Annotated in this window: 61 protein-coding genes and 5 pseudogenes (1 of these 66 only partly in view); 22 read left to right on the forward strand and 44 right to left on the reverse strand. The window is 55.8% G+C overall.

Features of this window, described 5'->3' with window-relative positions:
- Nucleotides 1-91: 91 nt before the first annotated feature.
- Nucleotides 92-262, forward strand: a pseudogene (locus tag ACR0IM_RS16140) (IS6 family transposase); the annotation flags it as partial.
- Nucleotides 263-301: 39 nt separating this feature from the next.
- Here ACR0IM_RS16140 and ACR0IM_RS16145 read toward each other — a convergent pair.
- The 4 genes from ACR0IM_RS16145 to ACR0IM_RS16160 are packed head-to-tail and all read right to left on the reverse strand — an operon-like array spanning nucleotide 302 to nucleotide 2,757.
- Nucleotides 302-1,561, reverse strand: coding sequence for an FCSD flavin-binding domain-containing protein (locus ACR0IM_RS16145; protein WP_480594692.1), 1,260 nt, complete (start codon nucleotides 1,559-1,561; stop codon nucleotides 302-304).
- Between the two features lie 24 nt (nucleotides 1,562-1,585).
- Complete coding sequence (locus tag ACR0IM_RS16150) at nucleotides 1,586-1,975, reverse strand: c-type cytochrome (RefSeq protein ID WP_480682531.1); 390 nt, start codon at nucleotides 1,973-1,975, stop codon at nucleotides 1,586-1,588.
- Entirely contained in the window at nucleotides 1,972-2,304 is a 333-nt protein-coding gene (gene soxZ, locus ACR0IM_RS16155; protein ID WP_480594690.1) for a thiosulfate oxidation carrier complex protein SoxZ, read from the reverse strand. The genes ACR0IM_RS16150 and soxZ overlap by 4 nt, the downstream gene beginning before the upstream one ends.
- Nucleotides 2,305-2,319: 15 nt before the next feature.
- Complete coding sequence (locus ACR0IM_RS16160; RefSeq protein ID WP_480594689.1) at nucleotides 2,320-2,757, reverse strand: thiosulfate oxidation carrier protein SoxY; 438 nt, start codon at nucleotides 2,755-2,757, stop codon at nucleotides 2,320-2,322.
- 180 nt (nucleotides 2,758-2,937) lie between these two features.
- Here ACR0IM_RS16160 and ACR0IM_RS16165 point away from each other — a divergent pair, with 180 nt between their 5' ends.
- From ACR0IM_RS16165 to pqqE, 9 genes are all read left to right on the forward strand, one after another.
- Complete coding sequence (locus ACR0IM_RS16165) at nucleotides 2,938-3,684, forward strand: ABC transporter ATP-binding protein (protein WP_480682532.1); 747 nt, start codon at nucleotides 2,938-2,940, stop codon at nucleotides 3,682-3,684.
- Nucleotides 3,681-4,472: an ABC transporter permease gene (locus tag ACR0IM_RS16170; protein WP_480594687.1), complete on the forward strand. Its 792-nt coding sequence runs from the start codon at nucleotides 3,681-3,683 to the stop codon at nucleotides 4,470-4,472. Before ACR0IM_RS16165 ends, ACR0IM_RS16170 begins: the two co-directional genes overlap by 4 nt.
- A complete protein-coding gene (locus tag ACR0IM_RS16175) occupies nucleotides 4,469-6,070 on the forward strand; it encodes a sensor histidine kinase (protein ID WP_480682533.1) in 1,602 nt (533 codons plus the stop codon). The genes ACR0IM_RS16170 and ACR0IM_RS16175 overlap by 4 nt, the downstream gene beginning before the upstream one ends.
- Nucleotides 6,071-6,079: 9 nt before the next feature.
- Nucleotides 6,080-6,763 carry a response regulator transcription factor gene (locus ACR0IM_RS16180; RefSeq protein WP_480682534.1) on the forward strand — a complete coding sequence of 228 codons (684 nt, stop codon included), beginning with the start codon at nucleotides 6,080-6,082 and terminating at the stop codon, nucleotides 6,761-6,763.
- Between the two features lie 101 nt (nucleotides 6,764-6,864).
- Nucleotides 6,865-6,966 (forward strand): pyrroloquinoline quinone precursor peptide PqqA, encoded by a 102-nt coding sequence (pqqA, locus tag ACR0IM_RS16185; protein WP_085823998.1) that lies wholly within the window; start codon nucleotides 6,865-6,867, stop codon nucleotides 6,964-6,966.
- A 23-nt stretch (nucleotides 6,967-6,989) separates the two neighbouring features.
- Nucleotides 6,990-7,886 carry a pyrroloquinoline quinone biosynthesis protein PqqB gene (gene pqqB, locus ACR0IM_RS16190; protein ID WP_480682535.1) on the forward strand — a complete coding sequence of 299 codons (897 nt, stop codon included), beginning with the start codon at nucleotides 6,990-6,992 and terminating at the stop codon, nucleotides 7,884-7,886.
- On the forward strand, nucleotides 7,883-8,632 hold the full coding sequence (gene pqqC, locus ACR0IM_RS16195) for a pyrroloquinoline-quinone synthase PqqC (RefSeq protein ID WP_480594683.1): 750 nt from the start codon (nucleotides 7,883-7,885) through the stop codon (nucleotides 8,630-8,632). The genes pqqB and pqqC overlap by 4 nt, the downstream gene beginning before the upstream one ends.
- The gene (gene pqqD / locus ACR0IM_RS16200) at nucleotides 8,632-8,904 is read left to right on the forward strand and encodes a pyrroloquinoline quinone biosynthesis peptide chaperone PqqD (protein ID WP_480594696.1); all 273 of its coding nucleotides are present in this window, start codon (nucleotides 8,632-8,634) and stop codon (nucleotides 8,902-8,904) included. The genes pqqC and pqqD overlap by 1 nt, the downstream gene beginning before the upstream one ends.
- The gene (pqqE, locus tag ACR0IM_RS16205) at nucleotides 8,904-10,016 is read left to right on the forward strand and encodes a pyrroloquinoline quinone biosynthesis protein PqqE (protein ID WP_480682536.1); all 1,113 of its coding nucleotides are present in this window, start codon (nucleotides 8,904-8,906) and stop codon (nucleotides 10,014-10,016) included. Before pqqD ends, pqqE begins: the two co-directional genes overlap by 1 nt.
- A 3-nt stretch (nucleotides 10,017-10,019) precedes the next feature.
- On the opposite strand, the gene ACR0IM_RS16210 is transcribed toward pqqE, so the two are convergent.
- The 7 genes from ACR0IM_RS16210 to ACR0IM_RS16240 are packed head-to-tail and all read right to left on the reverse strand — an operon-like array spanning nucleotide 10,020 to nucleotide 15,231.
- Nucleotides 10,020-10,616: an ABC transporter ATP-binding protein gene (locus tag ACR0IM_RS16210; RefSeq protein ID WP_480642258.1), complete on the reverse strand. Its 597-nt coding sequence runs from the start codon at nucleotides 10,614-10,616 to the stop codon at nucleotides 10,020-10,022.
- Complete coding sequence (locus ACR0IM_RS16215) at nucleotides 10,613-11,362, reverse strand: ABC transporter permease (protein WP_480642256.1); 750 nt, start codon at nucleotides 11,360-11,362, stop codon at nucleotides 10,613-10,615. Before ACR0IM_RS16215 ends, ACR0IM_RS16210 begins: the two co-directional genes overlap by 4 nt.
- Before the next feature lie 6 nt (nucleotides 11,363-11,368).
- The gene (locus tag ACR0IM_RS16220; protein WP_480594679.1) at nucleotides 11,369-12,334 is read right to left on the reverse strand and encodes an ABC transporter substrate-binding protein; all 966 of its coding nucleotides are present in this window, start codon (nucleotides 12,332-12,334) and stop codon (nucleotides 11,369-11,371) included.
- A 19-nt stretch (nucleotides 12,335-12,353) separates the two neighbouring features.
- A complete protein-coding gene (locus ACR0IM_RS16225) occupies nucleotides 12,354-12,605 on the reverse strand; it encodes a PepSY domain-containing protein (protein ID WP_480682537.1) in 252 nt (83 codons plus the stop codon).
- Nucleotides 12,606-12,617: 12 nt separating this feature from the next.
- Nucleotides 12,618-13,055 (reverse strand): cupredoxin domain-containing protein, encoded by a 438-nt coding sequence (locus ACR0IM_RS16230; protein ID WP_480594677.1) that lies wholly within the window; start codon nucleotides 13,053-13,055, stop codon nucleotides 12,618-12,620.
- Nucleotides 13,056-13,074: 19 nt separating this feature from the next.
- Nucleotides 13,075-14,046, reverse strand: coding sequence for a YVTN family beta-propeller repeat protein (locus ACR0IM_RS16235; RefSeq protein ID WP_480682538.1), 972 nt, complete (start codon nucleotides 14,044-14,046; stop codon nucleotides 13,075-13,077).
- A 12-nt stretch (nucleotides 14,047-14,058) separates the two neighbouring features.
- Nucleotides 14,059-15,231 (reverse strand): ABC transporter substrate-binding protein, encoded by a 1,173-nt coding sequence (locus ACR0IM_RS16240; protein WP_480682611.1) that lies wholly within the window; start codon nucleotides 15,229-15,231, stop codon nucleotides 14,059-14,061.
- 321 nt (nucleotides 15,232-15,552) lie between these two features.
- Here ACR0IM_RS16240 and ACR0IM_RS16245 point away from each other — a divergent pair, with 321 nt between their 5' ends.
- The 3 genes from ACR0IM_RS16245 to ACR0IM_RS16255 are packed head-to-tail and all read left to right on the forward strand — an operon-like array spanning nucleotide 15,553 to nucleotide 17,838.
- Nucleotides 15,553-16,092, forward strand: a complete 540-nt coding sequence (locus ACR0IM_RS16245; protein WP_480682539.1) for an SRPBCC family protein — start codon at nucleotides 15,553-15,555, stop codon at nucleotides 16,090-16,092.
- 40 nt (nucleotides 16,093-16,132) lie between these two features.
- A complete protein-coding gene (locus ACR0IM_RS16250; RefSeq protein WP_480682540.1) occupies nucleotides 16,133-17,023 on the forward strand; it encodes a beta-propeller fold lactonase family protein in 891 nt (296 codons plus the stop codon).
- The gene (locus tag ACR0IM_RS16255; RefSeq protein WP_480682541.1) at nucleotides 17,020-17,838 is read left to right on the forward strand and encodes a quinoprotein dehydrogenase-associated SoxYZ-like carrier; all 819 of its coding nucleotides are present in this window, start codon (nucleotides 17,020-17,022) and stop codon (nucleotides 17,836-17,838) included. The genes ACR0IM_RS16250 and ACR0IM_RS16255 overlap by 4 nt, the downstream gene beginning before the upstream one ends.
- Nucleotide 17,839: 1 nt before the next feature.
- Here ACR0IM_RS16255 and ACR0IM_RS16260 read toward each other — a convergent pair whose 3' ends face one another.
- The 7 genes from ACR0IM_RS16260 to ACR0IM_RS16290 all read right to left on the reverse strand — a co-directional run bounded on the left by ACR0IM_RS16260 (nucleotide 17,840) and on the right by ACR0IM_RS16290 (nucleotide 24,084).
- Nucleotides 17,840-18,394, reverse strand: a complete 555-nt coding sequence (locus ACR0IM_RS16260; RefSeq protein ID WP_480682542.1) for a PQQ-dependent catabolism-associated CXXCW motif protein — start codon at nucleotides 18,392-18,394, stop codon at nucleotides 17,840-17,842.
- A complete protein-coding gene (locus tag ACR0IM_RS16265; protein ID WP_480642248.1) occupies nucleotides 18,391-19,233 on the reverse strand; it encodes a substrate-binding domain-containing protein in 843 nt (280 codons plus the stop codon). Before ACR0IM_RS16265 ends, ACR0IM_RS16260 begins: the two co-directional genes overlap by 4 nt.
- On the reverse strand, nucleotides 19,217-19,720 hold the full coding sequence (locus ACR0IM_RS16270; RefSeq protein ID WP_480594670.1) for a c-type cytochrome, methanol metabolism-related: 504 nt from the start codon (nucleotides 19,718-19,720) through the stop codon (nucleotides 19,217-19,219). The genes ACR0IM_RS16265 and ACR0IM_RS16270 overlap by 17 nt, the downstream gene beginning before the upstream one ends.
- Nucleotides 19,721-19,789: 69 nt before the next feature.
- Entirely contained in the window at nucleotides 19,790-21,592 is a 1,803-nt protein-coding gene (gene xoxF5, locus ACR0IM_RS16275; RefSeq protein ID WP_480642247.1) for a lanthanide-dependent methanol dehydrogenase XoxF5, read from the reverse strand.
- A 132-nt stretch (nucleotides 21,593-21,724) separates the two neighbouring features.
- The gene (locus ACR0IM_RS16280) at nucleotides 21,725-22,120 is read right to left on the reverse strand and encodes a c-type cytochrome (protein ID WP_480642246.1); all 396 of its coding nucleotides are present in this window, start codon (nucleotides 22,118-22,120) and stop codon (nucleotides 21,725-21,727) included.
- 16 nt (nucleotides 22,121-22,136) lie between these two features.
- Nucleotides 22,137-22,970: an S-formylglutathione hydrolase gene (gene fghA / locus ACR0IM_RS16285; protein ID WP_480642245.1), complete on the reverse strand. Its 834-nt coding sequence runs from the start codon at nucleotides 22,968-22,970 to the stop codon at nucleotides 22,137-22,139.
- 1 nt (nucleotide 22,971) lies between these two features.
- Nucleotides 22,972-24,084: an S-(hydroxymethyl)glutathione dehydrogenase/class III alcohol dehydrogenase gene (locus tag ACR0IM_RS16290; RefSeq protein ID WP_480594666.1), complete on the reverse strand. Its 1,113-nt coding sequence runs from the start codon at nucleotides 24,082-24,084 to the stop codon at nucleotides 22,972-22,974.
- A 163-nt stretch (nucleotides 24,085-24,247) separates the two neighbouring features.
- Here ACR0IM_RS16290 and ACR0IM_RS16295 point away from each other — a divergent pair, with 163 nt between their 5' ends.
- Entirely contained in the window at nucleotides 24,248-24,862 is a 615-nt protein-coding gene (locus tag ACR0IM_RS16295) for a hypothetical protein (protein ID WP_480642244.1), read from the forward strand.
- A 30-nt stretch (nucleotides 24,863-24,892) separates the two neighbouring features.
- Complete coding sequence (locus ACR0IM_RS16300; RefSeq protein ID WP_480594664.1) at nucleotides 24,893-25,672, forward strand: pentapeptide repeat-containing protein; 780 nt, start codon at nucleotides 24,893-24,895, stop codon at nucleotides 25,670-25,672.
- 5 nt (nucleotides 25,673-25,677) lie between these two features.
- Here ACR0IM_RS16300 and ACR0IM_RS16305 read toward each other — a convergent pair whose 3' ends face one another.
- Nucleotides 25,678-26,709, reverse strand: coding sequence for a quinoprotein relay system zinc metallohydrolase 2 (locus ACR0IM_RS16305; protein WP_480682543.1), 1,032 nt, complete (start codon nucleotides 26,707-26,709; stop codon nucleotides 25,678-25,680).
- 122 nt (nucleotides 26,710-26,831) lie between these two features.
- Between ACR0IM_RS16305 and ACR0IM_RS16310 the strand changes: the two genes are divergently transcribed.
- Nucleotides 26,832-27,644 carry a quinoprotein dehydrogenase-associated SoxYZ-like carrier gene (locus ACR0IM_RS16310; RefSeq protein ID WP_480682544.1) on the forward strand — a complete coding sequence of 271 codons (813 nt, stop codon included), beginning with the start codon at nucleotides 26,832-26,834 and terminating at the stop codon, nucleotides 27,642-27,644.
- A 20-nt stretch (nucleotides 27,645-27,664) separates the two neighbouring features.
- Here ACR0IM_RS16310 and ACR0IM_RS16315 read toward each other — a convergent pair whose 3' ends face one another.
- From ACR0IM_RS16315 to ACR0IM_RS16380, 14 genes and pseudogenes are all read right to left on the reverse strand, one after another.
- Nucleotides 27,665-28,015 carry a hypothetical protein gene (locus ACR0IM_RS16315; RefSeq protein WP_480682545.1) on the reverse strand — a complete coding sequence of 117 codons (351 nt, stop codon included), beginning with the start codon at nucleotides 28,013-28,015 and terminating at the stop codon, nucleotides 27,665-27,667.
- 32 nt (nucleotides 28,016-28,047) lie between these two features.
- Nucleotides 28,048-28,722, reverse strand: coding sequence for a hypothetical protein (locus ACR0IM_RS16320; RefSeq protein ID WP_480682546.1), 675 nt, complete (start codon nucleotides 28,720-28,722; stop codon nucleotides 28,048-28,050).
- Nucleotides 28,723-28,767: 45 nt separating this feature from the next.
- The gene (locus ACR0IM_RS16325; RefSeq protein ID WP_480682547.1) at nucleotides 28,768-31,023 is read right to left on the reverse strand and encodes a hybrid sensor histidine kinase/response regulator; all 2,256 of its coding nucleotides are present in this window, start codon (nucleotides 31,021-31,023) and stop codon (nucleotides 28,768-28,770) included.
- A 2-nt stretch (nucleotides 31,024-31,025) separates the two neighbouring features.
- The gene (locus ACR0IM_RS16330; protein WP_480594659.1) at nucleotides 31,026-32,183 is read right to left on the reverse strand and encodes an FIST N-terminal domain-containing protein; all 1,158 of its coding nucleotides are present in this window, start codon (nucleotides 32,181-32,183) and stop codon (nucleotides 31,026-31,028) included.
- A gap of 9 nt (nucleotides 32,184-32,192) precedes the next feature.
- Nucleotides 32,193-32,912: a response regulator gene (locus ACR0IM_RS16335; protein ID WP_480594658.1), complete on the reverse strand. Its 720-nt coding sequence runs from the start codon at nucleotides 32,910-32,912 to the stop codon at nucleotides 32,193-32,195.
- A gap of 110 nt (nucleotides 32,913-33,022) precedes the next feature.
- Entirely contained in the window at nucleotides 33,023-34,204 is a 1,182-nt protein-coding gene (locus ACR0IM_RS16340) for a hypothetical protein (protein WP_480682548.1), read from the reverse strand.
- A complete protein-coding gene (locus ACR0IM_RS16345; protein ID WP_480594656.1) occupies nucleotides 34,201-34,875 on the reverse strand; it encodes a hypothetical protein in 675 nt (224 codons plus the stop codon). Before ACR0IM_RS16345 ends, ACR0IM_RS16340 begins: the two co-directional genes overlap by 4 nt.
- Nucleotides 34,872-35,771 (reverse strand): vWA domain-containing protein, encoded by a 900-nt coding sequence (locus ACR0IM_RS16350; RefSeq protein ID WP_480682549.1) that lies wholly within the window; start codon nucleotides 35,769-35,771, stop codon nucleotides 34,872-34,874. Before ACR0IM_RS16350 ends, ACR0IM_RS16345 begins: the two co-directional genes overlap by 4 nt.
- Nucleotides 35,768-36,730: a VWA domain-containing protein gene (locus ACR0IM_RS16355; protein ID WP_480656758.1), complete on the reverse strand. Its 963-nt coding sequence runs from the start codon at nucleotides 36,728-36,730 to the stop codon at nucleotides 35,768-35,770. Before ACR0IM_RS16355 ends, ACR0IM_RS16350 begins: the two co-directional genes overlap by 4 nt.
- A complete protein-coding gene (locus ACR0IM_RS16360; protein WP_480682550.1) occupies nucleotides 36,723-37,094 on the reverse strand; it encodes a hypothetical protein in 372 nt (123 codons plus the stop codon). The genes ACR0IM_RS16355 and ACR0IM_RS16360 overlap by 8 nt, the downstream gene beginning before the upstream one ends.
- The gene (locus ACR0IM_RS16365; RefSeq protein ID WP_480682551.1) at nucleotides 37,091-37,996 is read right to left on the reverse strand and encodes a DUF58 domain-containing protein; all 906 of its coding nucleotides are present in this window, start codon (nucleotides 37,994-37,996) and stop codon (nucleotides 37,091-37,093) included. The genes ACR0IM_RS16360 and ACR0IM_RS16365 overlap by 4 nt, the downstream gene beginning before the upstream one ends.
- Nucleotides 37,993-38,949, reverse strand: a complete 957-nt coding sequence (locus ACR0IM_RS16370; RefSeq protein ID WP_480594651.1) for an AAA family ATPase — start codon at nucleotides 38,947-38,949, stop codon at nucleotides 37,993-37,995. The genes ACR0IM_RS16365 and ACR0IM_RS16370 overlap by 4 nt, the downstream gene beginning before the upstream one ends.
- Before the next feature lie 83 nt (nucleotides 38,950-39,032).
- The gene (locus ACR0IM_RS16375; protein ID WP_480682552.1) at nucleotides 39,033-39,959 is read right to left on the reverse strand and encodes a hypothetical protein; all 927 of its coding nucleotides are present in this window, start codon (nucleotides 39,957-39,959) and stop codon (nucleotides 39,033-39,035) included.
- 461 nt (nucleotides 39,960-40,420) lie between these two features.
- Nucleotides 40,421-40,657 (reverse strand): annotated as a pseudogene (locus tag ACR0IM_RS16380) (IS6 family transposase); the annotation flags it as partial.
- 90 nt (nucleotides 40,658-40,747) lie between these two features.
- Here ACR0IM_RS16380 and ACR0IM_RS16385 point away from each other — a divergent pair.
- Nucleotides 40,748-41,084: pseudogene (locus ACR0IM_RS16385) on the forward strand (transposase family protein); the annotation flags it as partial.
- Between the two features lie 258 nt (nucleotides 41,085-41,342).
- Here the strand turns inward: ACR0IM_RS16385 and ACR0IM_RS16390 are convergent.
- The 7 genes from ACR0IM_RS16390 to ACR0IM_RS16420 all read right to left on the reverse strand — a co-directional run bounded on the left by ACR0IM_RS16390 (nucleotide 41,343) and on the right by ACR0IM_RS16420 (nucleotide 47,402).
- Nucleotides 41,343-41,687 (reverse strand): RidA family protein, encoded by a 345-nt coding sequence (locus tag ACR0IM_RS16390; RefSeq protein ID WP_480682553.1) that lies wholly within the window; start codon nucleotides 41,685-41,687, stop codon nucleotides 41,343-41,345.
- A gap of 14 nt (nucleotides 41,688-41,701) precedes the next feature.
- Nucleotides 41,702-42,817 (reverse strand): NAD(P)/FAD-dependent oxidoreductase, encoded by a 1,116-nt coding sequence (locus tag ACR0IM_RS16395; protein WP_480682554.1) that lies wholly within the window; start codon nucleotides 42,815-42,817, stop codon nucleotides 41,702-41,704.
- On the reverse strand, nucleotides 42,814-44,211 hold the full coding sequence (locus ACR0IM_RS16400; protein ID WP_480682555.1) for an FAD-dependent oxidoreductase: 1,398 nt from the start codon (nucleotides 44,209-44,211) through the stop codon (nucleotides 42,814-42,816). Before ACR0IM_RS16400 ends, ACR0IM_RS16395 begins: the two co-directional genes overlap by 4 nt.
- Nucleotides 44,198-44,509 (reverse strand): (2Fe-2S)-binding protein, encoded by a 312-nt coding sequence (locus ACR0IM_RS16405; RefSeq protein ID WP_480682556.1) that lies wholly within the window; start codon nucleotides 44,507-44,509, stop codon nucleotides 44,198-44,200. The genes ACR0IM_RS16400 and ACR0IM_RS16405 overlap by 14 nt, the downstream gene beginning before the upstream one ends.
- 74 nt (nucleotides 44,510-44,583) lie before the next feature.
- Complete coding sequence (dctP, locus tag ACR0IM_RS16410) at nucleotides 44,584-45,573, reverse strand: TRAP transporter substrate-binding protein DctP (RefSeq protein WP_480682557.1); 990 nt, start codon at nucleotides 45,571-45,573, stop codon at nucleotides 44,584-44,586.
- A gap of 39 nt (nucleotides 45,574-45,612) precedes the next feature.
- A complete protein-coding gene (locus ACR0IM_RS16415; RefSeq protein WP_480642227.1) occupies nucleotides 45,613-46,911 on the reverse strand; it encodes a TRAP transporter large permease in 1,299 nt (432 codons plus the stop codon).
- Nucleotides 46,908-47,402, reverse strand: coding sequence for a TRAP transporter small permease (locus ACR0IM_RS16420; RefSeq protein ID WP_480594643.1), 495 nt, complete (start codon nucleotides 47,400-47,402; stop codon nucleotides 46,908-46,910). The genes ACR0IM_RS16415 and ACR0IM_RS16420 overlap by 4 nt, the downstream gene beginning before the upstream one ends.
- Nucleotides 47,403-47,546: 144 nt before the next feature.
- Between ACR0IM_RS16420 and ACR0IM_RS16425 the strand changes: the two genes are divergently transcribed.
- The 3 genes and pseudogenes from ACR0IM_RS16425 to ACR0IM_RS16435 form a co-directional block, all read left to right on the forward strand.
- The gene (locus tag ACR0IM_RS16425) at nucleotides 47,547-48,461 is read left to right on the forward strand and encodes a LysR family transcriptional regulator (RefSeq protein ID WP_480682558.1); all 915 of its coding nucleotides are present in this window, start codon (nucleotides 47,547-47,549) and stop codon (nucleotides 48,459-48,461) included.
- A gap of 86 nt (nucleotides 48,462-48,547) precedes the next feature.
- Nucleotides 48,548-49,102, forward strand: a pseudogene (locus ACR0IM_RS16430) (IS6 family transposase); the annotation flags it as partial.
- Nucleotides 49,080-49,380, forward strand: a pseudogene (locus ACR0IM_RS16435) (site-specific integrase); the annotation flags it as partial. The pseudogenes ACR0IM_RS16430 and ACR0IM_RS16435, both read left to right, overlap by 23 nt.
- A gap of 271 nt (nucleotides 49,381-49,651) precedes the next feature.
- Here the strand turns inward: ACR0IM_RS16435 and ACR0IM_RS16440 are convergent.
- Genes ACR0IM_RS16440 through ACR0IM_RS16455 form a run of 4 tightly spaced genes read right to left on the reverse strand, consistent with a single transcriptional unit; the run spans nucleotide 49,652 to nucleotide 52,811 of the window.
- A complete protein-coding gene (locus tag ACR0IM_RS16440) occupies nucleotides 49,652-50,449 on the reverse strand; it encodes an ABC transporter permease (protein WP_480682559.1) in 798 nt (265 codons plus the stop codon).
- Nucleotides 50,446-51,198 (reverse strand): ABC transporter permease, encoded by a 753-nt coding sequence (locus tag ACR0IM_RS16445; RefSeq protein ID WP_480594640.1) that lies wholly within the window; start codon nucleotides 51,196-51,198, stop codon nucleotides 50,446-50,448. Before ACR0IM_RS16445 ends, ACR0IM_RS16440 begins: the two co-directional genes overlap by 4 nt.
- 9 nt (nucleotides 51,199-51,207) lie before the next feature.
- Nucleotides 51,208-51,972, reverse strand: coding sequence for a transporter substrate-binding domain-containing protein (locus ACR0IM_RS16450; RefSeq protein ID WP_480594639.1), 765 nt, complete (start codon nucleotides 51,970-51,972; stop codon nucleotides 51,208-51,210).
- 41 nt (nucleotides 51,973-52,013) lie between these two features.
- Complete coding sequence (locus tag ACR0IM_RS16455; protein WP_480682612.1) at nucleotides 52,014-52,811, reverse strand: ABC transporter ATP-binding protein; 798 nt, start codon at nucleotides 52,809-52,811, stop codon at nucleotides 52,014-52,016.
- 77 nt (nucleotides 52,812-52,888) lie between these two features.
- Between ACR0IM_RS16455 and ACR0IM_RS16460 the strand changes: the two genes are divergently transcribed.
- Complete coding sequence (locus ACR0IM_RS16460) at nucleotides 52,889-53,545, forward strand: TetR/AcrR family transcriptional regulator (protein ID WP_480682560.1); 657 nt, start codon at nucleotides 52,889-52,891, stop codon at nucleotides 53,543-53,545.
- Nucleotides 53,542-53,766: the 5' end (the start) of a pyridoxal phosphate-dependent aminotransferase gene (locus ACR0IM_RS16465; RefSeq protein ID WP_480682561.1), read on the forward strand. Its footprint extends 960 nt past the window's final position; 225 of the gene's 1,185 nt are visible here — the first part of the coding sequence; the start codon lies at nucleotides 53,542-53,544; its stop codon lies beyond the right edge, outside the window. Before ACR0IM_RS16460 ends, ACR0IM_RS16465 begins: the two co-directional genes overlap by 4 nt.

Consider the following 53,766-nt stretch of genomic DNA (forward strand, 5'->3'; position numbering starts at 1 on the left):
ACAATCTCTTTGGGCTTCGGTCACTTGTTGGCCATCCTTGGCCCTCCGTTTTCCAAACATAACGGTGGACCAGTTCAGTTGGGGAGGCTCACGGTTCATCAAACGTCGGATTAGGCCCATGCCGGGTTACAAGTCTTTCGATTCAGCTGCATTTGTCCTTGCCGGTATCGAACTGGCACGCGTGATCCGCAAAGGTCAATTCACTCCTGGCCGCTCGACATTTCAGCAGTTTGCTCAACTGGCGGAATATACTGCCAAATAGTTCTGTCTATTCTGCTCTGAAGAAATTTTGCGACTTAACCTATTCAAACATATCTGCAGATATGGCGCCGTACCAATTCTCAGATTCTTCGTATGTTGATTTGCGTAGAATAGCGTCTTCGCCGACTTGACTGATAAAACCGTCAACGCGTGCTATTTTCTCTTCGGTCGCCTCATAGGTCGCACCGACTTTGACACCGTCACTGACCGCGATCAATGACCAGCATGTGTTTGCGTATCTTGGCGGGAATATCCGTGACCCGGTCAGCGCACCGCGGACGGCATTTGCGCAGACCTTGGCTTGCGAATTGGCCGAAAAACCGGATTTTGGCATGTCACCCTGTTCACTTGCGTCGCCCAGAACATAAACATCCGGGTCAGCTTTTGAGGACATGTCAGCCGAGTTCACCGGAGCCCACCGGTCATCCGTAACGCCTGCGAGTTCAGCAATGCGTCCGGCTTTCATAGCAGGAATGACGTTGCAAACGTCAACGGTCATTTCATCGCCGTCAATTGTCAGGGTCATCCGGTCCGGGTTGACCGAGACTTCCCCACCGCCAAATTCTTCGCCGATCCAGTCAATCATGCCAGGATAGTGCGTGGCCCAGCCGTCCTCGAATAGCGCCATTTTGGAGAATTTTGGCTTCGGGTCAGCAATGATAATTTTGGCGGTTGGGTTGGTATTCTTCAAAACATGGGCGACCATTGAAATTCGCTCGTAAGGACCCGGTGGGCAGCGATAGGGGTTTGGAGGCGCGACCATCGCATACACGCCACCTTCAGGCATGGCATCAATTTTTGCGCGCAGCAGCTGGGACTGAGACCCCGCTTCATATGCGTGGGGCATTTTGTTCTGCGCAGATAGATCCCAGCCTTTGACAGACCCTTCAACGAAATCAATACCTGGCGCCAGTATCAACTTGTCATAGGGCAGCGCCTGCCCCCCCGCCAAAGTTACAGTCTTACCGACCCGATCAACCGCGATGGCCCAGTCATGGATGACATTGATACCGTACTTTGCGGCAAGCGCACCGTAGGTGTGCCCTATATCCTCGATCGTTTTCAGGCCACCAATATAAAGATTGGAGAAGAAGCAGCTGAAATAAACCTGTGACGGCTCGACTAGGGTAACATCAATTGCACCATCGCTATCCTTGGCAATGTAGCGGGCTGCCGTGGCCCCGCCGGCCCCGCCACCTACTACGACGACCCGGGGTTTTCCGCTGCTTTCCGCCAGAACTGCGGGTGCAGACAAAGCTCCTGTCACGGCACCCATAAACTTGCGTCTATTCCACGTCATCTGAACCCCTCCCTGCGGCTCTTGTCACTCCAGCACGTTAAAGTATGCCGCCAACGCTGCTATTTCTTCATCCTTCAGACGCCCGGCCATCATCTGCATGATCGGATGTTCACGCTGTTTGCTCTTATACGCCAGCATCGCATCCACGAAGACGTTGGGATCAAGACCGACAATCTGTGGAATACTGTCCGTCTCGGCATTGACTTGATGACAGGTCACACATTCCGCAGACAGATATGCACCTAGTTCGACATCTCCGTCTTCCTCCTCTGCCGTTGCCTCGGCGATGGACAAAACGCCAAAACAGGCGCAGGTGGCGAGGATGGCCTTCCTCATCGTTGTTCCACAGTTTTTCAACGCCCAAAGCTCGCAAATTCCGCGCGTGATCAGAACCACCACTTTCGCCAGCATCATGATACGACCGAGATCGCGCGGCTGTCGGTGTAGATCGCACCGTCATCGTCAAACCAACTGAAGGTAAAAACACCCGGACCCGGCACAATTGCCTGAAACTCGAAAAATGGGTTGGTCGATATACCGGGGCCGATGTCGAGGTCGACAACTATCTCTCCTTCGAACTCACACAGAAAGCGATGAATGATCGACCGCCGAGTGGGCTGGCCATCTGAATCAAGGCGATGACCGGATTCCATGCGGTGGGTGATCAGGGTCTTGATCGTGACCACGTCACCAGCGCGGGCCTGTTTGGGCAACTTGACGCGGGTTTTGACACCTGTGGCCATGTCACATCTCCTCTGTCATGCGCAACCGCCCACAACGACCGAGACCGCCCGTGTACCACGGCGAACACTGCGGTCTGGCAGACGCGCGAGGGCCAAAACCTCTTGGGATTGTCCCAGACGCATGCGCGTTGAAATGGCGTGCGCGCCAGCCAAAGGCCCGAACCGAGCCCTGAGAACCGGCAAAACCGGATTGCCGGGCGCGATCAACATGACTTCCTCTGCAGAGACAGCGTTAATGGTCACCGGCACGCGATAGCCATCTTCGGCAATGGCTTCCATATCAATGGAAACGCCGCTGTCCTCAATCAGTGCTTCACCAGCAAAACCAGCGATCAATTCTTCCAGCGTCGCGACGTTCGGCAAAGCCACCAAATCCTGCGCGCGCGCAGGCAAGGCAAGGCACATCAAAGCCCAAAGGCTCACCTGTAGTGCATCGCGCCGATTTAAGGACATTGCGGTCCTTTCTCATTGGTCTGACGCCGATATTACCTGCGCCATCACTGTTCGGATACATAACATATCCGTGAACCTTCACATACTTAAGTCGCGGTCGGGCCCCAGACAGGAAGGTTGAGAAACGCGACCCGACATTGCAAGCTGCGGTCAAGCCCCATGGTTCGGGACGGAGGAAGAATGTCAAATACGCGGCACTCGGCAAAAGCCAATCCCGGTCTCGCCGTAAGCGAGTTGAGTTTTTATTATGGTGCCAAAGCAGCTTTGGATGCTGTCTCTTTCGAGGTATCAGCAGGAACTTTCTGCGGGCTGCTCGGCCCGAATGGGGCCGGAAAATCGACGCTGGTGTCCTTGCTGACGCGGTTGCTTGTGGCGCCGGATGGTAAAATCAGTGTTGCGGGTCACAATCTGCGCCAAGCCCCCCGCAAAGCGCTAGCTAAGCTCGGCGTGGTCTTTCAACAACCAACCCTGGATCTGGGTTTGACGGTGCGCCAGAACATGACTTATTTCGCCGCCTTGCACGGGTTGCAGCGATCGGAGGTTCCTGCCCGTATCGACACAGCACTGGATCGGTTAAACATGCGGGAACGTGCCGGGGAGCGCGTGCGTGACCTGAATGGCGGTCATCGCCGCCGCATGGAGTTGGCGCGTGCTCTGTTGCATGACCCTACAGTGCTGTTGTTGGACGAGCCAACTGTCGGGCTCGATGCCGCGGCAAGGCAGGCGATAACTGACCATGTGCACGATCTGGCGGCACAGGGACTGTGTGTTCTGTGGGCCACCCACCTGACAGATGAAGTGCGCGACGATGACCAGTTGTTAGTGCTGCATCGAGGTCAGATTCTGGCTCGCGGCCAGACAGGCGACCTGCGAGGTGATCAAACGCTGTCCGATTGGTTCCTGTCGCAAACCGAGGTCCCGGCATGAGCGGATTCTGGGGTGTTGCACGCGCCATCATCGGGCGCGAGTTTCTGCGTTTCATCCATCAACGCGAACGGTTTCTTGCGGCTTTGGTCCGTCCTATGGTGTGGCTATTGATTTTCGCGGCAGGGTTTCGGGCGGCCCTCGGCCTGTCGATCATCCCACCCTATCAGACCTACATCACATATGAGACCTACATCGTTCCGGGCCTCTGTGCGATGGTTCTTCTGTTTAACGGGATGCAAAGCTCGCTCAGCCTTGTCTACGACCGCGAAATGGGCTCGATGCGCCTCTTGCTGACCAGTTCGTTCCCGCGCTGGTGGTTGTTGTTCTGCCGCCTGCTGGGATCAACGGCAATATCCATTATGCAGGTCTACACATTTCTAATGCTGGCTGCGCTGTTCGGAATTGTCCTGCCACTCCCCGGCTACGTAGCGGTTTTGCCGGGATTGGTTTTGGGTGGCCTTATGTTGGGAGCGCTGGGTCTGGTGCTGTCCAGTTTCATCAAACAACTGGAAAATTTCGCCGGGGTGATGAACTTTGTCATCTTCCCGATGTTCTTCCTGTCCTCGGCCCTCTACCCCTTGTGGAGAATGGCCGAAAGCTCCCCTTTGCTGCGCGATATCTGCGCCTTCAATCCGTTTACGCATGTGGTCGAATTGATCCGGTTTCTGTTTTACCTGCAGATCAACTGGGGGGCTCTGTTGTGGGTTCTGGCGTCAACTGTTGTTCTGTGCACGATTGCCGTATGGGGATATGATCCGGCCCGTGGTCTGATGAAGCGGAAATCATGACGACCAAACCCGAAACCACCAAACGCAGCCTGCTTTTGAAAACCCGTTTAGGCCTCGGTGCGGTTGTGCTTGGATCCGGAACCCTGTTGACGGCGGCTATCCTCTATTTCGGTATGCAAACCGTCGCCAGCCGCCTGGAAACGGCGCTTGCTTCGGAAACCCGGATGGCACGCTATGCCGCTTTGTCGACCCAAGCCGCCACCTTTCTGGTGATCGCAACGGAATCGATCCAGACCGGCCAATCCGCCGAAACCCGACTGGATCGCCTTGCCCCAATTCGGGACCAGATCGGGACAACCTTTCTGCAACTTCGCTCTGATGTGGAGGAGGCCGTTGCCGCCGTTCAGTCGCTCGGGCTGGACGAGCAGTCCCGGTACGGTACCCAATCCCTTGGTCTGGCCAGAATGGAGGCGCTGCTAGCCAACACGCTGGACGGGCTTGCTGATACAGAAGCCGATCAGGCACGGCTGCGCGCCCATATCGAATCGTTTGCTTCGGCATTTGATCCCTTGCTCAGTCAGGCCGTGAATACCGAGGTTCTGTTTCGAAATTCCATTTTAGCCGGGATCGAAATGACGCGTTTGACGCTGACTTGGGTGGCATTGGCACTTGCACTATTCGCCTTGCTCAGCACGGCGTGGTTTTACTTTGGGCTGGTGCGACCACAATTCTCTCGTCTGGACCGGCTGCGCAACGCGGCAGTTCAGGTTGGCAAATCCGAGTTTGCAATTTCGCTGCCAGAAACCCGCAACGATGAGATCGGCCAATTGTATGGCGAGACCAATCGAATGGCGGGTGCATTGAAAAAACGACAAGAGGAGGTTGATGCAGAATGGACCGGATTGAACGAGACGATTGCTAAACGCACGCGGGAACTTCGTGCGGCAAACGATACCTTGTCCAAGATTGACGAGAATCGCCGCCGCTTTTTTGCTGATATCAGCCACGAATTACGCACACCGCTGACGGTTATCATGATGGAATCACAAATTGGCCAACGGGATAGTCAAACCGCGCCAGAGACTTTGGCGACGATCGAGTCTAGCGCAGCAAAACTGAACCAGCGCATTGACGATTTGCTGCGTGTTGCGCGATCTGAAACCGGGGAACTGGCTTTGGAACTGCGAAATGTTGCGCTGCGCACGTTAATGCAAACCGTTGCGCGTGACATTAAGCCTGAAATCGACAGCGCCAGCATGCATCTTGAAGTGGGCGAATTCCCGAATTGTACCTTGCATTGCGACCCGAACTGGATTCGTCAGGTCTTGCTTAGTCTTTTGCGCAATGCGATCCGGCACGCACGCGATGGCAAAGCACTGTCGCTTTCGGGTCAATCAGAAGGTGGGATTGTTCATATACAGCTAACCGACAACGGTCCGGGAATTCCCGAGGGCGCGCAAAGTCAGATATTTGAACGCTTTGTTCAGGGCGGGGCGGCGAACAGTCAGGGATTTGGCGTCGGACTGGCTTTGGCCAGATGGGTCGTCGAGGCACATGAAGGATCGATCTCGATAATCAGCCCGGTCTTAAGTGATCGCGCTCTGGGTGCGAATGCCGGTACAAATGTCTGCATTCGATTGCCGTTGTCAGAGGCTTAGAATGATCCCATGGCCTCGAAACTGTTGATCATAGACGACGACCCGAAAATCACCTCGGCCCTTGTCCGGGGCCTGTCACTACACGGCTACTCGGCCGAAGCAGAGAACCGCGCCGATCAAGGGTTGGCGCAGTTGAAAAGCGGTGCATTCTCAGGTGCAATTGTTGATGTCATGCTGGGCGCCGACAGCGGTATCGAACTGGTCCGGTCTGCGCGCGAAGCTGGTGTCGCGATCCCTATACTGATGCTGTCGGCCCTCTCAGACGTCGACCACCGCGCGGCCGGGCTGGAAGCCGGAGCCGACGACTATGTCGTGAAGCCCTTCAGCTTTGACGAACTTGTTGCCCGGTTGCAGGTACAGGAACAACGCGTGCTTTCGCAACGTCCCGATCCCGCGCGGATATCAACACAGGACAGAACCCTCACCACACGAGAAACACACATTACGCTGACAGAACGCGAATTCGATCTGCTCGTGCTGCTCAACAGCAAAGCGGGAACGCCCATCTCACGCGGGGAACTGTTTGATACGCTCTGGTCGCAGGAGGGATCCAGTAACGAAAATGTGGTCGATGTCTACATTGGGTATCTGCGCAAGAAGCTGGGATCCGGTGATTTTGGATTTGAAATCATAACGATTCGCAATCAGGGCTTTTGCCTTCAAGGGGTGGCTCCATTGTCGGATGACACCTGAGTACCGACCAAAGTCTAAATCCTTCTTATGAATTAAGAGTCGCACGGGCGCATGAGACCTGCCACATTGATCCCTAGCACATCTTAAAGGAGGACCCCGATATGGCTTGGAGCAAACCTGTTATCCGCGAAATCGAGTGCGGCATGGAAATCAACATGTATGGCCCCGATCATGATGATGAGCGTGGCGGCGGCTTGATCTGATCAGACGCAAGCGCCAACATTAGATGACGTTGCGCGCGATAATACTTGGGGCCGCTGCTGGCGGCGGCCTTCCGCAATGGAACTGCGGATGTGAAAACTGCAATCTGGCACGACGCGGAGAAATTCCTGCGCAAACGCAGTCGTCGCTCGCCGTGTCCCCCGATGGCCAAAACTGGGCTGTCCTGAACGCTTCTCCGGATATTCGAACGCAGCTGGGCAATACGCCCCTCCTGTTTCCCACAGGGTTGCGAGAGTTGCCGGTTCAATCGGTGCTGGTGACAAACGGGGATATCGACCATGTCGCGGGCTTGCTCACGTTACGCGAGATGCAGCCATTCACGCTGTTTGCCACCAATAGCATTCATGGCGTCATTGGAGAAAACCCAATTTTTGATGCCTTGAATGCCTCTATTGTGAAACGCATGCCGATTTCGCTGAATGAGCCCTTTGAACTTGTTCCAAACCTTACGGCGACCTTGTTTCCAGTGCCCGGCAAGGTACCTCTGTATCTGGAAGGGGACCATGTTCAAACCGATCTGGTGGGTGAACAAACTGTGGGTGTGGCGCTTCGTACGCAGGGAAAGACAGCCTATTATATCCCGGGCTGTGCTGCTTTGACGCCCGAGTTGCGCGCTCAGCTTGAAGGTGCCGACCTCTTGTTTTTTGACGGCACGCTCTGGCAGGATGATGAGATGGTGCGCGCAGGGCTGGGGCAGAAAACGGGTAAGCGTATGGGGCATATGTCGATGGACGGCCCCGACGGCTCGATCGCCGGGTTCGCTGATCTGCAGATCGGACGGAAAGTCTTTGTTCACATGAACAACACCAATCCGGTTCTGCGCCCCAACAGTGCCGAGAAAGCTCGGGCGCAGGCCAAGGGCTGGACGATAGGTGAGGATGGAATGGAGATCACGCTATGACCCAAAGCCGCGAAGATTTCGAAGCCCGGCTGCGCCAGATCGGAGCCGAGCGCTATCACGACCTTCATCCTTTTCATCATCGCCTGCACAGCGGCCAATGCACCTCCGACGAAGTCCGCGCCTGGGTTATCAACCGCTACTACTATCAGCATTCCATCCCGATGAAGGACGCCGCCTTCATGTCGCGCGTTGAAGATCCGGCCCTACGTCGCGCCTGGCGGTCGCGGATCGAAGATCATGACGGTACAGAAGAGAACGAAGGTGGCATCCGGCGCTGGTTGCGACTGGCCGAAGCGGTCGGTCTGGATCCGGAATACGTCGCCACATGTGACGGCGTATTGCCTGCCACCAAGTTTGCGGTGGACGCTTATGTACGATACGTCCGCGAAAAAACATTGCTAGAGGCGGTTGCGGCCTCACTCACTGAGCTATTTGCACCCAAGATTCATGCCAACAGGATCGAAGGTCTGCTTCAGCACTACGATTTTGCGGATGACAGCTCACTTGCCTATTTCCGCAACCGCCTGAAAGAAGCCCCCAAGGATGTGGCCTTTGGTCTGGCGTGGGTATTGGATCATGCCGACACCGCAGAAAAACAGGAAGCGGCGTCCAAAGCGCTGATATTCAAGACTGATGTCCTCTGGTCGCAGTTGGATGCCTTGTGGGGTGCCTATGTTGAGCCCGCCCGCATTCCTCCGGGTGCCTGGAAACCGGACACTGGTCTGCTGATGCGGCGGGCATCATGATGCTGGCGCAGGAGGTCCCCTCGCTCCCGCGCGGTGTCCGTATCCATTTCGATTCCGTACGGGAAAAATGGGTGCTGTTGGCGCCTGAACGGGCCGTAACGCTGGATCAGATCGGGCAAGCGATCTTGCACGAAGTCGACGGCCAGCGCAGCTTTGGACAGATCACGGCAATTTTGTCCAAAAAATACAGCGCCCCGGAAGAGCAGATCGCCGAAGACAGTTCAGGTTTTCTGGATGCCCTGCGGGCGCGGCGTTTTCTGGATGTGATTTGATGCAGACAAAGACCCCACCACCCATCGCCATGTTGGCCGAGCTGACGCATCGTTGCCCATTGTCCTGTCCTTATTGCTCCAACCCGGTCGAAATGGCGAAGCTCGACAGCGAGTTGGATACCGAGACCTGGGCTCGCGTTTTCCAAGAGGCTGCCGCGCTTGGAGTCTTACAACTGCATTTGTCAGGCGGCGAACCCGCATCCCGCCGGGATCTGGTCGCGTTAGTCAAAGCCGCGCGCGTAGCCGGGTTATACACCAACCTGATCACTTCGGCGATCGGCCTGTCCGAACGACGCCTGAACGACTTGGATGAGGCTGGTCTGGACCATATACAGTTGTCTCTTCAAGGCACCGATGCAGCGATGGCGGATAAAGTGGGCGGGTACCGGGGTGGGTTTGACCGTAAGATGAAAACGGTCGAATGGATCAATCAAATCGGGTTCCCGCTGACCCTGAACTTTGTCCTGCACCGCCACAACGCGCACCAACTGCCACGGGCGCTGGAACTGGCACAGGAAATGGGCGCTCGGCGGATCGAAGTTGCAACGGTGCAATTCCACGGCTGGGCATTGAAGAACCGGGATGCTTTGATGCCCACGCGGGAACAGGCGCAGCAGGTGACGAAACAGGTGACCGAAGCGCGAAAAGCACTCAAAGGGCAGTTGGTCATCGACTATGTCCCGGCGGATTATCATGATGACTATCCCAAACGATGTATGGGCGGTTGGGGCACCACCGGGCTGAACGTGGCACCTGACGGTCAGGTTCTGCCCTGCCATGCGGCACAGTCCATTCCGCATCTGACATTTGATCGGATACAGGAAAAACCGCTTGCGGACATCTGGTACAATAGTCGTGCATTCAATGCTTACCGCGGAACCGACTGGATGTCGGACCCCTGCAAAACATGCGAACGGAAAACCATAGATTTCGGAGGCTGCCGCTGTCAGGCCATGGCCATTATCGGAGACGCAAGCGCCACCGATCCGGTGTGCATCAAATCGCCCCATCATCAGGCTTTGCAGGATCAGGCAAACGAACATGCAGCCAAAGCGGAAGCGCCCTTTGTCTATCGCGTCTCACCCGGGGCAGCAACTGAACCTGCGGAGTAATTCCTACCCCAAAACAGCACCGTTTTGCCCGGATATCAGGTTGAGTATCCGGTCGGAAAGTCGTTGCGCTTCGGATTTGGAATGGGTCACAAACAGGGTGGCTGGGCCATGCTGCGCGATCAGACCCTCGGTTAGAGTCAGCATCGTCTCGGATGTTTCGGCGTCCAGAGAAACAAAGGGCTCGTCCATAATCAGAAACTCGGGCTGCCCGGCAAAGGCGCGCGCCAGCGATAACCGACGCTGCTGACCCAACGACAATTGCCCGGGAAACAAGTCCCCCTTTCCCTCCAATCCAACGTCGGACAGAGCGACTTCAGCATCGGCGCGGGACAAGCCCGGGTGGATCAGGATCAGATTATCAAAAGCAGAACGCCAGGGCAGCAAAGTGGGTTCCTGAAACACAATCGCCAGCCGATCCGGCCGCACGATCTGGCCGTCAAAGTCAGGATCGATACCGGCTACCAATCGCAGTAGCGTTGTCTTTCCGATACCCGATGGCCCGGTCAGCGCGACCGTTTCCCCTGCAGCGACATCAAAAGAAATGGGACCTAAGACAACATCATTACCAAAGCGTTTCTGCCGGATGTCGATGCGTATCATGCGGCTCTCCACCGTCGAGCCTTGCGCTCCCATGGCTGCAAAACCAACCATTCGACGACCAGCATGACCGCAATGAATGAAAACGCATAGACCAGCACCATAGCCACATCAAACAGTTGAAAATACAAGTGGATTTGAAAACCGACGCCAGATGAGCGCCCAAGAAACTCGACCACAAGCACGATCTTCCAGATCAGGGAAAGCCCGGACCGCGCAGCAGCCGCAATAAACGGGGCAATCTGCGGCAGGATCACATGACGCAGTCGTGTTTGCCTCGGCAATCGGTAGACTTGGGCCATTGCGTCTAAGTCCGGACTTAACGCTCTGCCCCCCTCGCGAAGGATCGTCGCAACATTAGGAATTTTGTTCAAGGTTACGGCCGTAATCGCCGCCACCTCGGTCAATCCGATCCAGAGATAGCACAGCACGATCAGCACCAAGGCCGGCAAATTCAGGAAGATGACCAGCCACGGGTCGAGCCAGCGGTTCAGCGCCTCTGAACGCCCCATGGCCAGCCCAATAGCCGTTCCCAAGGTCATCGCCAACGCAAAGGCCCAGATCACTCGCAACAAAGTCGCACCAAGGCTTCGCAGCAATTCCCCCGAGACCAGTTCCTTCTGAAACCGGGGGATCAGATCCCAGGGCTGCGGCAGAATCTGCGGGTCTGCGGTCAGAAAGGCCGCAACAATCCAAAACGCCACAAGGCCCGCGATGGACATAAGCGGCGTGAGGCGTGTGTCTTGCATCAAATCCTATTCCACGTCAGCAAACAGACCTTGTGGCACTTTTGTTGCTTCACCGACCAGCTCGGCTCCACCCAATTCGGTCATCAGTTCCAGCATCTTGTTGGCGGCATCCGCGTCAACAGGGCTGCGATCAGGAATTCCTGCGATCCAATCGGCTTTGAGCTGTTCAAACTGCGTGTCGGATTTCGCGTTCATACGAGGGCGGATCGCCTCCCATGCAGCAGGAGAATTGGCCAGCAGGTCCTTGGCGTCGCGGCTGGCGGCGAACAGGTTTTGCGCAAGGTCCGGGTTTTCGTTTAGAAAGCGCTCCTTCAGGTAATAGCCCAACAGTGGCGTGTTTAAGTCGAGGCCAAGCGCCTGCCCGGCATCTTCGACCGAAATCAGCTCTTTCATGCCCGACGCTTTCATCTTGGCCAGAAAGTGCCAGAAATTGATCGCCCCCGCGTAATCTCCTCCAAGAGCGGATTTGAAGATCAGTGGCGGAGCGCCGAATACCTGCTCGGTGTCGGCTTTCAGATCCATGCCATATTCCTGCGCTGCATAGGCACGCAGGATCAGCCAGGATTTGTCCAGCGGTCCACCGGCAATGCCTATCTTGCCACCTGCCAAATCCTTCAAACTGGTCGCAGGGCTGTCAGCGGGCACAACCACCCCTCCGACAGCTTTGGAATAAGGGATAAAGACATAGTCTTTCCCAGCAGCCCTTTGACGCGCCACCCAAATCCAGTCAGCGACGGCCAGATCAGCTTCGTCACCTTCGACCGCGATGCGGGTTGCGCCATTGTCGGCAAAAGGCTGAACATCAAGAATGAAGCCATGTTTCCTGTCCAGACCGTTCTGGCGAATGGTCTCCAATTCCCAATTCACCGTCCCGATCTTGAGTACCGCAGCGCGAATGGTTGGTAGGGTATCGGCGTCCAGAGCGCCCGCCGTGAAGACCAGCGCAAGGCAGGCGGCAAATAGTTTGATCATGACTTCATCCCTTCACCCGCTACTCCGCCTTTCTGCTGACTTCATTCAGATCTTTATCCAGCTTGATGTCGAACTGGTTGCCACCCTTACAGATGACGTCGTCCAGATCATAACCGTCGTCTTCAGCTTCGATGTCATCCGGATCCATCTGACATTCGATGGACGCAAGATAGGCTTCGATCTTTTCGACAATTGCCGCATCAATATCGTCGGCGAATGCTGGTGCCGCTATTAGTCCGGCAATCAACAAAACTCCCGCCTTTCTCATCATGCTATCCTTTCTCTATTGAATACTGACTGTGATACGTTGCGAGTCACCTGTAGAACCGGGGATGCGAATTTCATGGCTGCCGGGTTTGATTGCGATAAACGACAGCTCCGCTACGCCAGCCTTGTCGAACTCGATGCTGTCCACCGCCATCGGGCGGATTTCGATCTTGTTGATCACGATCTCATTCATCCAGATAGCGCGAAAGAAAGATGGCCCCTCGATCGCCAATTCCGCGGAACCATCGGCGGTAATCTCAAGCTTGTAATACGCGCCGGATTGCAGAACCACGTCCTCACCCAGCGGTTGCCCCGAAGCGAGCGTCAGCTTGATGGTGTCACCTCGGTTGCATTTCGCCAGAAGACCGGCAAATCCCAGATCATCACAGAGCGGGGCCGCCGAAACTGGCCCGCCTAACGTTGCAACCATCGCGGCAATCATGAGTTTTTTCATTCACGTCCCTCCCAGAACTTCAGTCAATGGTCACCACGCCCCAGGGCTGTTGTCCGACCTGTACCGATTTTATGGCTTTCTCTGCAGCCACATTGATGACCGTGATGTCGTTTGAGTTACCATTTGTGGTCAGCAGGTATTTCTCATCCGGCGTGAAATCGAGCTGCCAGACCCGCTGCCCAACTAGGATGTAATCCAAAACCTCAAGGCTTTGTGCGTCAACGACGGCAACACGGTTTGCAGGCCCCAGAGCAACAAACAGGCGTTTGCCATCCGAGGTTACCTTCGCTCCGACGGGCTGCAACCATTCCGGTTGCACCCCGGGCACCTCGAAGCTGATTTTGCCAACAACTGTGGGCGTTCCGTCCTCGGCTATATCCATAACCGAGACTGTCCCACCGATTTCCGAGGTCACAAACAGGCGATTGCCATCGGCGGTATATTGGGCATAACGCGGGCGCTGATCGACCAGGACGTTGTGCTTGATGGTGTAATCCTCAGTGGAAATGAAATGCGCCATATTGGTGGTCTCAGAGGTGTTGACCACAAATTTGCCGTCCGGGCTCATCCCCATGCCTTCGGGTTCGACGCCGACCGGCACCTCGGCCAGAATTGTACGGGTTTCAGTATCAGTGACCGTAACCAGATTGTCGTCCTCATTGGCGATGTATAGCCGTTTACCCGAGGGTTCCAGGATGAAAAGCTCAGGGTCGGGGCCCGAGGGCAAGCTGGGCAGTTCCTCATAGGTCTCGGTATCAAATACTCGGATGATATTGTCATCCGAGGCACAAACATACAGCGTTCCGCCATCCGGGCTGACGGTGATGCCACGCGGGCGGTTGCCGCCGGGAAATTCGGTGATCACCTCCCAGGTTTCGGTATCCACCACGGTGATGGTGTTACCCCGCTCGTTCGAGACAAAGGCCTTGCCCGCCAGCGCAGGACCAGAGGTCAGCGCGGCACAGGCAACGGTCAACAATAGTCGTTTCATCAAGACCTCCGGTTATTCAAATGCCCGACAACTGGATTCCGCCCGATCCAAACCCATTGTATCGAGCGGTGAGATCTGGTGCAGGAACCCCTCCTGCGGGCTGACACTGACGGTGATCGACCCGTCATACAGAAGGATCGGCTGGCGCAGTTGCCCGTTCCAATCGCGGAACGTCACTTTCTGTCCTTTGAAGGCGGCAAGCTCGAACTGGTCCGACAAGGCATAGTCACGCACGCCGTCAGGTTCTGCCGTAATGGCGCGGGTTACCGCCTCGCCAATCACGCGCAGTGCAAGCCAGGTGTTGTAATCCTCTGGTCGAACATAGCGACCCGTCAGTTCCTCGAAACGGGTTTGGAACTGGGTTGCACCCCATGCCTCATGCGCGCCATGAAATGTTGTCGGGCGCAGGCCACCCGATCCCATCACCGGGCGCGGGGTCCAAAGGTGGTAAGACAGGTAACGCCCGAAGTAATCGGTTTCGTCTGCAGCGATCACCACATCATGATCTCGCACATCTTGTGTATCCAGCGGCAATTGGCGCTGAACCAGCACATGGCCGGAATCCGTCCGCCGAGAGCCTCCGGTATCCGCAAAAGTCCGATCCTCTGCAATCTTCGCGCCAAACTTGGTAGCCGCGCGGCGATAGGCATCAGCCAATTTGATATCTTCAGGGTTTGAACCGGCCAGCAAGAACCAATCGTCCCACTTCTTCCAGACCGCAAACTGCGCCACTGCATCAGCTGTCATGGCACGGGACGGAGCAATATGCAGCAGGTTGCCGCGGCAATTTGCATCCCGCAATTCGGTATCCGATGCCGACGCATTGAAAACCAGTACCCCAGCCTCCGCCGCCTTGTCCGCCAGGCGCAAAACGTCGGGGGCCTCGGCCAGAAGAACGATCAGGCGCACACCGTCTGATAGGATCTGGTCCATTGCAGCGTCGGCCTCTTCTGGTGAAACCGCAACGGTTGCAGTCTCGTAAGTATGTCCCAGAAATCCGCCGGTCGTGCTGTTATCTTCATCCCCGAGCGCGGCACCGGCAAAGCCCAGATCAGCCGGCTTTAGATCATATCGCGAGATCGGCAAAAGCGACGGGTAGTCGATCCGTAGCACCGCAGCTTTCACATCGATCGCCGCCGCGGTCACCGCAGAAACACACCAGAACAGCGCCGCAAGCAGCGGCAGCACGCGAATAATCAAGATGCCCTCCCGTTGCCCGAGTGATCAGGCTGGCTCATCAAGGGTGAAACGCCCTAAGAACGTAATCGATACTTTTGGCCATGTTGTAAAACAAAGCGTATCAGCTTCATGATTAAGCTCGATTCTTATTTTATAAGAATGCCCGTATGCGGTTGATCTTGCTATGGTTTCCCACGACCCCCTACGGTTTCGCAGGGGGTCGTAAAGGGAGACCTGTTAAGCGTGATTGCACGTCAGTTTTGACCGGGAACACGCGGTCGAGAGGCCGTGCCAAATACCGCCAAGCGCATTCAGGGAGGATACTGGATGAATCGACGAACGCTTCTTGCGACAACCGCTGCGTTACTGGTTCCGGGCATGGTCTGGGCCCACGGGCCGACCCGGCAGAAAGTCACGTTGACCGCCGAAGTCGCGGCCTCGCCCGAAGAGGTTTGGGCTGTTGTCGGGAACTTTGATGACATGTCATGGCATCCCGCCGTGTATGCGACCGAAGGCAAAGGCGGCAACGAGATCGACGCGACCCGGGTGCTAACACTCGGTCAGGAAGGTGGGCCGACGATTGACGAGATTCTGTATAAATACAGCGACGAAAAGATGAGCTATTCCTACCGCATCACCGAGGTCGCGGTTGAGGTGCTGCCTGTTACCAATTACTCATCGCACCTGACGGTCAAACCGCGCGACGGGGGCGGTTCGATGATCGAATGGCGCGGGGCCTTTTATCGCGGTTATCCAAACAACGATCCACCAGCCGAACTGAATGACGAAGCCGCCATCGCCGCCGTGACAGGGGTGTATCAGGCCGGCCTCGATGCGTTGATCGAGCGTTTTGGTGCGGCAAGCTAGCCGATCCTTGATATTGCTTACGGTGCTCTCTGGCAGCCCGGTGCCAGCAGAGACGGCGTTCATCACTTGCCAAAACGGTGAGGAACTCAGTCGCATTGACCTTTCCGAAATGCAGGAAACGGCCCGCTGGCCGCTGCCGGGCATGCCTGCGGGCGTGGCCGTAGGGTTGGACGGTACGCTGTTCACCGTGTCCCCGGATAGTAAAACGGTGCGGCGTTTGTCTGCAGAAACGGGTGAGGCGATAGCGCAGGTTATGCTCGATGGTGGTCCCATCGGAATCGCGCTAGACCCTGCACGTGGGCGGGTATTTGTATCTGATTGGTTCAACTCTCGTCTTTGGGTTCTGGACAGCGAAAGTCTGGAGGTTCTGACAGAACTGCCAACAGGCACTGCCCCGGCCGGGATCGCGATTTCATCCGATGGACGTTTTCTGGCCTCGGCTGACAAGAACTCCAATCAGGTTTCGGTTTTCGATGCAGAGACTCTACGAACACTTCACATCATAACCGTTGGCACCCGCCCCTTCGGATTGCGCTTTGCCCCTGATGGGCGGCTTTTTGTCGGCAATGTCGGCAGCAATGATGTCAGCGTTGTCGATGTCGAATCCGGCGCGGTCATAGCTACGGTCCCCGTTGGCGAACGTCCTTATGGAATAGCCTTTGCCCACGATCGTGCATTCGTCACGAACCAATATGCCAATACGCTCAGCGTTATCACTCTGGAGACGTTGGAGGACGAAGCTCTGCTTGAGGTCGGGGAATACCCGGAGGGCATCGACGCAACAACCGGCGAGGATCTGGTGGTCGTTGCAAACTGGTTCGACAACACTGTCAGCATCGTGGACCCTAAGTCGCTGTCCGTGGTAGAAACGATAGAAACCTGCGATGGGCCGCGTGCCTTTGGTAGATTTCTGCAAGGAGGAAGACAATGAAGGCTTCTCACCTGATTGCAGCCCTGTTCTGCGTGCTGGTTGCTCCGGCCTGGGCATCGAACGAGGCGTGGGACAATGTCCGCGCGCTTCTCTATGGCGACCGGCCAATGCAGAACGGCGACGCGTTGATCGCGATCGATGCGCCCTATCGCACACCCGATGACACACGGACCGAGCTTGCGGCTCAGGTCGTTGCCCCCAGAGGAACGAATGTAGCGAAAGTGACTTTGGTGTTGGATGAAAACCCGATGCCTGTTTCTGCTGTGTTCGAATTGGATGAACCGCTACCGAGCTTCTACTTCGATGTGACCATGCGCGTGAATGGTCCGACCCCGATGCATGTCATTGCCGAAACCACGGATGGCCGCCTTTGGGTGTCGGAAACCTTCGTCAAAACTTCGGGCCTTGGGGCCTGCGCCGCACCACCCGGAACTGACCCAAAACTGGCGTTGGAAAACCTCGGAACGATGGAGGCCGAACTTGTCGGTCGTGTACCTGCGCTGGATATGCGTTCACGGTTGTCCAATCTAGGTGCGGATCGCGCCAGCAAGATGGATTTGAACATTGATCATCCGTCGCATTCGGGAATGCAGATGGACCAGATTTCCCTGTTGTTCATACCGATGCGCTACGTGGAAACTGTGGATATTGATCTTGATGGCGCGGGTTATGTTCAGATGACCGGATCGATTTCACTGTCTGAAAACCCGAGGGTTGGCATATCTGTTCCGAGCCGGGCACAAGCAGTTGATGTAACGATGACGGATACAGACGGCACCGTCAGCCATTTGCACAAGAAGCTGGCGGGTTTTTGAATCAGCCGTCCCCAGCGACGGGCTGACCTGGAAACGGCTCGACCCGTTCGAGTGGATACCCCCATAAGGCCCAGCCATCGGTGCCTTCTGGGAACCAATAGACGTTGACGTACCCCCATTCGATTGCGCGTCTGGCGGCATTCCAACTCATCCAGCAGTCTTCGAGGCAGAAGAACACAATACCATGCTCAACGTCGCCATTGGTGCTGGCCTCTAACCCGGATCGAAAATAGTCAGCCGTGACGTCAGCGATTGCACCATAGCCGACATTGGGTAGCCAGATCGTTCCGGGGATGCTATCGCGCGGCTTGTCTCGCCAAAGCGTGCCCTCGGGCAGATTGGCTGGCTTAGGTGGCTGTGGCAAAACGTCGATGAACGCGGCGGTCTGATCTTGCCACAGCGCGTGTGCTTCTTCCGGACCGATTGTTGTGCCGCCGGTGACTTGATCCGGCACCGGCGCACGGTAGTGATCCATGCGGTAGTCACTGGGCTCGGGGACGGTCTGCGCCATCGCGGCGGTCGAGATGAACGCAAGTGCCATGAACGCGCGCATCATTGCGACAGGTCCAGCACCTCAGTCCCCAGATCATTCACAAGTGGAACACCGGCCTCGGCCAAAACAGCATTGATCTCATCCTGATTGCGGCGGATCAGTGAATTCAGCTGCCGCTGCCAGACCTTCTCACCCTGCCGTACACCCATGGTGATGCGATAGAACAAACGCGGCGGCAGGTCTTCGTTGACAAGCGGGATCACCTTGAATTCTGGGTAGTCTGCCTTGACCAATGGTCCGCCCAGCGGACCCCAGAGGATGGCCGCATCAATCTCGCCCGATTGCAGGTCATCCAGCATATCGATAGCCGGACTTTCCACGCGTCGATCGACGAAAAGGTTGTAAGGCTTGGCCTGTCCGATCAGTCCATTCCGCGCCATATGCGCCGCCGGCGGGGTACCCGCCACGATCCCGATCTTTCGGCCCTTAAGCGCGGGGTCATTCAACCGATCCACCTGAGCCAGATCGCTGTCCATCGGCACAATCAACGCATAGGCCGAGGTATAGTAGTGGTTGGTATTCTGCACCAACTCATGACCTTGCGCATAGCCGATCACGACATCACATCGCTTCGCAGCGAGTGTGTTTCGAATGAAGCCTGTCGCTTGCGGAAACCAGACATATTGCACCGGCAGTTCCAGCTTTGCGGCAATCAGTTCGGCCAGCCGGTTTTCATATCCAGATCCATCCTCGGACGATACGGGATAATTGGCAGGGTCAGCGCAAACGCGAAAGGCTGTCTTTGACACCAGATCAGAAGTTTGGGCCTGTGCAGGCTGCGCCTGACCAAGCCAGACGCCAAGCACCGTCAGAACAAGACAGGCCTTAACCCATGCACGCATCTTCATCCTCGCGGATCACGTCGGACTTCGCCTCTTTCTTGGGCGGGCGACCTCGTGGGATCGCACCGGATCCATGAGCTTTCAAATATACATAGATATCATCCAGAAAGCACATCACGTTCGGGTTGTCGCCAAATCCCGGCATCACCGAGTTTTCAGCGGCATTCACCACCTGTCGACCATTCGTGACGATGTCGACAAAGTCATAATAATCCATATCCAGCGCTGACTCTTTTAGAGCCGGCGCATAGGTCGAGCCCTCACCATCCGGACCATGACAGACATGGCATTCCGCGTGATAGCGCCGGAAGCCTGAAAATGTCATCCAGTCCACAGTTCCATCCTCGGCCACGTTAAATGTCGGGATATCGTCTTCGGTGTAGTACCGCCCATCCTCGGAATAAGAGACCGCCAGATTGTCAGCAATCGCGGCAACGGGAAAGCAGGACAAAAGAACAGATGCCAGAAGACGTACAGAGTGGTTCATGGAAAGCTCGTTTTTTTACAGGTGAAAACCGGCGCGGTCCGGTCGGGTCGCGCCGGTCAGTTCTTTGGCTTAGTTCGGCAGTGCGAACACAGTCAGCTGACCACCCAGCGCAGTATAGTCACTGAGAGCGGCATAGCCACCCACGGCGCCCAGACCGTCATTTGGGTTAGTCAAACCAGCCGCCAGACCAATACCGGCCCAGCCACCAACACCTGACAGGATGCCGATATACTGCTTGCCACCTTGCTCATAAGTCATCACGTTGCCGATGATGCCGGACGGTGTTTTGAACTTGTACAGCTCTTCACCGGTTTCAGCGTGAACGGCCTTCAGATAGCCTTCGAGCGTCCCATAGAATACAACATCACCCGCTGTTGCCAGAGCACCGGACCAGACCGAGAACTGCTCGGGTAGCGACCACTTGATGCTTCCGTCGGTGTTGTCCCACGCGATGAAATTACCCATACCACCATGGCTATCCGGTGCCGGATACATCGCCAGAGTCGCGCCCACATAAGGCTGACCAGCGGTATAGGAAACGCGGAATGGCTCATAGTCCATGCAGACGTGGTTGGTGGGCACGTACATCAGCTGAGTCTTCGGCGAATAGGCTGCAGGCTGTTGGTCTTTGGTGCCCAGAGCTGCCGGACAGATACCGGTCGAGTTCACGTCCTCGCCGTTCTGTTCCGTCGAATACTGAGCGACCACGGCCGGGCGACCATAGGTCTCGCTGTTGGGATCCATGTCGACGCCCGTTGTCCAGTTCACAACCGGGTCGAACTTTTCGGCCACCAGCAGCTCACCCGTGACACGGTCCATGGTGTATCCCAGGCCGTTGCGGTCGAAATGGGTCAGCAACTTGCGCTCGGTGCCATCAATTTCCTGTTCCGTCAGGATCATTTCATTGATGCCGTCATAGTCCCATTCGTCGTGCGGGGTCATCTGATAGAACCATCTGGCCATACCGGTATCGATATCACGCGCCATGATGGTCATGGACCAGCGGTTGTCGCCCGGGCGCTGCGCCGGGTTCCAAGTCGACGGGTTACCCGTGCCATAGTACATCAGGTTTTCGTCCAGATCCGCAGAATACCAGCCCCAAGTGGTGCCGCCGCCGATCTTCCACTGATCACCTTCCCAGGTATTTGTACCCGAGTCTGCGCCAACCGGCTTACCCAGATGCGTGGTCTTTTCAGGATCAACGAGGATGTCCGAATCCGGCCCCATGGAATAGGCTCGCCAGACTTGCTCGCCCGAGTTCATGTCATAGGCCGTAACCGATCCGCGCACACCAAACTCACCGCCCGAAATGCCAACAATGACTTTGTCTTTGATGGGCAACACAGTGGCTGTGTTGGTTTCACCAATCGCCGGGTCACCATTCTGGACTTCCCAAACAACGTCGCCAGATTTGGCATCCAGCGCCACAACTTTGGTGTCCGCCTGATGCAGGAAGATCTTGCCATCCGCATAGGCCACACCCCGGTTTACGGTGTCACAGCACATCACCGGAATAACGTCCGGGTCCTGCTTGGGCTCGTATTTCCAGACGATCTTGCCGTCATTGGCCAGATCCAGAGCATAGACAATGTTCGGGAACGGCGTGTGAACATACATCATGTCGCCAATCACCAGCGGCGAACCCTCATGCCCGCGCAGAACGCCGGTCGAGAAGGTCCACGCAACCTGCAGATCACCAACGTTGTCGGCGTTGATCTGGTCCAGTTCGGAGTAGCGCTGATTTTTGTAGTCACCCGTTTGGATCGCCCATTGTTTCGAGTTCTCCATCTGGGCAATCAGGTCGTCATTGGCATATGCCGCAGTGGCCAGCGCAATGGCAATCCCGGAGGTCCAAAGCGATAGATTTTTCATTCAATCTCCTCCCTTTCGTGCAGCGTTCTCGCTGCATTACAACACCTCACCCAGGTCGGATTGCGGTGTCTGTTGATGCTCGCCCAGACCGGCCCTTTTGCGGTCACATCGACGGGCGAGCAATGCAATCTCTTACGAACCTGGCTCCTCAAAGGTTGCAAGATATGCGATGATGTTGGTGCGATCGTCCTCTTTGCGCAGACCAGCGAAGGTCATCTTGATTCCCTTCGCATAGTCGCGCGGTTTCGTAAGAAACGCGTCCAGCTCCTCGGGTGTCCAGACCAGCCCTTCTTCGGACAGCGCGATGAGGGTCGGGGAATAGCCAAACCCCTCAACGGTTGCAGCCTGACGCCCAACGATACCGTTCAGCATGGGACCGACTTTGTTTTCTGCTCCCTCGCCCACAGCGTGACAGGCTTTGCACTTGCGGAAGACTTTCTCACCCGCTTCGGGATCGCCTTCGGCACTTGCAAAGGCGGGTGCTAGCATGAGGCAGGTTGCCGTGATTACCGTTCTGAACACTATCATTCTTTCCTTGCTGTTTTCATTGGCTGAGACGTTCGGCGTGCCATTCGACATGATCACGCGCAAAGCTGTTCACGAAGAAATATGAATGATCATACCCTTCCTGAATTCTGATCTGTCCGGGCTGGCGGCGCTTGGCCATCATGTTGGCCAAAGCTTCGGGTTTGAGCAGATCGAGAAACTGATCATCCGCACCCTGATCGATCAGCAGATCCCCTTTCCAGCCGTGTTCTTCCAACAGCAATGTCGCGTCATGCTCGACCCAGGTGTTTTCGTCGTCACCCAGATAGCTGCTGAGCTGTTTGCGGCCCCAATCCGAACGTGTCGGGTGCGCAATCGGCGCAAATGCTGAAAGAGATCTGAATTTGTCAGCGTTCCGTATCGCGATCGTGATCGCGCCGTGGCCGCCCATGGAATGACCCGTGATCCCGTGACGATCCTGAACCAGAAAATTCTTCACAACTATGTCGCGCAACTCGTCAACGATGTAGTCATACATTCTGAAATGCGACCGCCAAGGATCACGGGTGGCGTTCACATAAAAACCTGCCCCCTGTCCCAGATCATAGGCATCATCATCGGCAACGTTGTCACCACGCGGAGACGTATCGGGAAACACAACCGCTACACCATAGTCCGCCGCCGCCTCCTGAAAACCGCCCTTGGTCATCGCGTTTTCATGAGTGCAGGTCAGTCCGGACAAATACCACAGAACAGGCACCGGCCCAGATCTGGCCTGAGGCGGCAGGTAGATGGCAAAGGTCATCTCGCAATCGCATGTCGCGGAGGGATGGGAGTAGACAGTCTGCTCCCCTCCGAAGCTGCGGTTTTGCGAAATGACCTTTAGATCCATGTCAGTACTCCACCACCGCGCGGATCGACTTACCTTCGTGCATCAGGTCAAAGCCGTGGTTGATCTCATCCAGCGTCAATTTGTGTGTGATCATGGGATCAATCTCGATCTTGCCGTCCATGTACCAGTCGACGATTTTCGGGACATCCGTCCGACCTTTGGCACCGCCAAACGCCGTGCCGCGCCACGACCTGCCGGTGACCAGTTGGAAGGGACGCGTCGAAATCTCAGCCCCGGCGGGTGCGACACCGATGATGATGCTTTCACCCCACCCTTTGTGCGCGCATTCCAAAGCAGTGCGCATCACGCCAACATTGCCTGTGGCGTCAAAGGTATAATCCGCACCCCCTCCGGTCAGTTCGACCAGATGCGCCACGATATCGCCGCTTACATTCGAGGGATTCACGAAATCGGTCATACCGAAATGCGTTGCCATCTCTGCTTTGCCATCGTTCAGATCGACACCAACGATCTGATCCGCGCCAGCCATGCGCAGACCTTGGATCACGTTCAGGCCGATACCGCCGAGACCGAACACAACGCCGCGCGATCCGATCTCAACCTTGGCGGTGTTGATTACGGCCCCGATACCAGTGGTGACGCCGCAGCCGATATAGCAGATTTTGTCAAACGGCGCGTCCTTGCGCACTTTGGCCAAGGCGATCTCGGGCACCACGGTGTGATTGGCGAAGGTCGAACAGCCCATGTAGTGATGGATCGGCGTGCCATCAAGCATGCTGAACCGGGTCGTTCCGTCCGGCAACAGACCCGCCCCCTGTGTAGCGCGCACTTTCTGGCACAGGTTCGTCTTGGGGTTCAGACAATACTCGCACTCGCGGCATTCGGGGGTGTAAAGCGGGATCACGTGGTCCCCAACCTCAAGGCTGGTGACGCCTTCACCGACCTCCAATACAACCCCGGCACCCTCATGGCCCAGAATTGCAGGAAAAATTCCTTCAGGGTCATCGCCCGAACGGGTGAACTCATCCGTATGACATAGTCCGGTTGCCTTGATCTCGATCAGGACTTCACCTGCCTTCGGGCCATCCAGTTCAACCTCCATGATTTCCAAAGGTCGTCCCGCCGCCACAGCAACCGCCGCGCGTGTTCTCATTCTGTCTGTCCTCCCTTGCAGCGGAATCATTCTTAGACCGACTGCTTGGTTAGAGTATGAGGGCCAGCCCCGTGTTCTAACAATTAAGACAATGGTGTGTATTGGGTTGAATGGACTTGGCGCGCAGATTTCATGCATACTATCCGCGTGGAGGAGAGCTGAGATGTCGAACGGCAAGCTAATTGTTATGGCCCTGGTGTGGCTCGGCACGGCTGGACCAAACTTTGCCGCAGATTTTTCCGATCCAACCTGGCCGTGTATTCAACGCAAGGTCGAAGATCTGTCACTGGGTCTTATGTGGCCACACCAGATCGCCGATAGTGAATCCGCCCAAAACGACGCCGACATTGACGAAATTGCCGGGCTGCTGGCCCTGAGACGAATTGAGTTGGAAGACCTTCAGCCCCGCGTTGCGGAATTTGCTGCGCGCTACAATGGGGATCCGGATGTTCTGGGATTGGTGTTTCAGCGTGTCTTCGACTCATTATCGAAACGGCGCAAGCGCATAATAGCCGGGATAGGAGAGTTTTCGCTTAACCAGATCGAAATGGCCGAAAAGATTGATCTTGCCCGCGTGGAAATGGAGCAAGCCTTGGCTGCCGACCCACCGGATTATGACCGCGTTGACGCCCTTGAAGAACAGCTGGATTGGGACCAGTTGATCTATACAGACCGTCAGCGCTCGATCACCTATCTTTGCGAAACTCCGCAAATTCTGGAACGCCGTCTGTTTGCGATCTCGCAAATGCTTCAGCAATTGACGTCGGATCAGGGATAATTAGCCGGTCAACAAACGCAGGAGGGACGCATGAAACCCCTACTGATCCTCTTACTAACCCTTGCGCCTCTAACAGCCCTTGGCCAATCACCGCTGAGTGGTGTTGACATGACATTGCCCAAAATGACCGAGGCGCAAATGACCCGTGCCGACGTTGTTGCCCGGCTCGACGCAGCCACAACCGACACCCCCGCCGATTTTACCCGGGTCTGGCTCAACAATCTGGACCTGTCCGGACTGGATTTCAGCAATGCGACCCTGCGAGCGACCTCATTAAACGGCGCCAATTTGTCGGGTTCAAAACTGGACGGCGCAGTTCTGAGCCAGTCCTGGATGATCGGAGCGAACCTTTCAGGCGCATCGCTTGTTGGGGCCGAGTTATTCCAGACCCAACTCAGCAAGGCGGACCTGACCGATGCCGATTTCACAAATGCCAGAACCGCCGCTGACTTCACCAAGGCCAATCTGACCCGAGCGGTGTTCAAAGGGGCAGATTTTTCCGCCGATATGCGCAACCAATCCATGGGCCTAATGCGTGGCGTCCTGACCTCGGCGTACGGGTCAGATGTGGATTTTGCCAATGCACAAATGTCGCGCGCCGATCTGGAATTTGCCAAACTGCCCAACGCAAATTTCACCGGTGCGGACATGTCGATGACCACATTGGGTGGGGCAGACCTGACAGGGGCCACATTGTCAGGTGCTGATTTTACGGATGCCGATTTGACCGCAACGCGGCTGACCGATGTTCAGGGCGCAGATCAGACCAATTTGAAAGCCGCAAAGAACCTGAACCGCGCCATTCGCTGACAGGGCTATTCCCATTCAAGTTCGGTAAATGCGACCGTGGCGTTGCGCGGGTTATAAGCGTCAAACAATTCCCATTGTTCCGCTTCACTTTGAGCGATTGTTTCAACCGCATCGCCCAGTCGCTGACCCGTGTCGATTGCGGCGCGTGTGTCAGTTTCCAACACATCCAGATAGCGCACCATGTCCTCGGCGCCTTCTGGCCAGGCCAGGATCGGGCCACCATGGCCGGGCACGATTTGGGTAATATTCAGCTCGGTCATCTTTTTTAGAACACGCTGCCAGCCGATCAGCTGGCCGTCCAAGGCTGGGGTGTGCCGATGAAACACCAGATCGCCTGCGAACATAACGCCGGTGTTCACATCCTTGACCGTCAGGTCATTCCCGGTATGAGCTCTGGACCAGGCACGCAGGATCAGTTTGCGCCCACCCAGATCAATCTCTTCCTCGGATTCAACAGCGATATCGACAGAAATTGGCCCAACACCCACATAGGCGTCGGAACCGATAGCGGCGCTCAGGCTTTCAACGTAATTGCTCAGTCGGTCCAGTAACGCTCTCTCCAACCCCACATGGCCAATTATCTGCGCCCCTGTCAGGGTCAGCGGCGCAGTTCCGAGAGTGTGATCGGGGTGCATGTGGGTCAAAATGACGTGACTGACGGGTTTGTCCGTCTCTGCCCGAACAGCGCGCCAAATGGCTTCTCCCATCCAGGGAGCTGTTCCTGTGTCGATCACTGCAACACTGTCTAGTCCGATGACAAATCCGATATTCGACACGTCGCCCAGATTGTCCGCGTTAGGCTCTTCAATCAAACCGCGATGCACGAAAAGGCCGGGGGCAACTTCATCAAATTCCAATACCCTCCCAATGGCTTGGCAGACGGGTTCACCGCTGTGACCGTCGGAAAGCGACGGAGGTTGCGCCTTAAGTTTTTGTTCGCACTCAGCTTGATTTTCAGCCTCGTAGCCCGGCAAAAGCTGCTCTCTGCAGGGCTCGGTCGCAGCCTGCGCGCATAGCAAAATCACGGCTTCAAACATGGCAACCCTCCATCCCGAACCTTGGCACAGTTCACTGCCAGAACCACACCGCCTTTCGTCGGCATATAATTTCCCGGGGTTTTGTGGCATAATCCGCGGTACCGGTTGCCGGAGGAAAACACATGGCCAGAGCAATTGCACCCGCAGCGATCCTTTCACTTGCGCTATCCTTGCCCGCTTGGGCGGAACAGCCGGTCAAGAATCCGCTAGTCGACAGCGAAACCTGGCACGACCTGCAATACGATGTGGTGGGCGATGTTCAAATAGGGAGTGCGGATACGCTGCTTTCACTGGACGCACCCTATAGGGCACACGACGCGGCAACGGTGCCCATCGTTCTGAAGCAGCTTGATCCAAATGTCAAAATCTCTGCCGCCACTGTGGTGATCGACGAAAACCCCGCGCCAATCGCAGGTGTCTTCACGTTTTCACCTGCCATGGGTGAGTTGGATTTCGAAATGCGAGTCCGCGTGAACCAATACTCGAATGTCCGCGTGATCGCAGAAACGCCGGAAGGTCTCCGCATGACGGGCCGGTTTGTCAAAGCCTCGGGCGGCTGCTCGGCACCAGCCAGTAAAGACCCCGAGGTCGCTTTGGCGTCGATGGGTAAGATGAAGCTGCGCAGCTTTGGGCAAGAAGCGCAGATTTCAACACCACGCCGTGAAGCACAGATCATGATCCGGCACCCGAACTATTCCGGCTTACAGCGCGATCAGGTTACGCAATTGTTCATTCCTGCGCATTTCATCGACCACATCGAAGTCTGGCAGGGGGATGAGCTGTTGTTCACCATGGACGGCGGTATCTCGATCTCAGAGAACCCGGCATTTCGCTTTTCCTATAACGACAACGGCTCAACCATGTTGACGGTCAAGGCAACGGATACCGAAGGCAACACATTCGAGAAAGATCTGCCCAAGGCTGCGGCCAGCTAACCGGCTGGTTCCCGTTTCACTCAGAAACAGACAACTTCTGCTTCGGCCTGCGCCCGGCGCAGGTCAGCCACCATGTTTTCGGCCAGTACGGCGCTTTTGAAGAACGCCATTCGCTCGCCCCCGACCCGACGCATCGAAAGGACAGTCTCCGCCTGTTCGTATTGTTCATAAGGTAGGATTGAAGCGATCAGATCGATTGAACATGAGCACCGATCCAGCATCTCGCGGGTCTGGCCGTTGGTTACCATGCATGCGAATACGTAATCCGCGCGCGCAGCGGTAGGGTAATCGTTGAGCCGGTCGGCGACGCTTTGTGCTGACGCTGTGATCGGTGCAACCAGAACAGCCGCGACCATAGCTGTACAGGTCATGCGGATACTTTCCCACCTAAGGTCTAGGGCTTTCATTCGCGACCCTCCAGCACGCCTTCAAACTGCATCTCCGATCGATAGATTGCTGCGCCTTCGCCTTCCGGTGCGGCTTCTGCAACCAGGCGCAGATACCAACCCGGAACCTCCTCTGACACCGTAACGCTGAGGACGAGATCTCCGAACCCTTGCATCCGGTCCCGGTTAGGATCCTCAGCGAAAGGACGCATGAGGATGGTCTGTACGGAGATGGTTTTGCCGTCGACCACAGCCTCACCTTCGACAACCTCGGCAGGTTGAACCAGCGCATCTTTGACACGGTTTCGGATGTAGAATGGACTGCCTCCGGCGGATTCAGCCATATCCCGGATGGCGCTTTCGTAAAAAACCATGATCATCGGATTCCCGACGCTGGCCGGGAAAACGCCCATAGCGCGGTGTTTGTCGTTTTGACGAAACTCCAGATGCGCCATTTCGGCCCCGTCTTCCCTGAAACTGAGAGCGATATCGCCGGTATCACGTTCGGCTGCATCGGGCCTGATCTGGTTCGTGACGGTGCGCTGGTAGATCAGTTCCTTATCCCTTGCGATAGTGTCCAGAACCCCATCCTGAAACAGCAATTCATAAGCCTGTTCTGCATCAATCGAGGCCGCAGACGCTGGATTTAAACTCCAAATCGAAATTGCGAGCCCGTATAGAAACACTCTCATGATCTTGTCCTCCCATTGAAGAGAGTATGGGCTAATCGCCCCATGTCACCGCCGACTTTTGTCGGTATCAAACGTCTTGGTAACGATAGCGCGCTGAGTCTTCCATATGATCAAAGACCGGAGCCGAGGCAGTTTTACCGGTTTCGTCATGACCGAAATCTCAAGCTGTAATCCGTCTTTGCGCAAGGCTTCACTGCGATCCGCGGTGATTAAGATTGCCGGAACCTGGGTCTGCGTCATTTCGCGTATCTGACGAATTGCGTTCACTCCGGTTTCACCATCATCCAGTTGATAATCCGCCAGAACGATATCGGGCGGCATTCCGATATCTCTTATGAATTGCAATGCCTCCTGCGGCGACCGGGCTGGCATAACGCTGGCACCATTTTGTTCCAGCCACTGCGTCGTGCCAAATAGAACATCACGGTCATTTTCGATCACTAAAACGATGAAATCGAGCGGCACATCGCTCGTGTTCGCAAGAAGATCAAGGGGTTCAACGGCACTTTGTCCTGCTTCGACCCTGTCCATTTCAATGCTGAACACAGATCCAATACCAGGTTTTGACCGAAGCGACAGCTTATGGCCCAAAAGTCGGCAAGCGCGGTCTACCACTGACAACCCCAGTCCCATGCCAGACCCCAATGGCACATTGTCGGCCCGTGTGAATTCTTCGAAAACGCGTTCCTGATCTTTAAGTGCAATACCAATACCCGTGTCCCAGACTTGCAAGATGACCTTATGACCACGCCTGCGACAGCCCACCAGAACCCGGCCTCCGGGTTCGGTATACTGGATGGCATTTACCACCAGGTTCTGGATCGAGCGAAAAAGATAGACCGGATCAGAGTTTACAGTTTCCGAACACGGAACAACATCAAGCCTCACGTTCTTGGTCTCGGCAACCAGCGTCTGATCGCCTTGTATCCCCTCAATCATCGACGCAAGACTGACATCCGTGGGTGAAACCGTATCCGGATCAGTAGTTTCTAGCCTTGAGATATCCAGCAATGAATGCAACAACTGTTCGGTAGAGCCGAATGCACCGTCCAGCCGCTCCATCATCTCATACAGCTCGGTCTCACGCGTGATCTCCAGCAAGGTAGAAATCATCAGCTTTGCCGCGTTGATCGGCTGAAGCAGATCATGGCTGGCCGCTGCAAGGAATCGTGTCTTGGAAGATACTGCGGCTTCAGCTCGTTCCTTCGCGATCCGCAGTGCCTCTTCCACCCGCGCTTTTTCTTCGTACTCCTGAACCAGCTTGGCGTTTGCATGGGTTAATTCAGCCGTGCGTTCCATGACCCGGTTTTCCAGAGTTTCGGTCGCACGCGCTTCCAGTGTCACGTCTTTGAGTTCGACCAGAAAACCACCATCTGGCAGTTGGTTGACTTGTATGTCCAGAACCCGATCCGATCCGTCGCGCACACGTTTGCGCAGCCAACCCCGACTTTTTAGTTCGTGCTGCCACTTACCGATCCTGCGTTCATCATCGGCCTTGATCAGCCCGCGCGTCCGCATCAGATCCAAGAGCGTTTTCACAGGTACGTTTCCCTGCAACAGAGAGAGCGGCAGGTTCAGAATCTCTCGAAACCGCGCATTATGCATCATGATCTGGGACTCTGACGAGAAAGTGCATACGCCAGAGCTCATGTTTTGAAAAACCGCCTGAAGGTAGTCTTCCTGTCGGTCAATCAGAGTCTCTTTCTCATCGCGGTTTCGACGCACAACCGAAGTGATATCGGTCAGCAAAATAACCACGTTCTGCGATGACGTGTATTGCGCGCTGAGTTGATACCAACGGTCGCCACGCAATTCGATCACGTCGCTTGACACCATGCCCGTGTGGCAATTGCGCTCCAGCGTATCCAACATGTTCGAGATACCATGGTCGGACGAAACGAACTCAGGGCTGCTTTGCACCAATAGAAAGAACCGTCCCAAGCTGAGACCCGGCCCGACAATGTCCGACATGTCCGGGAAGATCGCCTGAAACAGCTCGTTACACAGGTTCAACTCACCATCGGTGAACAGCGCGAACCCTTCTTCCATGGAAGACAGCGCTTTGACGAGACTCTTGCGGGTTTGCTCACGTTCGTATCTGGCGCTTTCAAGTTCGGTGGTTGCGCGCGCCAGATCACGGCTCTGCTCCATCACCTGCTGCTGCAACTCAATCGCGGACTGAAACGCTTGGAAGGCAGACGGACCTACATCTTTCTGGCGATTGGCGCGCCGTATAAGCGCATCAATTATCTTGGCTTGTTTCGAGACCTGGATCTCGAGCGGATCGTCTGGATTCAGCATGGTCAGCTCAGGTCCCGCTTCTCTGGTTCAAAGAAGGCGACCCCCACAAAGGTCTGGTTCATGTGTACACCGGATTGTTGCTCTCCGTAGGTGTTGAAACCAACAACCCGGTGGGATTGCAAAACGTCAGAGACCTGCTTGCTCAGCTGTTTCTGTTCGATTTCCAGTTTGCGCAGAATACAGTCAAACCCAAGGATGAAATCAGGTGCCGATCCGGCATTGTCACGCACATCAAGCCCGGCCTTGAGGGTTTCGATGATCTCCTTCCCGCGCCCCAAAGTCATGATGAGGCCATCATCAATCGCCGCGAGAAAGGACAGTGAGCCCCCCTCCATCGGTTCGCGAATGGCGCGCACGTAGTAATTCAAGTTTTGCCGCAGAAGCAGCGGGTTTTCTGCAAAGACCAGGGGCGAAAGATCCTCGGCCGCGCAGCCGACTAGCCGCGCATATTCCTGTGCGGCCGGAGCGCCATTGATTTCATAGACCACGCGCTCTTCCGGATTGGCATCGGTGATAATGATCTCCGACCCGATTGGCAGGAAATGGTCAAAGCCGATGCCTTGAAAACCAAGGTTGGTCTCAATCAACAACAGGACGGCTGCATTGCTGTAGGCACTGCCGCCATGTAAAATAAACGTTTCTTCATATTGAAGGCCATCTCCGGCAGAGCCGCCAAAAATCGGCAATCCATCAAGAACCGTTTCCAGAGTTGAGACCAGCAGGTCTTCTTGCTTGGACAATCCATCTGAAAACACCAACGCCAATCTGTTCCATCCAGCCGTATGACGAAACCTCTCGGCCTGACGTTGCGCGGTGGCTGCAATTTCCGTCGAGTCCAGCGGTCTGAGTTCCTCGAACAGAATGGAGGAGCATCGAAAGTTGGACTTGGGAAAGGCCAGCAACAATAGCGCATCCGATTCATAACCCGATCGCGTTATTTGCCCCGCAGTAGTGCAGCCGAAAACTGGAACGCCCGCAAGCTTCCAGTTCAGGCGACGCGATATTTCCGCAGGATCATGGTTGCTGGGAACAAAGGCCAAGACGAAGCAAGATGAGAGGCAATCAATGCCCGCGCAGGCTTCTTCAACGGCGATTGTCGGGTCCGAGCTAGTGGAGCGGCCAATAGCAATAAAACTCGGTCCATGTTCCAAATCCCGCATGCAAGCCCCCTAGTGTTGAAGAAAGGATTTGACCTCCGGCTCATGTCGCGCATGACGGGCGACAACCGAGTCGACCAGAACAGCAGCTTGGGTCCGATTGCGCACACCAAGGCGACGCAGCAAAGCGGTGATATGCGCTTTGACCGTCGCCTCGGCCAGCGACAGCTCATATGCGATCTGTTTGTTGGATTGGCCCACGCATATCAGCTTGAGAATTTTGACTTGCTGCGGGGTGAGCGACGAAAGTTCGGGACTGGATTGATAGACAATGCTTTCTGCTGGCTTTGTCTCTTCAACTCGGCTGAATTCGACAGGCACATACTTACGGCCAGCCGCAATCTCCTGGATCGCAATCTTGAGTGTTTGCGCTGGCGTATCCTTGGGAAGAAACCCCATCGCACCGTGATCCATCAAAGAGCGCACAAGCTCTCCGGATGCAAGCGACGAAATAACCAGAACCGGCACCTTCGGACAGCGCTGTCGGAACTGTTGAAAACCCGAAATACCTGTGACATCCGGCAATTTGAGGTCAAACATGATCAGGTCAGGTTTGAAGCCCTCGCCAAGTATCTCAAATGCCTGCGCAAGCGTGTTGGCTTTTTCAATCCGGCAATTCTCGAAATTCAGTTGCAACGCCGCAGCCAATGCGTCGCTAAACAGCGGATGATCATCAACGATAAGGACGCTGGACACTTGGTCTACCGGTTCAGGGCATCCCGCAATATGCATGGTTTCTCCTCCAATGGGAAAAGTACAGCATTTCCTGATCAGTTCAACTGTTTCATTTTGATACGAGCGAAAGTTGCCTTAGGTAACAAAAGCTTGATGACTCTGAGAGCCTAATTGTTGAGGAACTTCCTGGCAAATTCATTCAAATCAGGTGCTGCCGCCTTGGGATCGAATACCTGCCGGTCAAAGTCTCGTATTTGCTCAAGGCGTCCGGATGAGGATCCGTCACGACGTAAGATAGCAACAGCAGCTTGTCGCAGCCCGTCCGCACGACCGGCCTTGGCGCAACCCCGCAATTCTCGGACCAGTGGATCGAACACTCCAAATCGCTGCAATGCCCTTGAAGCGGCCACTTTGTGCCCCGACATGCCCAATACCAGAACAGCCAGAGAGACGACAACGGCGATTGCGAATACGGGCCATTCCAGCAACGTCACAGGGCGCGCTACCTCCTCGGGGCTGTCAGAGGGCACCGCTCCGGTGACCGTGCCGTAGGCAATGCGTTGAGGTGAAATCGTGACCTCGCGAGCTTCGCGCGCGAAGGTGTCGAAATAGCTGAATCGCAGGGGCTCAACGATGCCCGACGTGTCGTTAGACGGGCGAATGGTCCAGCGCCAGAATGCGTAGGTCACTGGTCCTTCCGGTGTCAGTTCGACAAGACGTTTCTCAGGATGCGCAAAAATCAGGGCCGAAGGTGAGGTTAACTCCGGCATCGGCGGTATCATCTCTGGGGTGGCGCCCAACGCTTCCAGCCGGATAACGCGCAGGACACCCTCACCCGGAGCAAGTTGATCCGGGGCATTCGACCACTGGTCCGAGATTTGCAGTTTGCGCACCGGAAACCACCAATCCTTCGTTGTAGGGGCTTCTGCCACCTGAATGGTTAACGGCTCCGATTGAATCTCATGTTCGAACCAGTCGTCATTTTCGTCAGTCAGGGTCAGCCGGTGAATGAATGGACCAATCGCAAGCTCGCCAGCTTCGACCGGGTAGACCGCCATGCGTCGGGTAAACACTTTGTATTTCCGACCATTGATCCTTTCTTCGGACCAACTGTCCGGCCCCAGCTGCGCCCAACTGAACCCCTCAAAATCGGGTTGGACAAGTTCTTCCCGAGTGATGTGCCGACGGTAGACACCTCGGATCGTCAAAAGCACCATCTCACGAGTGAAGGGAACAGAGGTGTCGTCTTCGATGGTGACCTCTATCGATGCCTCGGACGGCAAAACAGTCTTTGACTGCGCCAGCACATGAACCGGGAAAGCGATAAGAAGTAAGACCAACCACTTCATTCCGGGCTCTCCGCTTCGGGAGGCGAAAGACCCAGCTTCACCCTGCGCTTGTGTTCCTGCGCAATCCGTGCCGCCATAAACTCACCAGGAACATCGGACAGCTGATTGAGCCATCGTTGGTCTGCAACCATGAACTTGTCATCAAAGATGCGCCGCACACCCAGTCGCCCGCGGCTGTCTAATTCTGCCAATCCCAGCATCGTGTTCGAATTCGTGACCTCACTCCCCGTTCCAGCCGCGCGCGCGTTCCCACGGGCCACAAAGCTTTCCGCTTTGGGACCTGACTTGCGTTCCGGAAAAAGGCCCAATGCCTCTGGATCGATCTGCTGTCCCGCGTAATAAGCGGCCAACACATCGAAATTCGCCTGAGCGTCCGGAATACCTTTGGCAATAGCCTGATCATAGGCCTCCAGCGCGGCAGCAAATTGACCATTTTGGGCCTCGGCATTGCCGAGATTGTATCGGTTGCCGGCGCTCATGAAAGCTTCGGCGGCTTTTTCGAATTCCCCAGCACGATAGAAGGCGACACCTTGCCAGTCCGAATTGGAGAACAGGTTCGCCGCCATCGGATATAGACCAATAGCCAATGCAACGCGCCCAAATGGGGCAGCTCCTCCCAAGACAAAAGCAAGAGCAATGCAAGCAGCACCTGCGATCGCGAACCACCTCATGCGCGCTCCCTCCAAAACATCAACAAGAGGGGGAGCAGTGCCAAAAATAATAAATACCGCCCCAGATCGTGCCAGAACAGCACGGGGTAGTCTGCCCGTTCCAGCCTGGTTGCGGTGTCATCAGCCAACCAAAGCGCCAGGTCATCTGTCTGGTCCAATGTGAACACCGCGCCACCTCCGGAACCGGTATGCGTTTGCATCTGCGCCGTCGGAGTCTTCAGCGACACCACAGACACGCGCGCTCCGCGCGACGCAAGAGATGCGACTTGATGCAGCGAAGTTGAGCCCAATCCGTCACCATCTGTGAATATCACCACGTCCCCGGCAAGGATCCCCGCCTCCTCCAATCGCTGAAGCGCCAAAGCCAGTGCACGTACCGGGCGAGATCCTTTGTCCGGCACGGTCTCGCCATTGATGAGAGAGAAAGTTTGCCCCAATTGGCGGTGATCCGTCGTCATGTCCGTCGCGACATAGGCATCACCTGCAAATACAATGATACCACCGGGCCGGGATCCAAGAGCGCTGATGCCAAAACGCCCCATGCTCAGCATTTGTGGCCAGCGGTTGTCTTCCACCACGCTGTCTGACGCGTCCACAAGGAACAACACGCCATCCAGATTGCGATAGGTTTGCGCGTCGCGCCGTTCGATGGCCGGGCCAGTCAGAGCAACTGCAATGATCCCACTGGTCAGCAGTAAGGCAACTGGCGTGAGCGGGAACGAACCACCTTCGATCCTGCCAATCGCCGCCATCGCTTTCATTAGCTGAGGATCGGTAACCTTGTCCCAGGCTCCGAACCCGCCGGTGCGGGGTATAATCCACCAGCTGACCGCGCATATTAAGATCACGGAAAGCCCCCAAAACGGCCTGAGCAGAGTGAAATCCAATTCACTCATTGCGCCTGCCTCCACGCCGCCATCAGGGCAAGTGCCGCTGCCATTGCTGCGGGCCATGTCCAATAGGACTTGTGGACCTCAGCCGTAAGGCCCGCACTATCTGTCGCTTCTAACCGATCCAGCGCTTGCGTCACGTCGATCAGATCATCGGTGGTTTTGACGCGAAAAGCCTCGCCCCCTGATACCTCGGCTATAGTGCGCAGGGTGGCCGCATCAACCACTCCGCGTTCACCTACCTCTGCGCTTTGCAGGTCTTTGGGACCGAGCGCTATTGTGTGAACCCGCACGCCTATTTCAGCCGCCAATTCCGCCACGCCTCGGGGGTTCGTGGCCCCCGCGTTGTTCACCCCATCCGACAACAGGATCACAACGCGGGACGCCGCCTGACTGTCAGTGAGACGCTTCAAAGCGAGGCCCAGACCATCGGAAATGTTGGTAGCGCGGCCCGATATACCTATCGTGGCCTCTTCGATCCGTCGCGCAACTGCCTCAGTATCGAATGTGAAAGGCGTGGCGAAATAGGCTTCGGACCCGAACACTATCAATGCCACTCGGTCGCCAGCGCGGCGTCTGGCGAACTCGGACCCGACACTTGTCACCGCCTCCAACCGGGTGATTTGGCGCCCATCGAGATAAAAATCATCCCGCACCATCGAACCTGAAAGATCCAAAACGATCGCAAGGTCCCGCCCTGAAACCTTCAAGGCGCTGACGGGTTGCAACTCACGAGGACCGGACAAAGCAACGACAATCAGCGCCCAAACGGCCCACAAAGCAAGGCGATCTGCCAAGGGCCGGTTCGCGGCGTTGACGCGAGGACTTGCCGCCAGCAGCATCCCGCCAATGCGATCTGGAACCGGGAACCCGCGTTCAAAAACTGGCCGTGGTTTGATCAGACGAACGATCACCAGAGGCAACGGCAACAGAAGCAAGACCCAGGGATCAGCAAGTTCAAACACGACCCGCAACCTCATCTTGCAGAGTCTCCAGATCGGGGCCTCCACCGGGTTGATACAACTCACCCCTCAGTTCCGCATAACGCGTCGGGTTCTGAGCGCGTAGCCTGTGCAAAAGCGCCACCTTGCGCCGATCCGCAGACCAACCCGGTTGAACTGCAAAGTGATCGAGAGGTTCCATCGGTTTGTTTGCGGCAGTCTTGACACTCAGAAATCGCAGGATGCTGACGCAACTTACTGACGCCAAAACCGCGATACCAAAGACAACCGCATATTCTGCAATCACCCCGCCTGCAGCCTCAGCAGGTAAATGGATGTCCCGCAGACTGGCCAGCATTGTGGCCTCAGAGAGGGCCGTCTCGCTCATGACACGTATCTTGACGCAAAGGCTGACGAAATGCGGCGAGACGTTTGCTCAACCGGGTCGCTGGCATTCAAAACAAGCGCCGTATGTGCGGCAACCATCTGATATATAGCCACATCATCAGGCGCCGCCTCACTCAGATAAACGCGCCTTTGCTGCCCATCTGAAAGTTGGATCGGATACCAGCCGCTTGGCATCTCATGTGTTTTGCTTTCAGTCACAAGGACAAGACGTGGGTTTCGGCGATGATCAAGCCGGTCCAGCAGGTCAGAAAACCCATCACCCTGCTGATCAAAGCCAGACGCGATGATGATCTCGGACCCGGTGGGCGTCAGGCGTTCAACACCGGCAAGCGCGTGTTCCAGCGTCCAGCCCACATCCTCACCCTTCTGCAGGCTATTCAGACTGCGCACATGGGCCTGAACCAGACCGCCAATCACATCCAGCATCCCCCGCGTTTTTCCGCGCGGCGGCACAATGATGGATGTGTCGGTCGTAATCGCCAGCAGACCCACACGCCCGCCACTTTCAACCATGTGCCATCCGATCAACGCCAGAGCCTCAGCTGCGGCAACCGAGAGAAAGGCGCGCTTCAGGCCCCAGAACATCGACGCGCGGAAATCGGCAACCAACAGGGCAACCCGATCCCGCTCCTCTTGAAACTGTCGGATATGCAGGCGTCCTGTGCGGGCGGTTGTTCCACGATCCAGGTGGCGAATATCATCACCCGCCACATACTCGCGCACATCTGCAACCTCGATACCCTGCCCGCGCTTTCGGGTCAGAAACCCTCCGGGCAAGGCCGCCATTGCCGAGTTCTCGTGTTCAGTCAACGCAACATGCCGCAAGGCGATCAAGGCATCAGTTGTCAGGCTGACGCCCGCATGAGCCAGCACGCCCGTCACAGCGGCTCGACCACATTCAGAATGTCCGCCACCAGTTCGCGGGGCTTTTTGCCATTCGCGATGGCGCGCCATGTCAGCACCATGCGATGGGCAAGCGCATCGGGCGCAACTGCCGCCACATCCTCGGGCAGGGCAAAATCGCGACCTCGCAAATAGGCGCGCGCGCGCGATGCCGAGGCCAAAGCCAGCGATCCACGGGGCGAGACCGCATGTTCTACTTGTTCAGCAATCGGGCCCGTACGGGTCGCGGTCACGAGGCGCACAATATAGTCGCGCAATTCCGGGGCCACATGCACTGCCTGCGCTTCGGTACGCGCAATCATTAATTCCGCAAGCGTCATCTTCTGAACATCTGGCGGACCTTCCTGCGTTTCAGCAATCACCAAGTCGAGAATCTGACGTTCCGTTTCCAGATCCGGCAAAGCTAGCACGACGTGCAGCAGGAATCTGTCCAGCTGCGCCTCAGGCAAGGGAAAGGTTCCGTCATGTTCAATCGGATTTTGGGTGGCAATGACCAGAAACGGATCCGGCAGTGCGTGTGTTTCGTTGCCAACCGTGACCTGATGCTCTGCCATGGATTCCAGCAGGGCGGACTGCACCTTTGGTGGCGCGCGGTTGATCTCGTCTACCAAAACAAGCGTGTGAAACACGGGCCCCGGAACAAATTCAAAACGGCCTTCATGGGGCTGGTACACAGGCGTTCCGGTCACGTCCGAGGGCATTAAGTCGGGCGTGCACTGGATACGGGCAAAACTGCCCTCGACAGCGTTCGACAGCCATTTAACGGCGCGAGTCTTGGCCAGCCCGGGCGGCCCTTCCACAAGAAGATGGCCGCCTTCCAGCAGGGCGATCAGCAAGGATTCTACCAATCGCTCGTGGCCAACAAGCCCCTGCGACAAATACCCAGACAATCCCGCAATCGTGCGCGGCGGGTTTTCAGGCCTTGTGTCCATAATTCCTCCCATAGACCCTGAGGCGCAATGCCTGCACTCAGGCTACCCGGAGTCACCGGTTCAGCAAAACACAGCAGATGGTATTACCTGGGCACACGAACGGATGTGGAGCAGCCTTCGTCAAACAAGGCCGCAAACTGTGGATCAGCCAGAGTTTCATCCGCCTGAGCCCAAAGGCGATCATATTGCTTATCAATGTAGTCGATAAAGCTTGAGTCAATGGTTTGATCCGCTGGAGATTGCGCAACGGCATGCATCATGAAGATGTCAAACGCACACAGACCGCTGGGGTTCGAATTCAAGAGTGCGCGCATAAAATCATGCGAGCTCCATGGCAGGCGCTGCAGGTTCACCGGCGTTTCCTGCAGCTTGGATAAGAACCCCATTGACTTATCATATAGCAGGATGTCCATGCCAAATGTGAAGGACTGATACAGCTCTTCCAATAAAATCGATTTGTGAAAGTCTTTCTCAAGCTTGCCAACGCGATGATGAACCGGTTGCTTGACCACGATATGGGTCCCCTGCCCCCGACGACCAAAGAAAGTCTGCGCCATCGCCGGAGACGTCACCACATAGGCGCGACCCTCAGGTAATCCAAGCTGATGCACGTCGCTGAGCCAGTCGATATCCGCTGACAGATCGCGGTTGGGAGGGTGTCCGGAGTATAACCGCAAAATCACGGTTCGGCCGGTTCCGCAGTCCCGCGCCGAAGGGCCGGCGTACCGCATCGGAGTCGGGTGCCCAAAACTGTGTTTCAGCAGTTCTCGAAAGGTATTTAAAACTTCCAAAGTTTCGGGATGCGGCCTTTCGCCTACAAGGCATAGGGCTGCACCCACCAGATCACGCCCGTTTATGTGAACGGGAATCGCCATATCGCGCCCCAACATGGTTGAGCGCAGCTCATAACCCCATCCTTGCTGCGCTAGCTCGATATAGTCGCGTTTTTCCGCATGGAGCGCGCTTGCCAAGAAAACAAACATGGTGATTTGCATCAGAAGATAACGCATGCAATCCCTCGTGATGTGAAGTGCATCATATCTAAAGCCCATTCACCATCCAAGGGTTGTGTCGGAATCTGTTGCAGAGTTTTGGCCATTTGCGGTCGCGCGGTCTGAGGGATCTGTTGCAAGCTTTTTGCGATTGACGCTGACTCTGCTGTCGACTGATTGGCTGCAAAAAGCAATTAGTCGAAAGTCTATACATGATCTCTTTCAAGGGTGCTCAAAATCCGAAGGGCGTTAACCTGTTCGACATGTTTTTCTGTGTCCGGTACGGCGTGTCATACCGGGACCTGGAAGAGATCATGGGTGAACGAGACGTAACGGTAGAGCACACCACGCTGAACCGTTGGGTCACGCGATACTCTCGCGCCATCGCAGAAACTGCGCGACGCCGAAACGAGTCAGCAGCCACGAAATTCTTCGCTCGCATGATGGAGATAAACCCATTCACCCTTCAATTTCAATTAAGTCTCATCCATGCGCCAGATTCGATCCGCAGCATGCCGTCGATAACTCGCGGCATCAGCCACGAGTCCGGTATACTTGCCTATCGATCGGTTCAGCGTCGAACGATCCAAGTCAACACCGCTTTCGGCCATGATTTCTACCAAATCCCGGTACGAGACACCGTAATGCAGGTAGAAGAAGACCGCGTGTAAGATTACATCCTTTGGAAATTGCGCACCTTTGAATGAAATCGTCATCGTCCGCACGTCTCTACCGAATTTCGGTCCGCCAATATCACAAACGTTTCGGTTCAAACAGAAAAACCCACAAGTAGGCGGCACATCCCCAGGATCCACCTCCGGGTGAATGCCGCTGGGCTGCCGAGGAGAACTGACATCACACCCGGCCAGACATCGGACTATCTCGGCTTTGATCTGCCATGATGACAACCTGCCGGAGCCATTCGTGCTGCTGCCCGACAAAGGCTACGATACCGTCCGCATTTGCACCGAACTGCACAGTCGCAGGATTTGACCGGTGATCCCAATGCGAAAGTCTCGAAAAAGGTGCGTCGGAGTGGATTGTCCTCTCTATCGGCTGTGAAACCTGATCCGGAGATGCTTCAACAAACTGAAGAGTGCTCGGCGTGCGGCAACCCGTTGTAACAAGACAGTCGAAAGCTAACTCGGCTTCGTAGATATCACTTCAATCCGTCTCTGGATCCGCCATTTGTCAACATGACCTAGGTATTTGTTGTAACCCTTTCGAAACACCCGCTCAGAAGGGTTACAGCATCGTTACGGAATCCCGGTTGTTTCGAGCCTTGAATTATTAAGAGTCGATGAGGGAACTCAAATTGGCATCTGAACGAGCTTACTGCAGACAATAACCTGAGTTTAAGGGACCGCTTTACCTAACCTTTTGAAACCCAACGGTCTTAACCTATTCGTATGCCGCAGTGACGATCATCTCGACCTTTAGTATGTCGCGCGCCAGCTTAGCTTCGCCACAAGCGCGGGCTGGCGCGTGGCCTTCTGGCACCCAAGCATCCCAGACGGCGTTCATCTCAGCGAAATCCGCCATGTCGGCCAACCAGATCACACATTGCAATATGCGGGTCTTGTCGCTGTCCGCCTTATCCAACAGATACTCGACCTTGGACAGGATGTCGCGGGTCTGATCCGCAACTGTAGCGGCATCCGAGGTCTGGCCGCACAGATACGCAACGCCATTGTGCTTGACGATCTTGCTCATGCGAGTACCGGTTTCAATACGTGTGATTGCCATGTTTGATATCTCCTTTACAGGACCTTGCGGTCAAATCGGTCGATACGGAAAGATGACAGATTGAAACGACCTTGACCGCCAGTCACCAAATCCGCCAGAACCTGCCCCACGACAGGTCCCATTTGAAATCCATGCGCAGAAAACCCGAACGCATGGAAGGCACGCGGAGCGTTTACTGCAGGGCCTATAACAGGAAGATTGTCCGGCATATAGGCTTCTAACCCGGCCCACATCCGGTTGATGCTGGCCTTGCGCATGATCGGAAAAAACTCTGCTGTAGTGCGGCACGCAGCAGCGAGCCTAGCGTAGTCCAGCCGTGTGCGGTTGTTGGCGCGGTCCGCAAAACCCTTGGCACCACCGCCGATCAATACCGTGCCGTTTTCGAACTGCTTGAAGCTGAGCTGGCGGCTGATCGCACCAACGACCGGCTTGGCAAAACGCGGCATCCGGGCAGTGATCATCAGCATCGGTGCAGAGTGGCTGAGGGGGACGTTGTCGCCGATCATCAGCGCAATTCTATCCGCCCAGGCACCGGCACAATTGACGACAGTTTCGGCCTCATATGTGTGCCGCACACCCTGCGCCAACCACGTTTCTCCAACGCGCCGAAGGCCAAGTACCTCTTCGCCTTCGACTATCTGTGCGCCCAGTTTTTCCGCTGCCAGACGAAATGCCGACGTCGCCTTGTAGGGGATGGCGTATCCATCCAGTTCCGAGATCACACCACCAACGCAGTCGGGATTCACATAAGGTAAACGTTCCCTGAGTTCAGCCTGATCGATAATCCGTTCATGTGTGTATCCAGCGTCTTGCATCTTGGCCTCGCGGGCCTGCGCGCTGGCCAGATCCGCCTCATCCACCGCAATGTTTACCAGTATCTGGCGGCGAAATCCGGTGTCATGACCTAGATCCTCATCCAGCGTCTGCCACATCTCCATCGATGCTTTCGACAATGGGACTTCGGCCATATCTCGGCCCAGCAGCCGTACCCCACCAGCGTTGACGCCCGAGGCATGTCGTCCGGAGTAGTCCTTTTCAATTACGATCACCGAGGCACCCTTGCGGGCCAGATGGTATGCGGTTGCGCAACCTTGGATACCGCCGCCAATAATCAATACGTCCGACTTCATTCGGCAGACTCCGCCGACACCATGCCGTACCGGCCAAGCTCATCCACAGACAGTAGGCGCTGAGGGCTGCGCAGGCGGTAATACCCAACGGTTTCGGGACTTTCTTCACGCCACTGCGCCAATAGGCCTGTCACCATATGGCCGCATTGCCTACCCTGGCATGGCCCCATTCCGCATCGGGTCAAAGATTTCAGTGCATTGGGGTCGCGCGCGCCTTGTTCAAACCCCTTGCGCAATTCGCCCAAGGACTGTTCTTCGCAGCGACATACCAAAGTCTCTGCGTGTTTCGGCAATCTCAGCGCCTCGGTCGGGCGGTAGAGACAATCGATGAACTGGCGAAAAGGTATCAAGGCGGACAAATAGTTCAGATCAGCGCGTGTCTTTTGATCCCTGTCGGCTTGGGCAATCCGACCAAGGCGATGCAGGATATTCTGCGCTGCCACGCGCCCGGCGGCACGCGCACCGTTGGCACCGACGATTCCGGCTCCATCGCCAGCGACCGAAATATGCGCGACCGAGCTTTGGCCAAAGGCGTCAACCGTGGCCTGCCAACACATTTGTATGCTGTTCCAATGATGCGCCAGCCCTAACGCCCGGGTCATGTTCAGATTGGGCTGGATGCCATGATGCAGAAACACGGTATCGGCCAAGACCTCGAGTTGCCGACCCGATGACACAAAACGCAGCCCTTTGGCCCTATCATCGCCGATCACCTCCAGATTTTCGGCGTATCGGTAAGGGGTAACGCCCGAAGCGCGAATTTCCCGCAATAAAGACAAACCCTTGCGAAGGTCCCCAACCTGCCGCAAAGCACGCGGAATCAATGGGGCGGCATCCAAATAATGCTGTCGCGGCGTGGTGTCGACGAGAGCGGCCACAGGCACGCCAAGGCGCAGATACTGCACCACAATCAGGTACAACAGAGGGCCCGATCCTGCAAAGACGGCTCCATCCGCAACAACTGCATCCGATTTCAGCATCACTTGTGCGCCACCGGCCGTCATGACGCCGGGCAAGGTCCAGCCGGGGATCGGCATGGGTCGTTCCATCGCCCCGGGGCACAACAGCATTTCTCGGCTATGCAATTCGCGGGTGTTGCCCTTATGGGAAAAGAGAATTCGACCATCATCCCCAAGATGCCAAACGTCTGCACCAGCAAGATGTATTGCCCCCGATTGTTCAAACTGGGTGATCAGATCGGCTCCGGCCGCGTAGTCCGGCCCGAGACTGGCAGCGTCCGGCAATGGGCTATCTGCTGCGGAGCGATAAATCTGCCCCCCTGCCCGTTCCGCGCGGTCCAGCACAGCCACATCAACTCCGGCCCGCGCCAATTCAATGGCGGCAGACATTCCAGCTGGGCCAGCCCCGATGATCGTGCAGTCAAAGGCCTTCATCGGGCGCCTCTGTGTCTTCGGTAATGTCTTGTGTGATGACTTGCATTCCATCAGCCACGCGACGCAGGCAGGCTTGTTGATTGGGAAGGCCATCGATTTCGACCATGCATTCGAAACAGACGCCCATGGCGCAGTATGCGCTGCGTGCTTCTCCCGATAGGGCCGCCTTGCGGGTCACGACCTGACCGGTAACAGCCATCGCGGACCAGACCGACTGGCCACTGCGCGCATTAACCGGTTGACCATTGACGCTCAACGTCACCAAATCGTGATCATCGTCTTGCAAGGATCTAAACATAGGCTGATCTCCATAGGCTGGCAGGGCAAGGCGCGGGGAGAGGCACGCCTTGCCCAATCGTGGGGCCTGACCGGTTACTCGCCGATCTTGTCAAGGATGGACTGACCCCAGTCCTGACCAACATCCTCCAGGACCTGAGGCCAGACTTGCGCGCGCACATGGGCGGCGGTGGCAGCAAGCTCTTCATCCGTCAACGAGACGATAGTTGCACCATTGTCAGCCAGCTTCTGCTCGAACGCGCCTTGATCGGCCTCTGCAGTGTCCCAGCGCTTGGCTTCGAACTCCAGCGCGGCCTTTTCCAACGCCGCACGATCTTCGTCGCTCATGTCGGCCATCGTGCCTGAGTTGATGATCATGTACCAAACCTCAAAATGCGTGTTGACGGGCACATATGCAGTGGTCACATCGCGGAATGAGGCATAATAGCCCTCGGCCCCCGATCCAACGACACCGTCAACAACGCCAGTCTGAACCGCAGTGAACGCCTCCGAGAATGGTATTGGCGACGAGATGTATCCCAGAGCATCGGCAGTCAGCTGAAAGCTCTTGATCCCCGGAACACGTACTTTGATACCTTTCGCGGCGGTCGGGTCGCCCGCGCTCACGGCGTCAGTGTTCAGAGCAACGCCACCGAAATACACCGGATAGGCGGCCAGCATGGTGATGTCCTGTTTGGCATAGAGATCTTTCATCGCAGCGTGAATCGCTCCGCCGGGGCCGTAGATCTTTTTTGCCTCTTCCCAATTTGCGGCCACATAGGGGAATGCCGAGATCTGCATGCGGCGATCAACAGCCGTGGCAGCGGGTTGAACGGCCATGTCAATGGCGCCAACCGAGATGCGTTCCTGAACCGAGGTGTAGTCGCCCAGAGCAGAGGCCGGGAACAGGTTCAGTTCAAGAGAACCGTCAGTGGCGGTCTTCAGATCGTCTGCAAAGACGCGCAGCTCATTGTCGATGGTGGCACCCTGGGGGCGGATATGGCTGATCTTCAGCGTGTCGGCGGCGGCGATGCCCGCGATTGCCACAACGGTCGCAGCCAGACAGGTGGATTTCAGAATGTTCATTTTGGATAAGTCTCCTCCGTGGATGATGAAGTGGGCGGCTTAGTAGCCAAAGAAGCGAGGCAGCCACATCGACAGGTCTGGCCAGAAGCTGGTCAAAAACACGACGGGTAAATAACCCAGCAGGATCAGGGTCATGGCGGGTCGGATCACCTTGGTGACAGGCACCTGGCCGATACGTGCACCGAGGTACAGGATCGAGGCATAAGGCGGTGTTACACCTCCCATCGCGGTGTTGACGCCCATAATCGCAGCAAACTGGATAGGGCTGACACCGATTGCCTGCATCAATGGCAGCAGTAGCGGTGCGATCAGAATGATCGCGGTTACGTCATTGACCACCATGCCGACCAGGAACAACAGGACATTGATGAGGACCAGCAGCAGCGCTTTGTTCTCGGTCACCGAGAAAATTGCCTGCACGATGGCCTGCGGCACGCTTTCCAGCACAAACATCTGGCTAAGGATCATCGAGAACAGGATCATCAGCATGATCGCCCCGACCGACGTTGCGGCCTCTTTGCCCGCGCCGAAGAACGTGCGTACATCCAGTCCCTTGTAGATCAGAAAACCTACCGGGATCGCATAGATCACGGCCACTGCGGCGGCCTCGGTCGGGGTCATGATGCCGCCATAGATACCACCCAGAATGATCACCGGCATCAACAGGGCGGGCGTGGCCTTGAACCCGCGTTGGGTTGCTTCGGACATGAAGGCCGTGCCTTTGAGGGGCTCATTTAGTTGCAGTGGAAACTTGCGCGCCATCCGGATATTCACCGCCGAAAAGCTCGCCATGATCAGCAGGCCGGGTCCGAGCGTCGCCAGGAAACAGGCCAGGATCGATGTATCAGTCACCCAACCATAAACGATCATCGTCACGGAGGGTGGGATCAACAGGCCAAGAAGTGATGCATTCGCGATCAATGCCGTTGCATATTCACGTGGGTAGCCCTGCTTCTCCATTTCCGGAATCAGCAGCGGACCGATCGCAGCAACACCGGTCAGACCCGAGCCCGAGATCGCACCGATCAGCGCGCAGGACACCGTGGCCACAACACCAAGCCCACCGCGCAAGTGACCGATAAAGATGTTGACGAAATTGAGAAGACTTGCCGCAATGCCGGAGACAGACATGATCGTCCCGGCCAGAACAAACAGCGGAATGGCCAGCAGCACCGGGTTACCCAACTGCTGGAACCCCCACAGCATATTGCCCTTCATGACCACGTCACCGGCGAAATACATCACCATCAGACCGGCACCGAAGCAATAAGGTAGCGGAACACCCAAAGTCAGCAGAATGACCAGAACCAGTACCGCGAAAAGTGCGATCTCAATCATTTTAGACCTCCTTCGACGGCGGGTTCGGCAAGGGGGGAAAACAGCGCGCGCAGATGCACCAGCAGGTGCCAGGCTGTAAAGATCATCATCAGGACCAACCCGACAAACAAAGCGGCATCAACATAGAAGGTCGGCAGGTACAGCGTCGGGCTTTCGCGCCAAACACGCATCGAGTATTTGGTGAAGTCCCAAGCCCAGATGGTCAGCCAGATACCAACAATCAGGCTGATGACCTCACCTATGACCGCAAGTACCTGATGCTGGCGTTCGGTAGAGAGAAAAATCTCGAGCACATTGGCCCGAATATGCGTGTTCTCGCGCGAGGCATTGACCGCCCCCAGCATGTACAGCCACAGAGTGGGGTAAAGCAGGCTTTCTTCCAGCCCCATAACCGGGATTTCCAGCACATAGCGTGTGATCACCTGCACAAATTGCCCAAGAGCAACCAGGCAAATCAGGACTGTCAGCAAGACGCTAGCAAAGCGTGTCATTTCCCCCTCCGTCATTGCGAATGCATGCGGCGCATTCATGGCGGGAAAATCACGAGTTGAGCATATCAAGTCAAAACGATTAAATTGATTGCTGAATAAAGTTAGTTTATGAGGTGACGAAAAGTTAAGGATTAACAAAGACGCATGAACCTCAGCTTTCGCCAATTGCAGGCCTTTCGAGAGGTTATGCGGACAGGATCTGTATCTGACGCCGCCCGAATCCTTGGCCGAACTCAGCCTGCTGTGAGCGCGCTGATCGCAAATCTCGAAGCCGAATTGGATATCGCTCTGTTCCGCCGACAGCGCGGGAAAATGGCCCCCACCCCCGAGGCGCAATACTTCCTCACCGAGGCCGAGGCGATTCTGGATCGCCTGTCGCTTTCAACCCGAACGATGCGCGAAATCGGGGCGCTGACGAAGGGGCGCCTGAACATTGCCTGTATGCCAGCCGCCTCCGGCCTTTTAATGCCGCAGCTTCTGGGTGAGTTCTTGTTAGACAAACCAGACGTAAAGGCTTCGTTGATGATGCGCGCGTCCCCGGTGATCGAGGAGTGGGTTGCATCTCAGCAATACGATATCGGATTGGGGGAAACCCCGAAACCCACTGCTGCAATTGATACGGTCGATTTTGACATGAAATGCGTATGTGCGATCCCTGCGGGTGATCCACTGGCTGAACTTGAAACAGTCCAGGCTCACCACTTGTCGGGTCGTCCGATGGCCGGGTTGCAGGAAGGGCACCCGAACCTGATTGCAACCCAGAGAGCATTCACCAACCAAAAAGCCAGTTTCGAGCAACGGTTCGAACTCAGGACCTTTCACCCGGCGTTAACTCTGGTTGAAAAAGGGCTCTGCTACTGTGTCTGCGATCCCATTACCGCAGCTGGGTACGCCAACATGCGACCCGAGCCGAAACCCATCGTCTTTCGGGCGTTTCACCCCCATGTCGTTTTGAACGTCTCAATTATGCAACCGGCGCATCGTCCTCCATCTGCATTGGCCAGTGAATTTGTTCTGGATTTGGAGGCGGCTCTGGAACGCGTTAACAATCAGTTTTGAGAGGATCTGTTGCAAAGTTTTGACCGTTGTGGCTCACCAAGGTAGCCAGTGAATGGCTGTCAGTATTTTTCTTCGAAAGACGATTCATGATCTCTTTCAAAGGCGCACAGTATCCAAATGACGTGATCATGTTCGCGGTCTTCTTCTTTGTTCGGTTTGGCGTGTCGTATCGTGATCTGGAAGAGATCATGCATGGGTGAGGCGTTGCGGTGGATCAAACTACGCGGCAACGCTGAGTGCCACGTTATGCACGCGCAATCGCTGAAGCAGCGCGTCATCGTAAGGGACTGTGCGACCGCTCCTGGAGAATGGATGAAACGTATATTAAAGTGAATGGCAAGTGGGTCTATCTCTATCGCGCTGTAGATAGAAACGGCAAAACCCTGGGTTTCATGCTTTCAGAGCGGCTTAATTTGCCGGCTGCCAAAAGGTTCTTCGCCCGGATGCTTGACGTCGACGGTCTTCCACGAAAGATCGTTATCGACAAAAACGGCGTTAACACCGCGGGCATCAAGGCAATTAACAAGATGCTTGCGGGCTTTGGTTGCCCGATCCCGGTGAAGATGGTCAGGCGGAAATATCTGAACAACATCGTGGAACAGGACCATCATTTCGTCAAAAGACGAACTCATGACCGGCTCAGAATACCTGTGGTCTGGGCGGTTTCATGCGTGATTGCAATTTTCATCCGCCAATATGCGCGGATCGCACGTGATTGGGTGATGCCAATTGAGTTGGGGGCGAGCACTTACGGCACACATTCAATACACGGACAAACGTGACACAGATCCACAAGAAGACCGGCAACCTGCGGGAACAGCAAATCTTGCTCTGCCATACAAAGATGGACAGCACAGTTCGGTATCTCGGTGTTGAGCTTGCGGACGCATTGGCAATAGCTGAAGCTATTGAAATTTAACGCTTCCGGGCCGCTTTTCATGGGCGGTCCATTGCGAAAATTTGACCGAGTTTCATTATGCTGCGTTACGGCCCGCCAAACCTGCCATTCACTACGAGCGTAAAAAAACTACTCGTTGAGCTAGCGGTTCGCGGGCAATACTGACGTTCCCTTTGCCGCTTCAATTGATCACCTTGCTTGTATGCTCGTAATTCCAAAAGGTCAGGGCAACTATCGAGAAACATTGCCTTGCAGGCTGTGGGTGTCGGCTCCTTCTCAGATTCTGGAGATACTATCCGACCGTCCCATTTCTACTTCCAGTCCCAAGTACTTTTACTTCTAACCAGTGGAACCCCAAAGCGATCACACCCGCTACGATAATATAAAACACGGCTAACAGGATCAGCGGCTCGTAAATAATGAACGTGTCCGAACGTACCCGCGAAGACACAGCGTAGATGTCGACAACAGTGATGGTCGCAACCAATGGGGTTGCCTTCAATTGCAGGATGGTTTCACCTCCCAGCGTAGGCAGAACGTTGCGGATCGCCTGAGGTAACCAGATACGACGGAACATGGTCAGTCTTGGCATGCCAAATGATTTCGCTGCTTCAAGCTGCCCCTTAGCGACCCCCTTGAAGGCACCACGCATGACCTCGCCTTCGTAGCCGGCATAAGACAACGTCAGCGCCAGCACTGCATAAGGCCAAGCCTGTCGCAAATAGGGCCACAGCTCTGAAGAGCGTATCCATGGGAACTGCGGAAACAGAGACCCAAGCCCATAATACAATAACCAAAGCTGCAGCAGCAGCGGTGTGCCGCGGATGATGGTACAAAATGCCTTTGCAGGGGCGGCAAGATACCAGGGCCCGACCGCCTGCGCCAGTCCAAGCGGAACTGCGAGAAGGAAACCAAGAAAAACGGTGACAACCAACAACCAGATAGTTGTCCAGATGCCCTGAAGGGCGAGCGGTGCGTATTTCGGTATCCATTCCCACTGAAGCGAGACGGCGCACCAGACGACGATCCCTGCAAATATCAGCATCATCACGATGCGATGTGGCTGCATCAACGATCTGAAATCGATCATCTGCTCCCTCCCTTCAGAGAGGGTTGGCCGCGACGGGCCCATTTCTCAATCCGGGCGAAGATACCGCCAGAAAACAACGTGACCATGAGATAGAGAAAACCCGCTGCCAGAAAGAAGGTGAAATAGGCGCGCGTACTGCTGGCGGCCTGTCGCGTTTCCAGCGTCAGCTCGTTGAAACCCACTACCGCAAGCAGTGCCGTGTCTTTGGTCGCAATCAGCCACAGGTTCGCCAAACCTGGCACCGCAAAGCTCATCATGGCGGGAATCGTGACACGCCGCATGGTCATGAAGGCGGGCATCCCGTAGGACTTGGCAGCTTCGATCTGACCAGGTGGAACCGCCTGAATGGCACCGCGCAGAATCTCGGTCGCGTAAGCGCCCTGAACGACGCCCAGCACCCATATGCCTGCGCCAACGCCGCTAACCTCGACCCGACCACCCCCCATGGCGGCAGAGATTTTGTTGATGATGTCAGATCCCACATAATACAGGATCAGGATCAGCACCAGTTCCGGCACGGCCCGGATGACAGTCGTGTAAATGGCGAGTAGGTCGCGCGTAACCTTCCCGCCGTATAGTTTGCCGTAAGCTCCGAACAATCCGATCACGAGGCCGAGCGCATATGCGCCAAAAGCGATCTGCAATGAGTGGGACAACCCGCGCAGCAGATTGCCCCCCCACCCCGGTGGCGAGAGCGACAGAAGCTCTGCGCTCTGCGCCAATCCAAGTGAATCCAACAGTCCGGTCACGGCAGCAGCTTAGTAGATGCTGGCCGAGAAATAGTTCGAAGTGATTTCCTCGTGCGTACCATCGGCGAGAATAGCAGCGATGCCCTTGTTCAGCGCCTCGCGCAAATCATCCTGCCCTTTGCGGACGCCAGCACCTACACCGCGCCCCAGAATAGCGGGGTCATCTGCAACGGCACCTTTGATTTCGCAGCAGGCCCCGGCATCAGAATTCACAAAGTCAGCCATGGCGATGCTGTCCGCCTGTGTGGCATCAATGCGGCCTGCGAACAGGTCCTGGTTGGCCTCATCCTGAGTCTGGTAGACGCGCAGTTCGGAATCTTTGAAGTATTCCTGTGCATAGGCCTGATGGATAGTCGAAGCTTGAATGCCAACAACTTTACCTGCAAGCGACTCTGGGGTCGCTTCGATATCCATCGATTTATCCGCGACGATGACGGCAGGTGTGTTGTAGTAAGGGTCGCTGAAATCAATGGTTTTCAACCGCTCTTCGGTGATCGACATGGAAGCCATGATGGCGTCGATTTGCTGCCCGGTCAGCGACGGGATGATACCGTCCCAAGCCACCGGTGTGATGACACAGTCAAGCTCCGCAGCGGCGCAAACAGCATTGATGACATCGATCTCCCAACCAACCCAGTTGCCTGAGCTGTCCAGCGAAGCGAATGGCGGATATGGCTCGGCCGCGATGCCAATCTTGACCTCTTCAGCACTGGCAACACCAGCCGAGAGGATAGCGGCGGTAAGCCCGGACGCGAGCAATTTCTTGACGTTCATTTTGTTACTCCCTTTAGGTTCATTATATTGTTTTTACTGGATCAGGCGACCGAGCTGAGAAACTGCTTCAACCGCTCTGATTTTGGATTACCGAAGACCTCGGCAGGTGGCCCCTGCTCTTCAATGCGGCCTTCGAAGAGATAGACAACGTGATTAGCGACTTCGCGCGCAAATTTCATTTCATGGGTGACAAGCAGCATGGTGCGCCCTTCCGCGGCAAGATCACGGATCACGGTCAGAACTTCGCCTACCAGCTCGGGATCAAGCGCCGACGTCGGTTCATCAAAAAGCATCACCGAAGGATCAACAGCAAGCGCCCGGGCGATGGCAGCGCGCTGTTGCTGACCACCTGAAAGATAGGCCGGATAGGTGTCAGCCTTGTCGCCGAGCCCTACCCTTTCTAGCAATTCATGCGCCCGTGCGATGGCCTCTGCTTTTGGTACCTTGAGAACATGCACCGGCACCTCGATCACGTTCTCCAGAAGCGTGCGGTGTGTCCACAGATTGAACTGCTGGAAAACCATGGCCAGCCGCGTACGGATACGCTCGATCTGGCGGCGGTTGGAGGGGCTGCCATCGGCGTGCATCTCAACCAGTTCGCCGCCGATGGTGATCTTTCCCGAACTCGGGGTTTCCAAGAAGTTGATGCAGCGCAGCATGGTGGATTTACCAGAGCCTGATCCCCCGATGATGGCAACAACATCCCCCTTGTTAGCTGTCAGGGACACACCCTTCAAAACCTCCAGGGTACCAAAGGATTTGTGCAGGTCCTCAACCCTTATCGCCTCATCGGACGTGGTTTCATCGAATGTGGGTGATGCTGCTTTGGCTGTGTCCATATCCAAGAATCTTCTGATTTCAGCTTGCAGTAAGCCCCGAATCTCGCAATTATGCAAGTGTATAATAACTCCATGCCATGGATGACCCGGACGTGCAGGACGACAGCCGCAAATTTACACGTGAGTCTGCTGAGTTTCGCCGCGAAGCGCTGATACTGGCAACTTTGGACCTTATCGCTGAGATGGGCGTTCGCGGTGCCACGGTGCGTGAGATTGCAGCCCGTGCAAACGTGACCCAAGGGTTGATCCGGCACTACTTCTCATCCAAGGAAGAGCTTGTGCAGGCAGCGTATGAGCATCACATGAATTCGCTGACCGATCAGACAGCCGCCTCATCAGGGAAAGGCAGCGCGGTATCTCAGCTGACCAACTTTGTTGACGCGTCGCTGCGACCACCAATCGTTGATCCAAGCGCTGTGGCCTTATGGGCTGGCTTCCTTAACAAAGTGCAGCATGATCCGAAAATGCAACGCATTCACCAGCAAACCTATAATTATTTCCGGGATCACCTTGAGAAGTTGATCGTCGCCGCATTGCAAGAATCCGGGCGCTCAGTCGTACCGACGGAAGCAACGCAACTGGCCATTGCCAGCAATGCGGTGATCGACGGCCTTTGGTTGGAAGGCGGTGCGCTTCCGGATGCTTTTTCCGATGGCCAACTGGCGCAGATCGGGTTGGATTCTGTCAGCGCCATCGTCGGGATTCGATTAACCAAAGAGCTGGAGCAGCCATGAAGACCACATCTGTGACTGAACGGTTGGCAGGCTTGGGTGGCGCCAAATGGGGCGTACACCTGAAAGCGCGCGACCTTATCAAAACTGGAGCGGATATCGTCGAAATGACGATTGGAGAGCCGGATGTGCCCGTTCCGGACGCGTTGATTGAAGCCACCGTAAACTCGTTGCGGGCTCAGCGGACAGCGTATTCCAATGGGCGCGGTGAAGCCGGGCTGCTT

This window comes from Ruegeria sp. BF6, from assembly GCF_056538665.1.

What these genes read in the sequence shown, in the direction of transcription:
- ACR0IM_RS16145 (WP_480594692.1), bottom strand. Translation starts at nt 1,561, where the DNA reads ATGACGTGGAATAGACGCAAGTTTATGGGTGCCGTGACAGGAGCTTTG.
- ACR0IM_RS16150 (WP_480682531.1), bottom strand. Translation starts at nt 1,975, where the DNA reads ATGATGCTGGCGAAAGTGGTGGTTCTGATCACGCGCGGAATTTGCGAG.
- soxZ (WP_480594690.1), bottom strand. Translation starts at nt 2,304, where the DNA reads ATGGCCACAGGTGTCAAAACCCGCGTCAAGTTGCCCAAACAGGCCCGC.
- ACR0IM_RS16160 (WP_480594689.1), bottom strand. Translation starts at nt 2,757, where the DNA reads ATGTCCTTAAATCGGCGCGATGCACTACAGGTGAGCCTTTGGGCTTTG.
- ACR0IM_RS16165 (WP_480682532.1), top strand. Translation starts at nt 2,938, where the DNA reads ATGTCAAATACGCGGCACTCGGCAAAAGCCAATCCCGGTCTCGCCGTA.
- ACR0IM_RS16170 (WP_480594687.1), top strand. Translation starts at nt 3,681, where the DNA reads ATGAGCGGATTCTGGGGTGTTGCACGCGCCATCATCGGGCGCGAGTTT.
- ACR0IM_RS16175 (WP_480682533.1), top strand. Translation starts at nt 4,469, where the DNA reads ATGACGACCAAACCCGAAACCACCAAACGCAGCCTGCTTTTGAAAACC.
- ACR0IM_RS16180 (WP_480682534.1), top strand. Translation starts at nt 6,080, where the DNA reads ATGGCCTCGAAACTGTTGATCATAGACGACGACCCGAAAATCACCTCG.
- pqqA (WP_085823998.1), top strand. Translation starts at nt 6,865, where the DNA reads ATGGCTTGGAGCAAACCTGTTATCCGCGAAATCGAGTGCGGCATGGAA.
- pqqB (WP_480682535.1), top strand. Translation starts at nt 6,990, where the DNA reads ATGACGTTGCGCGCGATAATACTTGGGGCCGCTGCTGGCGGCGGCCTT.
- pqqC (WP_480594683.1), top strand. Translation starts at nt 7,883, where the DNA reads ATGACCCAAAGCCGCGAAGATTTCGAAGCCCGGCTGCGCCAGATCGGA.
- pqqD (WP_480594696.1), top strand. Translation starts at nt 8,632, where the DNA reads ATGCTGGCGCAGGAGGTCCCCTCGCTCCCGCGCGGTGTCCGTATCCAT.
- pqqE (WP_480682536.1), top strand. Translation starts at nt 8,904, where the DNA reads ATGCAGACAAAGACCCCACCACCCATCGCCATGTTGGCCGAGCTGACG.
- ACR0IM_RS16210 (WP_480642258.1), bottom strand. Translation starts at nt 10,616, where the DNA reads ATGATACGCATCGACATCCGGCAGAAACGCTTTGGTAATGATGTTGTC.
- ACR0IM_RS16215 (WP_480642256.1), bottom strand. Translation starts at nt 11,362, where the DNA reads ATGCAAGACACACGCCTCACGCCGCTTATGTCCATCGCGGGCCTTGTG.
- ACR0IM_RS16220 (WP_480594679.1), bottom strand. Translation starts at nt 12,334, where the DNA reads ATGATCAAACTATTTGCCGCCTGCCTTGCGCTGGTCTTCACGGCGGGC.
- ACR0IM_RS16225 (WP_480682537.1), bottom strand. Translation starts at nt 12,605, where the DNA reads ATGATGAGAAAGGCGGGAGTTTTGTTGATTGCCGGACTAATAGCGGCA.
- ACR0IM_RS16230 (WP_480594677.1), bottom strand. Translation starts at nt 13,055, where the DNA reads ATGAAAAAACTCATGATTGCCGCGATGGTTGCAACGTTAGGCGGGCCA.
- ACR0IM_RS16235 (WP_480682538.1), bottom strand. Translation starts at nt 14,046, where the DNA reads ATGAAACGACTATTGTTGACCGTTGCCTGTGCCGCGCTGACCTCTGGT.
- ACR0IM_RS16245 (WP_480682539.1), top strand. Translation starts at nt 15,553, where the DNA reads ATGAATCGACGAACGCTTCTTGCGACAACCGCTGCGTTACTGGTTCCG.
- ACR0IM_RS16255 (WP_480682541.1), top strand. Translation starts at nt 17,020, where the DNA reads ATGAAGGCTTCTCACCTGATTGCAGCCCTGTTCTGCGTGCTGGTTGCT.
- ACR0IM_RS16260 (WP_480682542.1), bottom strand. Translation starts at nt 18,394, where the DNA reads ATGATGCGCGCGTTCATGGCACTTGCGTTCATCTCGACCGCCGCGATG.
- ACR0IM_RS16265 (WP_480642248.1), bottom strand. Translation starts at nt 19,233, where the DNA reads ATGCGTGCATGGGTTAAGGCCTGTCTTGTTCTGACGGTGCTTGGCGTC.
- ACR0IM_RS16270 (WP_480594670.1), bottom strand. Translation starts at nt 19,720, where the DNA reads ATGAACCACTCTGTACGTCTTCTGGCATCTGTTCTTTTGTCCTGCTTT.
- xoxF5 (WP_480642247.1), bottom strand. Translation starts at nt 21,592, where the DNA reads ATGAAAAATCTATCGCTTTGGACCTCCGGGATTGCCATTGCGCTGGCC.
- ACR0IM_RS16280 (WP_480642246.1), bottom strand. Translation starts at nt 22,120, where the DNA reads ATGATAGTGTTCAGAACGGTAATCACGGCAACCTGCCTCATGCTAGCA.
- fghA (WP_480642245.1), bottom strand. Translation starts at nt 22,970, where the DNA reads ATGGATCTAAAGGTCATTTCGCAAAACCGCAGCTTCGGAGGGGAGCAG.
- ACR0IM_RS16290 (WP_480594666.1), bottom strand. Translation starts at nt 24,084, where the DNA reads ATGAGAACACGCGCGGCGGTTGCTGTGGCGGCGGGACGACCTTTGGAA.
- ACR0IM_RS16295 (WP_480642244.1), top strand. Translation starts at nt 24,248, where the DNA reads ATGTCGAACGGCAAGCTAATTGTTATGGCCCTGGTGTGGCTCGGCACG.
- ACR0IM_RS16300 (WP_480594664.1), top strand. Translation starts at nt 24,893, where the DNA reads ATGAAACCCCTACTGATCCTCTTACTAACCCTTGCGCCTCTAACAGCC.
- ACR0IM_RS16305 (WP_480682543.1), bottom strand. Translation starts at nt 26,709, where the DNA reads ATGTTTGAAGCCGTGATTTTGCTATGCGCGCAGGCTGCGACCGAGCCC.
- ACR0IM_RS16310 (WP_480682544.1), top strand. Translation starts at nt 26,832, where the DNA reads ATGGCCAGAGCAATTGCACCCGCAGCGATCCTTTCACTTGCGCTATCC.
- ACR0IM_RS16315 (WP_480682545.1), bottom strand. Translation starts at nt 28,015, where the DNA reads ATGACCTGTACAGCTATGGTCGCGGCTGTTCTGGTTGCACCGATCACA.
- ACR0IM_RS16320 (WP_480682546.1), bottom strand. Translation starts at nt 28,722, where the DNA reads ATGAGAGTGTTTCTATACGGGCTCGCAATTTCGATTTGGAGTTTAAAT.
- ACR0IM_RS16325 (WP_480682547.1), bottom strand. Translation starts at nt 31,023, where the DNA reads ATGCTGAATCCAGACGATCCGCTCGAGATCCAGGTCTCGAAACAAGCC.
- ACR0IM_RS16330 (WP_480594659.1), bottom strand. Translation starts at nt 32,183, where the DNA reads ATGCGGGATTTGGAACATGGACCGAGTTTTATTGCTATTGGCCGCTCC.
- ACR0IM_RS16335 (WP_480594658.1), bottom strand. Translation starts at nt 32,912, where the DNA reads ATGCATATTGCGGGATGCCCTGAACCGGTAGACCAAGTGTCCAGCGTC.
- ACR0IM_RS16340 (WP_480682548.1), bottom strand. Translation starts at nt 34,204, where the DNA reads ATGAAGTGGTTGGTCTTACTTCTTATCGCTTTCCCGGTTCATGTGCTG.
- ACR0IM_RS16345 (WP_480594656.1), bottom strand. Translation starts at nt 34,875, where the DNA reads ATGAGGTGGTTCGCGATCGCAGGTGCTGCTTGCATTGCTCTTGCTTTT.
- ACR0IM_RS16350 (WP_480682549.1), bottom strand. Translation starts at nt 35,771, where the DNA reads ATGAGTGAATTGGATTTCACTCTGCTCAGGCCGTTTTGGGGGCTTTCC.
- ACR0IM_RS16360 (WP_480682550.1), bottom strand. Translation starts at nt 37,094, where the DNA reads ATGAGCGAGACGGCCCTCTCTGAGGCCACAATGCTGGCCAGTCTGCGG.
- ACR0IM_RS16370 (WP_480594651.1), bottom strand. Translation starts at nt 38,949, where the DNA reads ATGGACACAAGGCCTGAAAACCCGCCGCGCACGATTGCGGGATTGTCT.
- ACR0IM_RS16375 (WP_480682552.1), bottom strand. Translation starts at nt 39,959, where the DNA reads ATGCGTTATCTTCTGATGCAAATCACCATGTTTGTTTTCTTGGCAAGC.
- ACR0IM_RS16390 (WP_480682553.1), bottom strand. Translation starts at nt 41,687, where the DNA reads ATGGCAATCACACGTATTGAAACCGGTACTCGCATGAGCAAGATCGTC.
- ACR0IM_RS16395 (WP_480682554.1), bottom strand. Translation starts at nt 42,817, where the DNA reads ATGAAGTCGGACGTATTGATTATTGGCGGCGGTATCCAAGGTTGCGCA.
- ACR0IM_RS16400 (WP_480682555.1), bottom strand. Translation starts at nt 44,211, where the DNA reads ATGAAGGCCTTTGACTGCACGATCATCGGGGCTGGCCCAGCTGGAATG.
- ACR0IM_RS16405 (WP_480682556.1), bottom strand. Translation starts at nt 44,509, where the DNA reads ATGTTTAGATCCTTGCAAGACGATGATCACGATTTGGTGACGTTGAGC.
- dctP (WP_480682557.1), bottom strand. Translation starts at nt 45,573, where the DNA reads ATGAACATTCTGAAATCCACCTGTCTGGCTGCGACCGTTGTGGCAATC.
- ACR0IM_RS16415 (WP_480642227.1), bottom strand. Translation starts at nt 46,911, where the DNA reads ATGATTGAGATCGCACTTTTCGCGGTACTGGTTCTGGTCATTCTGCTG.
- ACR0IM_RS16420 (WP_480594643.1), bottom strand. Translation starts at nt 47,402, where the DNA reads ATGACACGCTTTGCTAGCGTCTTGCTGACAGTCCTGATTTGCCTGGTT.
- ACR0IM_RS16425 (WP_480682558.1), top strand. Translation starts at nt 47,547, where the DNA reads ATGAACCTCAGCTTTCGCCAATTGCAGGCCTTTCGAGAGGTTATGCGG.
- ACR0IM_RS16440 (WP_480682559.1), bottom strand. Translation starts at nt 50,449, where the DNA reads ATGATCGATTTCAGATCGTTGATGCAGCCACATCGCATCGTGATGATG.
- ACR0IM_RS16450 (WP_480594639.1), bottom strand. Translation starts at nt 51,972, where the DNA reads ATGAACGTCAAGAAATTGCTCGCGTCCGGGCTTACCGCCGCTATCCTC.
- ACR0IM_RS16455 (WP_480682612.1), bottom strand. Translation starts at nt 52,811, where the DNA reads ATGGACACAGCCAAAGCAGCATCACCCACATTCGATGAAACCACGTCC.
- ACR0IM_RS16460 (WP_480682560.1), top strand. Translation starts at nt 52,889, where the DNA reads ATGGATGACCCGGACGTGCAGGACGACAGCCGCAAATTTACACGTGAG.